51 protein-coding genes and 1 riboswitch (1 of these 52 running past the window's edge) are annotated in these 57,443 nt (G+C 64.6%); of the genes, 31 read left to right on the top strand and 20 right to left on the bottom strand.

All coding sequences use genetic code 11. The annotated features are described in order from the left end of the window. Positions 1 to 742: the 5' portion of a co-chaperone DjlA gene (gene djlA, locus AB4Y82_RS16830; RefSeq protein ID WP_441605406.1), read on the bottom strand. It extends 65 nt beyond the left edge of the window; only the first 742 of its 807 coding nucleotides appear in the window; the start codon lies at positions 740 to 742; its stop codon lies beyond the left edge, outside the window. After that, the gene (locus tag AB4Y82_RS16825; protein ID WP_441611501.1) at positions 739 to 1,089 is read right to left on the bottom strand and encodes a c-type cytochrome; all 351 of its coding nucleotides are present in this window, start codon (positions 1,087 to 1,089) and stop codon (positions 739 to 741) included. Before AB4Y82_RS16825 ends, djlA begins: the two co-directional genes overlap by 4 nt. Positions 1,090 to 1,282: 193 nt before the next feature. Between AB4Y82_RS16825 and AB4Y82_RS16820 the strand changes: the two genes are divergently transcribed. From AB4Y82_RS16820 to AB4Y82_RS16810, 3 genes are all read left to right on the top strand, one after another. Then, the gene (locus AB4Y82_RS16820) at positions 1,283 to 2,179 is read left to right on the top strand and encodes a phosphoribosylaminoimidazolesuccinocarboxamide synthase (protein ID WP_441605404.1); all 897 of its coding nucleotides are present in this window, start codon (positions 1,283 to 1,285) and stop codon (positions 2,177 to 2,179) included. 131 nt (positions 2,180 to 2,310) lie between these two features. Then, the gene (locus AB4Y82_RS16815) at positions 2,311 to 2,787 is read left to right on the top strand and encodes an Mpo1 family 2-hydroxy fatty acid dioxygenase (RefSeq protein WP_441611499.1); all 477 of its coding nucleotides are present in this window, start codon (positions 2,311 to 2,313) and stop codon (positions 2,785 to 2,787) included. 67 nt (positions 2,788 to 2,854) lie between these two features. Further along, complete coding sequence (locus AB4Y82_RS16810; RefSeq protein WP_441605402.1) at positions 2,855 to 3,262, top strand: hypothetical protein; 408 nt, start codon at positions 2,855 to 2,857, stop codon at positions 3,260 to 3,262. A gap of 120 nt (positions 3,263 to 3,382) precedes the next feature. Here the strand turns inward: AB4Y82_RS16810 and AB4Y82_RS16805 are convergent, their stop codons facing one another. Both AB4Y82_RS16805 and AB4Y82_RS16800 read right to left on the bottom strand, forming a co-directional pair. Next, positions 3,383 to 5,581 carry a beta-agarase gene (locus tag AB4Y82_RS16805; RefSeq protein ID WP_441605401.1) on the bottom strand — a complete coding sequence of 733 codons (2,199 nt, stop codon included), beginning with the start codon at positions 5,579 to 5,581 and terminating at the stop codon, positions 3,383 to 3,385. Between the two features lie 91 nt (positions 5,582 to 5,672). Beyond that, complete coding sequence (locus tag AB4Y82_RS16800) at positions 5,673 to 7,004, bottom strand: APC family permease (protein ID WP_441605400.1); 1,332 nt, start codon at positions 7,002 to 7,004, stop codon at positions 5,673 to 5,675. A 211-nt stretch (positions 7,005 to 7,215) separates the two neighbouring features. On the opposite strand from AB4Y82_RS16800, the gene AB4Y82_RS16795 reads away from it, so the two are divergent. The 6 genes from AB4Y82_RS16795 (at position 7,216) to AB4Y82_RS16770 (ending at position 17,491) form a co-directional block, all read left to right on the top strand. Then, positions 7,216 to 8,541, top strand: a complete 1,326-nt coding sequence (locus AB4Y82_RS16795) for a flavohemoglobin expression-modulating QEGLA motif protein (protein WP_441605399.1) — start codon at positions 7,216 to 7,218, stop codon at positions 8,539 to 8,541. Positions 8,542 to 8,923: 382 nt separating this feature from the next. Continuing rightward, complete coding sequence (gene dinB / locus AB4Y82_RS16790) at positions 8,924 to 10,027, top strand: DNA polymerase IV (protein ID WP_441605398.1); 1,104 nt, start codon at positions 8,924 to 8,926, stop codon at positions 10,025 to 10,027. A gap of 170 nt (positions 10,028 to 10,197) precedes the next feature. Beyond that, positions 10,198 to 13,095, top strand: coding sequence for a TonB-dependent receptor plug domain-containing protein (locus tag AB4Y82_RS16785; RefSeq protein WP_441611497.1), 2,898 nt, complete (start codon positions 10,198 to 10,200; stop codon positions 13,093 to 13,095). Positions 13,096 to 13,155: 60 nt separating this feature from the next. Beyond that, positions 13,156 to 15,036, top strand: a complete 1,881-nt coding sequence (locus AB4Y82_RS16780) for a sulfotransferase (protein WP_441605396.1) — start codon at positions 13,156 to 13,158, stop codon at positions 15,034 to 15,036. 52 nt (positions 15,037 to 15,088) lie between these two features. Next, positions 15,089 to 15,757 carry a hypothetical protein gene (locus tag AB4Y82_RS16775; protein ID WP_441605395.1) on the top strand — a complete coding sequence of 223 codons (669 nt, stop codon included), beginning with the start codon at positions 15,089 to 15,091 and terminating at the stop codon, positions 15,755 to 15,757. Positions 15,758 to 16,459: 702 nt separating this feature from the next. Beyond that, positions 16,460 to 17,491, top strand: a complete 1,032-nt coding sequence (locus AB4Y82_RS16770) for a hypothetical protein (protein WP_441605394.1) — start codon at positions 16,460 to 16,462, stop codon at positions 17,489 to 17,491. Between the two features lie 60 nt (positions 17,492 to 17,551). On the opposite strand, the gene lpdA is transcribed toward AB4Y82_RS16770, so the two are convergent. The 4 genes from lpdA to AB4Y82_RS16750 form a co-directional block, all read right to left on the bottom strand. Next, a complete protein-coding gene (gene lpdA, locus AB4Y82_RS16765; protein ID WP_441611496.1) occupies positions 17,552 to 19,339 on the bottom strand; it encodes a dihydrolipoyl dehydrogenase in 1,788 nt (595 codons plus the stop codon). Positions 19,340 to 19,442: 103 nt separating this feature from the next. Then, positions 19,443 to 21,149, bottom strand: a complete 1,707-nt coding sequence (aceF, locus tag AB4Y82_RS16760; protein ID WP_441611495.1) for a dihydrolipoyllysine-residue acetyltransferase — start codon at positions 21,147 to 21,149, stop codon at positions 19,443 to 19,445. A 194-nt stretch (positions 21,150 to 21,343) separates the two neighbouring features. Continuing rightward, positions 21,344 to 22,177, bottom strand: a complete 834-nt coding sequence (locus tag AB4Y82_RS16755) for a mechanosensitive ion channel family protein (RefSeq protein WP_441605391.1) — start codon at positions 22,175 to 22,177, stop codon at positions 21,344 to 21,346. A 137-nt stretch (positions 22,178 to 22,314) separates the two neighbouring features. Next, positions 22,315 to 23,154 (bottom strand): DUF2884 family protein, encoded by an 840-nt coding sequence (locus AB4Y82_RS16750; RefSeq protein ID WP_441605390.1) that lies wholly within the window; start codon positions 23,152 to 23,154, stop codon positions 22,315 to 22,317. A 214-nt stretch (positions 23,155 to 23,368) separates the two neighbouring features. Here AB4Y82_RS16750 and AB4Y82_RS16745 point away from each other — a divergent pair, with 214 nt between their 5' ends. Next, a complete protein-coding gene (locus AB4Y82_RS16745; RefSeq protein WP_441605389.1) occupies positions 23,369 to 25,027 on the top strand; it encodes an FAD-binding dehydrogenase in 1,659 nt (552 codons plus the stop codon). After that, positions 25,024 to 26,049 (top strand): 2-dehydropantoate 2-reductase, encoded by a 1,026-nt coding sequence (locus tag AB4Y82_RS16740; RefSeq protein WP_441605388.1) that lies wholly within the window; start codon positions 25,024 to 25,026, stop codon positions 26,047 to 26,049. The genes AB4Y82_RS16745 and AB4Y82_RS16740 overlap by 4 nt, the downstream gene beginning before the upstream one ends. Positions 26,050 to 26,054: 5 nt before the next feature. On the opposite strand, the gene AB4Y82_RS16735 is transcribed toward AB4Y82_RS16740, so the two are convergent. From AB4Y82_RS16735 to AB4Y82_RS16695, 9 genes are all read right to left on the bottom strand, one after another. After that, positions 26,055 to 27,278 carry a low temperature requirement protein A gene (locus AB4Y82_RS16735; RefSeq protein WP_441605387.1) on the bottom strand — a complete coding sequence of 408 codons (1,224 nt, stop codon included), beginning with the start codon at positions 27,276 to 27,278 and terminating at the stop codon, positions 26,055 to 26,057. Positions 27,279 to 27,340: 62 nt separating this feature from the next. After that, the gene (locus tag AB4Y82_RS16730; protein ID WP_441611493.1) at positions 27,341 to 27,661 is read right to left on the bottom strand and encodes a DUF2845 domain-containing protein; all 321 of its coding nucleotides are present in this window, start codon (positions 27,659 to 27,661) and stop codon (positions 27,341 to 27,343) included. A 139-nt stretch (positions 27,662 to 27,800) separates the two neighbouring features. Continuing rightward, positions 27,801 to 28,073, bottom strand: a complete 273-nt coding sequence (locus tag AB4Y82_RS16725; RefSeq protein WP_441605385.1) for a DUF2845 domain-containing protein — start codon at positions 28,071 to 28,073, stop codon at positions 27,801 to 27,803. A 26-nt stretch (positions 28,074 to 28,099) separates the two neighbouring features. Next, entirely contained in the window at positions 28,100 to 28,672 is a 573-nt protein-coding gene (locus tag AB4Y82_RS16720; protein ID WP_441605384.1) for a DUF924 family protein, read from the bottom strand. Positions 28,673 to 28,698: 26 nt separating this feature from the next. Beyond that, positions 28,699 to 29,133, bottom strand: coding sequence for a DUF2383 domain-containing protein (locus tag AB4Y82_RS16715; RefSeq protein ID WP_441605383.1), 435 nt, complete (start codon positions 29,131 to 29,133; stop codon positions 28,699 to 28,701). A gap of 110 nt (positions 29,134 to 29,243) precedes the next feature. Next, positions 29,244 to 29,996: a DUF2884 family protein gene (locus tag AB4Y82_RS16710; RefSeq protein ID WP_441605382.1), complete on the bottom strand. Its 753-nt coding sequence runs from the start codon at positions 29,994 to 29,996 to the stop codon at positions 29,244 to 29,246. Positions 29,997 to 30,067: 71 nt separating this feature from the next. Then, positions 30,068 to 30,619: a hypothetical protein gene (locus tag AB4Y82_RS16705; RefSeq protein ID WP_441611491.1), complete on the bottom strand. Its 552-nt coding sequence runs from the start codon at positions 30,617 to 30,619 to the stop codon at positions 30,068 to 30,070. Next, entirely contained in the window at positions 30,619 to 31,164 is a 546-nt protein-coding gene (locus AB4Y82_RS16700; RefSeq protein WP_441605380.1) for a peroxiredoxin, read from the bottom strand. Before AB4Y82_RS16700 ends, AB4Y82_RS16705 begins: the two co-directional genes overlap by 1 nt. Before the next feature lie 92 nt (positions 31,165 to 31,256). Next, the gene (locus AB4Y82_RS16695) at positions 31,257 to 31,715 is read right to left on the bottom strand and encodes a hypothetical protein (RefSeq protein WP_441605379.1); all 459 of its coding nucleotides are present in this window, start codon (positions 31,713 to 31,715) and stop codon (positions 31,257 to 31,259) included. A gap of 381 nt (positions 31,716 to 32,096) precedes the next feature. On the opposite strand from AB4Y82_RS16695, the gene AB4Y82_RS16690 reads away from it, so the two are divergent. The 7 genes from AB4Y82_RS16690 to AB4Y82_RS16660 all read left to right on the top strand — a co-directional run bounded on the left by AB4Y82_RS16690 (position 32,097) and on the right by AB4Y82_RS16660 (position 40,790). After that, positions 32,097 to 32,513, top strand: a complete 417-nt coding sequence (locus tag AB4Y82_RS16690) for a universal stress protein (protein ID WP_441605378.1) — start codon at positions 32,097 to 32,099, stop codon at positions 32,511 to 32,513. Between the two features lie 141 nt (positions 32,514 to 32,654). Next, positions 32,655 to 33,476, top strand: coding sequence for a ferritin-like domain-containing protein (locus tag AB4Y82_RS16685; RefSeq protein ID WP_441605377.1), 822 nt, complete (start codon positions 32,655 to 32,657; stop codon positions 33,474 to 33,476). A gap of 1,020 nt (positions 33,477 to 34,496) precedes the next feature. Next, complete coding sequence (locus AB4Y82_RS16680) at positions 34,497 to 35,936, top strand: sugar porter family MFS transporter (protein WP_441605376.1); 1,440 nt, start codon at positions 34,497 to 34,499, stop codon at positions 35,934 to 35,936. A gap of 105 nt (positions 35,937 to 36,041) precedes the next feature. After that, positions 36,042 to 37,433, top strand: coding sequence for an ATP-dependent RNA helicase DbpA (gene dbpA, locus AB4Y82_RS16675; RefSeq protein WP_441605375.1), 1,392 nt, complete (start codon positions 36,042 to 36,044; stop codon positions 37,431 to 37,433). A gap of 55 nt (positions 37,434 to 37,488) precedes the next feature. Next, entirely contained in the window at positions 37,489 to 38,256 is a 768-nt protein-coding gene (locus AB4Y82_RS16670; RefSeq protein WP_441605374.1) for a glutaminyl-peptide cyclotransferase, read from the top strand. A gap of 116 nt (positions 38,257 to 38,372) precedes the next feature. Beyond that, positions 38,373 to 39,755 (top strand): M28 family metallopeptidase, encoded by a 1,383-nt coding sequence (locus tag AB4Y82_RS16665; RefSeq protein ID WP_441605373.1) that lies wholly within the window; start codon positions 38,373 to 38,375, stop codon positions 39,753 to 39,755. Between the two features lie 123 nt (positions 39,756 to 39,878). Continuing rightward, positions 39,879 to 40,790: a DUF2167 domain-containing protein gene (locus AB4Y82_RS16660; protein WP_441605372.1), complete on the top strand. Its 912-nt coding sequence runs from the start codon at positions 39,879 to 39,881 to the stop codon at positions 40,788 to 40,790. Positions 40,791 to 40,936: 146 nt separating this feature from the next. Here AB4Y82_RS16660 and AB4Y82_RS16655 read toward each other — a convergent pair whose 3' ends face one another. Beyond that, entirely contained in the window at positions 40,937 to 41,641 is a 705-nt protein-coding gene (locus AB4Y82_RS16655; protein ID WP_441605371.1) for an ArsR/SmtB family transcription factor, read from the bottom strand. A gap of 89 nt (positions 41,642 to 41,730) precedes the next feature. Here AB4Y82_RS16655 and AB4Y82_RS16650 point away from each other — a divergent pair, with 89 nt between their 5' ends. Beyond that, the gene (locus AB4Y82_RS16650) at positions 41,731 to 42,363 is read left to right on the top strand and encodes a flavin reductase family protein (protein ID WP_441605370.1); all 633 of its coding nucleotides are present in this window, start codon (positions 41,731 to 41,733) and stop codon (positions 42,361 to 42,363) included. 81 nt (positions 42,364 to 42,444) lie between these two features. After that, positions 42,445 to 43,431, top strand: a complete 987-nt coding sequence (locus tag AB4Y82_RS16645) for an NAD-dependent epimerase/dehydratase family protein (RefSeq protein ID WP_441605369.1) — start codon at positions 42,445 to 42,447, stop codon at positions 43,429 to 43,431. Between the two features lie 21 nt (positions 43,432 to 43,452). Here AB4Y82_RS16645 and AB4Y82_RS16640 read toward each other — a convergent pair whose 3' ends face one another. Then, positions 43,453 to 43,749 carry a hypothetical protein gene (locus AB4Y82_RS16640; protein ID WP_441605368.1) on the bottom strand — a complete coding sequence of 99 codons (297 nt, stop codon included), beginning with the start codon at positions 43,747 to 43,749 and terminating at the stop codon, positions 43,453 to 43,455. 165 nt (positions 43,750 to 43,914) lie between these two features. Here AB4Y82_RS16640 and AB4Y82_RS16635 point away from each other — a divergent pair, with 165 nt between their 5' ends. From AB4Y82_RS16635 to AB4Y82_RS16605, 7 genes are all read left to right on the top strand, one after another. Continuing rightward, positions 43,915 to 44,550, top strand: a complete 636-nt coding sequence (locus AB4Y82_RS16635) for a YceI family protein (RefSeq protein WP_441611489.1) — start codon at positions 43,915 to 43,917, stop codon at positions 44,548 to 44,550. A gap of 14 nt (positions 44,551 to 44,564) precedes the next feature. Further along, positions 44,565 to 45,239, top strand: coding sequence for a glutathione S-transferase family protein (locus AB4Y82_RS16630; RefSeq protein WP_441605366.1), 675 nt, complete (start codon positions 44,565 to 44,567; stop codon positions 45,237 to 45,239). Between the two features lie 37 nt (positions 45,240 to 45,276). Continuing rightward, positions 45,277 to 45,807, top strand: coding sequence for an SRPBCC family protein (locus AB4Y82_RS16625; protein ID WP_441605365.1), 531 nt, complete (start codon positions 45,277 to 45,279; stop codon positions 45,805 to 45,807). 247 nt (positions 45,808 to 46,054) lie between these two features. Next, positions 46,055 to 46,414, top strand: coding sequence for a hypothetical protein (locus AB4Y82_RS16620; protein WP_441605364.1), 360 nt, complete (start codon positions 46,055 to 46,057; stop codon positions 46,412 to 46,414). A 308-nt stretch (positions 46,415 to 46,722) separates the two neighbouring features. Then, positions 46,723 to 47,073, top strand: a complete 351-nt coding sequence (locus tag AB4Y82_RS16615) for a hypothetical protein (RefSeq protein ID WP_441605363.1) — start codon at positions 46,723 to 46,725, stop codon at positions 47,071 to 47,073. A gap of 134 nt (positions 47,074 to 47,207) precedes the next feature. Then, positions 47,208 to 49,280: a M13 family metallopeptidase gene (locus tag AB4Y82_RS16610; RefSeq protein ID WP_441605362.1), complete on the top strand. Its 2,073-nt coding sequence runs from the start codon at positions 47,208 to 47,210 to the stop codon at positions 49,278 to 49,280. 152 nt (positions 49,281 to 49,432) lie between these two features. Further along, positions 49,433 to 50,278: an energy transducer TonB gene (locus AB4Y82_RS16605; RefSeq protein ID WP_441605361.1), complete on the top strand. Its 846-nt coding sequence runs from the start codon at positions 49,433 to 49,435 to the stop codon at positions 50,276 to 50,278. Between the two features lie 60 nt (positions 50,279 to 50,338). Here the strand turns inward: AB4Y82_RS16605 and AB4Y82_RS16600 are convergent, their stop codons facing one another. Continuing rightward, complete coding sequence (locus AB4Y82_RS16600; protein WP_441605360.1) at positions 50,339 to 51,592, bottom strand: cation:proton antiporter; 1,254 nt, start codon at positions 51,590 to 51,592, stop codon at positions 50,339 to 50,341. Positions 51,593 to 51,719: 127 nt separating this feature from the next. Here AB4Y82_RS16600 and AB4Y82_RS16595 point away from each other — a divergent pair, with 127 nt between their 5' ends. The 4 genes from AB4Y82_RS16595 (at position 51,720) to AB4Y82_RS16580 (ending at position 56,874) form a co-directional block, all read left to right on the top strand. After that, a complete protein-coding gene (locus AB4Y82_RS16595) occupies positions 51,720 to 52,592 on the top strand; it encodes a type 1 glutamine amidotransferase domain-containing protein (protein WP_441605359.1) in 873 nt (290 codons plus the stop codon). Between the two features lie 163 nt (positions 52,593 to 52,755). Beyond that, a riboswitch (cobalamin riboswitch) is annotated at positions 52,756 to 52,970 on the top strand. A 150-nt stretch (positions 52,971 to 53,120) separates the two neighbouring features. Then, a complete protein-coding gene (locus AB4Y82_RS16590; protein ID WP_441605358.1) occupies positions 53,121 to 55,607 on the top strand; it encodes a ribonucleoside-diphosphate reductase subunit alpha in 2,487 nt (828 codons plus the stop codon). A 12-nt stretch (positions 55,608 to 55,619) separates the two neighbouring features. Continuing rightward, positions 55,620 to 55,847, top strand: a complete 228-nt coding sequence (locus AB4Y82_RS16585; RefSeq protein ID WP_441605357.1) for a hypothetical protein — start codon at positions 55,620 to 55,622, stop codon at positions 55,845 to 55,847. A gap of 22 nt (positions 55,848 to 55,869) precedes the next feature. After that, a complete protein-coding gene (locus AB4Y82_RS16580; RefSeq protein ID WP_046972461.1) occupies positions 55,870 to 56,874 on the top strand; it encodes a ribonucleotide-diphosphate reductase subunit beta in 1,005 nt (334 codons plus the stop codon). Positions 56,875 to 57,443: the final 569 nt, after the last annotated feature.

Genomic DNA, 57,443 nt, shown 5'->3' with positions numbered 1-57,443 from the left:
CGGCTTGTTTGCGCATCGTCTCGGGCAGGTCGCCCAGGCGGTCGGGGTGGTGTTCGGAAATCAGCTTGCGATAGGCGCGCTTCACCGCCCGGTCGTCGACGTCGCGGGCGATGCCGAGCACGGTGTACGGATCGGGGCCATTGGTGTTGCGCTGAGGCGGCACGTAGCCGCCGTTGCCGCGCTGGCCATAACCGCGCGAGCCGCCGCTGGCGTTCCAGGCGTAGCCCTTCATCGCCATCAGCGCCATCAGCTCCATGTCGCTCACGCGCAGCGCGAAGGCGAGCTGGCGCAGGATGGCCATTTTTTCCGGCGGCGGATTGCCTTCGGCAATCACCGTCTCGATCACCACGTCCAGCACCGGGAAGGCGTGGTCGCGGCGCAGGCCCACCCAGCGGCGCAATTCCTCGATGGCCGGCGTCACGTTGAACTCCGGCTGCTTGCCGGCGTTGAACGCGGTGACGGCCTGCTTGCGTGCGTCCTGTTCAAGACCCATGCGCTGCATCAGGCGCTCGGCGACGGCGATTTCCGCCTCCGACACGCGGCCATCGGATTTGGCCACGGCACCCAGCAAGGCGAACAGCGGGCTGATGTAACCGCCGGCCTGGGGCGTGGCGCGACGGCGCTGGCCCTGGCGCAGGCTGTCGATGATGAAACCGGTGATGCCGCCCACCACGGCGCCGGGCAGCCCGTGGCCGAAGATCAGTCCGAATAGGGCGAGCCAGATGGTCCAGGTGAAATTCATGGGTTGCCTTGGGTGGGCGACGGCGTTTGCGCGCTGTACCAGCGCGCCAGTTCATCGAGGTCGGCATCGCTCATGGGGCCGATCGCCGCCCGCATCAACGGCACGTTGCGGCGACCGTCGCGGTATTGCTTGAGCGCTTCGCGCAGGTAATCGAGCTTCTGCCCGGCGAGATTGGGTGCACCCGGAATCTGCGCCATGCCGGTTTCGCCATGGCAGGCGGCGCACAGGCCCAGGCGCGCTGGCCTGGCCGGCGCGGCGGCCTGCGCCGAGGCCACGGCAACCCACGCCAACAGGGCGAATGGGAGGTGCCGGAGCAAACGCCGACGGTGGCTGGGCGGCTGGACCATGACAAAGACCCGGGCTCAAAAAGCGCCCAGTCTAGCAGCCGCTCCTAGGCCTGCCGGGAGGGACCTGAGGTCGCAACACCTCGCGCCCTGGCGTCACCCGGTAGAATGGCGGGCTTGATCGCGACCCGTCCGGGGTCGTACCGCCGATTTTCCGGCCTGCCATGCCAGGTCGGCCTTCTCAGGAGCGAACGACGTGCCCACCACCCTGCTGCAATCGAATCTTCCGGGCCTTGAGCTGATCCATCGCGGCAAGGTGCGCGACGTTTATGCGCTGCCTGGGAACCGGTTGTTGATCGTGGCGAGCGACCGCCTGTCGGCGTTCGACGTGGTGCTGCCCGATCCGATTCCGGGCAAGGGCGAAATGCTCACGCAGATTTCCAACTTCTGGTTCGCCAAGACCGCGCACCTGGTGCCCAACCACCTGCTCGACGTGCCGCTGGCCGACGTGCTGCCCGCCGGCACCGATCTGAAACTGTACGAGAAGCGCGCCGTGGTCACGCGCCGCCTGAAGCCGGTGCCGGTGGAAGCGATTGCGCGCGGCTACATCATCGGCTCGGGCTGGAAGGACTATCAGGCCACCGGCTCGCTGTGCGGCATCAAGCTGCCGGCCGGGCTCAAGCAGGCGCAGCAGCTGCCGGAGCCGATCTTCACCCCGTCGACCAAGGCCGCCGTGGGCGACCACGATGAGAACGTGAGCTTCGATGCGGTAGTCGCCGCCGTCGGCCCCGAGCTGGCCGAGCAGGTGCGCGAGGCGACGCTTTCCATCTACAAGTGGGCGGCGGCGTATGCGGCCGAGCGCGGCATCATTATCGCCGACACCAAGTTCGAATTCGGCAGCGACGAGACCGGCAAGCTCTACGTGATGGACGAGATGCTCACGCCCGACTCCTCGCGCTTCTGGCCCGCCGAGTCCTATCAGGTGGGCATCAGCCCGCCCAGCTACGACAAGCAGTTCGTGCGCGACTACCTGGAAACGCTGGACTGGAACAAGACCGCGCCCGGCCCGAACGTGCCCGCCGATGTCATCGCGGCCACCTCGGCCAAGTACGCCGAAGCGCTGCAGCGCCTGGCCAATATCACCGTCGATTGATCGGCGGCGATTGATCGCACCGGGTGGATTGCGCGCGAGGGCGTGCTAGCGTTCCGTCGACAGCTGGACTCGGCCACTCCTATGCGGCGTGGCCGATATCCCATCTTTTTCCATGAGCGGGGGGCTCAACGATGGCAGCAACCGATTCGACGCAAGGCATGCAAGGCTGGCTCGACAGTTACAGCAGCGATCATCAAAACCCGACCAACCGCTTGCTGCACTGGATCTGCGTGCCGCCGATCCTGTGGTGCGCGATCGCCATGATGTGGACCATCCCGGTGCCGCCGATGATCGGCCGCCCCGGCTTCTGGTCCGTGCTTGCCCTGGTGCTGGCGTTTACCTGGTACTGGAAGAAGTCCCGCCGCCTCGCAGCCGCCCTGTTCGTGGTGCTGGTGCTGCTATGCCTGCTCACCGAGTTCGCCTATCGCACGCTGGGTGCGCACAACTTGCTGCTTACCGGTATCGGCGTGTTCGTGGTGGCGTGGATCGGGCAGTTCATTGGACACGCGATTGAAGGCCGCAGGCCGAGCTTCTTTACCGACTTGGCGTATCTGCTGGTGGGGCCGGCTTGGTTGATGGATAAGTTGTTGCGGCGCGTGGGTATCTAAGGCGCCCGCCCCTACCCGTCATTCCGGCGCAGGCCGGAATGACGAACAAAAGAACCAGGAACACTGCATGACCACCCTGCTTACCCTAATCAGCACCCTGCTTTGGTGGGTGCTCTACAGCAGCATCGGCGCGTTGTTCTTCGCGATACTCGCGTGGTCGGTGCTGCGCTGGGTGGAGCGTTGTCCGGTGGTGTTCAACCGTACGTATCTGGCGTGCCTGGTCTGGAATCTGATCGGCCTGCTGATCGTGGCCGGCGTGGCCATCCATGAAGGTCACACCAAACCGCCGTACGCACTGCTGCTCGCCTCACCGCTACTGCGTGGGGCGCTGGTGGTGGACATGATCGTCGGCGTGTTTGTGCTGTGGCGACTGATTCCACGCATCGATGCGCATCGCATCCGGCCAGCGAGTGCGTGTATGGCGGTGGCTGTTGTGATGGCAGTGGCGTTTGGGGCGGCGACCAGCCTCGCCTGATCTCGTCTCGCGCCTGCCCTTCTTGTGTAGGAGCGCACTTGTGCGCGACACCAGTCCGCGAGGAACAACCCTGCGCCGCGGTCGCGCACGAGTGCGCTCCTACAAGGGTAACGCCGGTTGTCAGTAACCGGTCTTGCGATTCGCCGCGCGCACCGCTTCGACAAAATGCGTGAACGGCCGGTCGGTGATCGCCACCAGGCCGATGTGCGCGTTCTCGCCATCGAGCACGCGGCCGGTGACCGGCTGGTCGACATACTGGAACCAGTGCACGCCCACGATGGACGGATTGGCCACCGCGTCGGCGACGTAGTGCGCGTACGCCTCGCCGCGCTGCTGCTCGTTCCACACCGGTACCACGCCCTTGCCGAACGGACCGCGGTCGTCGGAGCCGAAATGGAACTCGGTGATCAAGGCAGGCTTGTCGAGCTTGGCGAACGCCGCTGCGTCAAACGCATGCTCGGGTAGATCGGCGTAGCCGTTGAAACTCACAACGTCGCAGAACTGCGCGCATGACGCCACCGCTTCGGGCGTGTGCACGGCAAAGCGTCCGCCCAGGAACAGGTGATGCGGATCGTGCTTGTGGATGGCCTGCGAGACGGTGCGGAAATACTGATCCGCGTACGTGCGCAGCCACGCGCTGTAATCGTCGGCGATGGCGGCATGCGCCTCGTCCGGATGGGGCGCCGCGAAGTTGGTGGCGTTGAGCGCATCCCATGAATCCAGCGAGATACCCCAGGCCGCCGCCAGTTTCGCCGGCGTGCCGTACTTCTTCTTCAACTCCGCGATGAAAGCCTGCTTGGCCGGGCTGCGCGCTTCGCCGCGCAGCGTGCCCTGCGCCAGACCCCAACGTCCCTGCGGACCCTGGCCCGCCCAGGCCAGTTCGTTGTCGGCGAAATAGCCGAGCATCCACGGGTCGTCACGCACTTCCTTGGCCGCCTGCGCCGCGGCGGCATCGGCCGCCTGCGCAAAGCGCGGGTCGAACGGATCAGGCATGCGGCCCCAGTAGTCGTAGCCGCTGGAGACATTGCCGAACACGCCGGCGATATTCACCGAACGCGTATACGCCATGCGGTGCATCTGGCTCAGCGCGTCGTCGCTCCAGTTGCCCAAGGTGTTGAAGCCCCAGTTGTCGAGGCGCTCGATGGTGCGCGTGCGCCACGCCTGCCGCCAATGCCGGCCATCGGCCAGGAACAGGTTGGCCGAGTAGTAATCGAACCACTTGCCCTGGTGATAGGCGATGCCCGCCGACGCCCCCTGGTCGCCGCCGGTCTTGCCGGTGGTGCCGTAGAACGGCGCCCAGCGGCCGCTGTCGCGCGGCAGATCCCTGAACATGAATTCGCGGCCTTCGATGATCGTGCGGCCGCCGTCGTCGTCAACCACGTTCACGCCCAGCGAGAAGAACGCATGCCCCTCCGGCGTCACCAGCTGCCAGCGACCATCATGCTGCTCGGTACGGAACCAGCCGGTGGCTTTGAACGCGGGCACATCCGTGCGACCGCCATAGCGGTCGAAACCCTTGCGCGGCGCCGGCGCCTCGACCGTCGCGCCCGGCTTGCTCTTGGGACGACCGCCGCGCAATACCTCATCGGTATCGACCTTGCCCGGCCACTGGCCGCGCGTGTACTGGCCCCAGGCGTCGACGATGCCGGTATAGGCATCGCGAAGATCATGATCGCCGCGCGACGTCTCGAGCTTGCCGAACATCAAGGTCTGCGCCGCGGTCGGTGCCGGTATGCCCAGGCGCACGGCCTTCACATGCGCCAGATCCAGCGTGCCTTCCACCGTGGTCGCCACGAAGACGCGCTTGCCGCCAGCCATATAAGGCATGGGCGGAGCGGCCTGCATGCCCATCGCGCGCGGCGAGGTGGCGTGCAGCGGTATCACCAGCGTCTGCGGCGCACCGGCGGGAATGCCAACGGTGGTGTGCAGATGCTCGCCCTGCTTGGCGCCATCGATGTCGACGGTGAGCGTCACCGCCCACTGCATCGCATTCTGCATGTCTACGCGCAGCGAGCCTTCCTTCGACCAGTCGCCCTTGTCCAGCATCACCGTGACCTGCGGCTGCGCCGCCGGCTGGAATACATAGCGCTGCAAGGACATGCCCTGCACCGTGACCGGCTTGCCGTCGAGCACGACGTGATCGAGCGTGGTCTGCGGCGACGGCGGCGCGGGCGTGGCTACCGGTGCAGCGGGAGCGCTCGCCGCAGGAGCAGGCTTGGCGGCGGCATGACTGAGATCGGCCCGGTCGGTGTCGCTTGCCTTATGGCAACCCGCAAGCACCGGCAGGCACGCGATGGCAAGGAAAACGATCCGGTTCATCGGCGGCTCGGTGCAGGGAAATGGCGGCAGTATGCCTGTGCCGTCTGAAGGACGCCTTGCTGGGTCGACGCAGGTTTTTGCACTGGCGTGTTCATGCCGATCTCCGCTGCCATGCACGCCATGCGTAGTAGACGGGCACGCCGACCAGGATCAGCACCAGGCTCATGCCTGCGTCGCCGGGGGAATGGATGGCGGTCGCCACGATCACGCCCAGCACGGTCAAGACAAACAGCAGCGGCAACACGGGATACAACGGCACCCGGTACGGCGACGGCTCGTCGCGGAACCGGCGGCGATACCAGAACAGCGTGGAGATGCCGAACGCATGCGACAACCACTCGCCCACGGTGGTGTAGTCGACCAGCTGGCCGAAGCTGCCGGAGACCACCAGCACGATGGCCCAGCCACCCAGCACCGCCAGCGCCACGCGCGGCGCATGCGAGCGTGCATGGATGCGACCCACCGGGCCGAACAGCATGCCGTCCGCGCCCATGGTCTGCAGCACGCGTGCACCGCCCGCGATGGCGATGCTGCAGTAGCCGAAGGTGGAACAGGCGATGCCTACCGCAATCAGCGTGGCGCCGCTTTCGCCAAACAGGTGGCGCATCAAATCCGCTGCCGGCGCCTGGCTTGCCGCGAGGCCCGCGTGCCCCAGCCCGGCGAGATACGCAAAGTTGACCAGCACGTAGCAAACGACCACGCCGCCCAGGCCCAGGCCCAGCGCGCGCGGCAGCGTGCGTTGCGGCTCGCGTACTTCGCCGGCCAGATCGTTGAGATAGTGGAAACCGCCATAGGTGAACAACACCGGCAGCAAGGCTCCGAGCAGGGCGCCCGGCGGCAGCGATTTGGTGGTGTCAGTCGCCAGCACATTGCCAAACTGGCCATGCGCCAGGATCACGCCAGTGACCACGACCAAGGCGATGGCCGATAGCTTCAAGAGCGTGAACACGTTCAACATGCGCGAACCCGCGCGTATGCCGAAGAAATTGACGCCCACGATGAATGCGATGGCGCCCGCCGCCACCGGCTTCACCCACATCTGCGGCGAAAGCCCGACCGCGGCGCACGTGTAGTCGGCGAACGTGGTGGCCACGGCGGCGACGCTGCCGGGGTAATTGATCAGCGCCATGGTCCAGCCGAACAGGAAGGCCGGCAGCTGGCCATAGGCTTCGCGCAGATAGATGTAGACGCCACCTGCCTGCGGCCGGCGTGCGCCCAGCTCCGCGTAGCAGAGCACGCCCGCCAGGGTCAGCAGGCCGCCGATCGCCCATAGCGTGAGCAATTGCGCGCCCGAGGAGGTGCGTTCGGCCACGGTGGAGGCACTGCGGAAAATGCCGGCGCCAATCACGCCGCCGATGACGATGGCCGCGGCATCCCAGGTACCCAGGCGGCGCAGATACGCGGAAGAAGTCTCAGCGGTCATGGGGCGGCACGGCTTCCTACGCGACAGATCGAGCCCCGGACGATAGCCGACTGGCGCCGACTCTTCGACATCTCGCTGCAACATGCTGGACCGCCGCGGAATTTTCGGCCGCAGGCGCGGCCCTTCGCCAACGCGTCACGGCCGAGGGGGCACAGTCCAGGTTTCCGTCGCTGCGCGCTGGCCACGCCCGACCAGCCCCTGAGGAGGACTCATGAGCACCGTCGCAAGCGCCGTTCGTCCCGAAGACGACAAGACTCTCGGCCCCTTGCTTGAGTGCGACCGCGCACTCTTGAAGGTCGGCAAGAAAATCCGCGTGCTGAAGGCCATCGACTGGCCCGCATCCATGGAAGCGCCGTTCCTCGCCTCCTGGGAGAAAGGTGATCCGGTGCTGCCGCAGCCTCCCGTGCGCCATCCGGACCTCAACAGCGAAGCGGCCGCGCTGAAGGCCATCATGGACAAGATCGATCGCGGGCATCCCATCGGCAATTGGTTGTTCAAGACGGCGTGGAGCTACCGCACGGCCGCGCAGATGCTGATGAACATCGGCACCGAACGCTTCACGCAATGCTCCACCGCGCTCTATGGCCGCCCCGACACGACGTATCGCAGCCAGACGTCCAATGCCGTCGACGCTGCCAAAGATCTGCTCGCCATCAGCGACGACCTGATCCATCGCGAAGAGATCCCACGTGTCGCCGCCGACATACCCGCCGAGGAATTCGCCCGGCGCCTGCGCGAGCGGCTGGGCCCGTTCTTCGACAAGGACAAGGTCGAGGTGGTGCTCGACCCGGATCTGCCTTCAAAAGCGACGGCCGGCAGCAAGAGCATCAATCTGCGTTCGACTGCCTTGTTTTCCGAGCTGGATCTGGAGCAGCTCACTGAGCACGAAGCGTTCGTGCATACCGCGACCTCGCTCAACGGCAAACACCAGCCCTATTTCAAGTCACTGGGACTGGGCGCGCCCCGCACCACGCGCACGCAGGAAGGGCTGGCCACGTTCTCGGAGATCATCACCGGTGCGATCGACCTGAACCGGCTGCGTCGCATCGCCTTGCGCGTGGTCGCCGTGAAGAACGCGCTCGATGGCGCCGACTTCATCGAAGTGTTCCGCGGCTTTCTCGAAGCCGGGCAGACGCCGACCGAGAGCTACCAGAGCGCGGCGCGCATCTTCCGCGGCGGCGATCCGAAGGGCCGCATCTGCTTCACCAAGGATGGCGCCTATCTCGAAGGCGTGATGCTCATCTATGTGTTCATCCGCAAAGTGCTGCAGGCGGGGCATGCGGAAATGCTGCCCATGCTGTTTGCCGGCCGCGTGACGACGTCCGACGTCATCACGCTCAGTCCCTATCTGCACGATGGCCTGATCGCGCGCGCGGTCTACGTGCCGCCGTGGGCGCGCAATCCGCAGCGCATTCTGTCGCTGATGGCGTTCTTTACGGCGGCGCAGCGTTTTCGTCTCGACACGTTTGATCTCAACCGTTTCGTGGAGTTTGAGGACGAGCGGATTGACGAGAGCCTGCATACCTTGTGGCAATGAGGGAACGCGAGTCGGGCACAGGGTGCCCTCCCACAGTGACCACGCTCATTGTGGAGGGGTGTCCTCCAATGTGACCGCGCTATTTGTGGAGGGGGGCCCTCCAATGTGACCGCGCTATTTGTGGAGGGGGCCCTCCAATGTGACCGCGCTATTTGTGGGGCGGTGTCCTCCAATGTGACCGCGCTATTTGTGGAGCGGTGTCCTCCAATGTGACCGCGCTATTTGTGGAGGGGTGTCCTCCAATGTGACCGCGCTATTTGTGGGAGGGGTGCGGTCCGATGTGATCGCGCCTTTGTGGGAGGGCACCCTGTGCCCGACACGCCACGCGCCGGAGAGACCGTTTCGTGTTTGACTATGCCCCTCTCCCACCAACCGCTGCACTGTGCCCGCCCGACCCCGCAAGATCATCCATGTGGACATGGACGCGTTCTACGCGTCGGTGGAGCAACGCGACGATCCCTCGTTGCGCGGCAAGCCTGTGGTGGTGGCATGGCGCGGCGCGCGCTCGGTGGTGTGTGCGGCAAGCTATGAGGCGCGAAAGTTCGGCGTACGCTCGGCCATGCCTGCCGTCCGCGCGGAGCGACTGTGTCCCCAGGCGGTGTTCGTGCCGCCCGACTTCAGCCGCTACAAGGCGGTGTCGCGGCAGGTGCGCGAGATCTTTGCGCGCCACACGCCGCTGATCGAACCGCTGTCGCTGGACGAGGCCTACCTCGACGTCACCACCACGTTGACCAGGCTGCCCTCGGCGACGGCCACGGCGGAGGCGATCCGCGACGCGATTCGCGAAGAAACCCAACTCACCGCCTCCGCTGGCGTCGCGCCCAACAAGTTTCTTGCCAAGATTGCGTCAGACTGGCGCAAGCCTGACGGTCTCTTCGTCGTGCGCCCACATCAGGTTGCCGCCTTTCTTGCACCGCTGCCGGTAGGCCGCCTACCCGGCGTGGGCAAGGTGATGGAAGCCAGGCTTGCCGAGCTGGGCATCGTCACTGTCGGCGATGTGCGCAGCTTCAACGCGCTCGAGCTCGAACAGCGCCTCGGGCGCTGGGGACGACGCCTGCACGAGCTCTCGCTCGGCATCGACGATCACCCCGTGCAACCGGATCGTCCCACCCTGCAGGTATCGGCTGAAGACACTTTCGAGCACGACCTGACGCTGGACGAGATCGAGCCGCATATACGGCGATTGGCTGAAAAAGCCTGGGCTGCGCACGAACGCGAGGCTTCGGGCGACCATGCGCGCGTGGCGCGCACCGTGGTCCTGAAACTGAAGACGTCGGACTTCCACACGCTGACACGTAGTCTCACGCCAGCTTCACGTCCGGACTCCGCGAGGGAGCTGGCCGACATCGCTTGTGCCCTGCGTGATCGCGTTGAAAGACCGGCGCAAACCCGCTATCGCCTGGTCGGCGTAGGACTGGCGGGCTTCGTGGAGGCCGACAGCTTTGTCGCGCAAAGCGACCTGTTTGGAGCTATTGGTTTCAACTGAAACCACGCAAGGAAGTAAACCTAGGCCGAAAGAATTGTTAAAGAGGTCTTGTCTCGATCTCTATTTCCTGAAACAGTGGACTCGGGGAACCCATCAAGCGGTGCAACACCTGTAGACGTCTAGGCGCCTATAGCGGGGACTCTTTTGCCTACGAATTCGGGGAGACAACCATGCAGTCCAATTACAATCGACTATCGATAGCGGTACGTTTAGCGCTTTCCGTAGGTATCGCTTCCACGGCCGTGATGGCCCAGGCCGAGGACGTCGCAAACAAGGACGCAACGGGCGACCAGGCCCAAACGAACGCACAGACTCAGGGGACCGCCGACCAGGCCGCAAGCAAGTCCACGGCCAAGACGCTTACTGCTGTTTCGGTCACCGGCTCGCTGATCCGCCGCGTCGACGCGGAAACCGCCAACCCGGTGGTGACCATCGATCGCACGGCGATCACCAATAACGGCTCGCCCACGCTGGGCAATGTGATCCAGCAGCTGCCCAGTGTCTCGGGCAACGCGACCAATACGCAGAACAACAGCAACGGCGGCGGCGTCGCCAGCCCGACGCTGGAAGGCGGCGACGGCGCAGCACGCGTATCGCTGCGCGGCCTGGGTACCGACCGTACCCTGGTGCTGATCGACGGCCAGCGCCTGGCCAACCCCGATCTCAACATGATCCCGCAGAACATGATCGAGCGCGTGGACGTGCTGGCCAACGGCGCCTCCACGGTCTATGGCTCGGACGCGGTCGGCGGCGTGGTGAACTTCATCCTGCGCAAGGATTACAAGGGCGCCGAGCTGAGCGTCAACGACGGCATCTCCTCGCATGGCGATGGCCAGCGTCATGGTGGCCAGTTCACCGTGGGCGCCACCGGCGACCAGGGCAACATCGTCGCGGGCATCGACTACAACAAGCAGGATCCGGTGATCGCCACGCGTCGCAGCTTCTCGGCGCATCAGCTGTCGCTGTACAGCTCCGGCCCGCAGATCTCCGGCTCGCACACGGTTCCCACCGGCAAGTTCCAGCTGCCTGCGGGCAATCCCAACCTGCCCGCGGGTTGCACCTCCGGCCTGCTCACCCTGGCCAGCGGCAACGGCAGCAGCCCCAGTGACTATCGCTGCTTCAACAACGCCAGCGACGTCTACAACTACAACGCCTTCAACTACATCCAGACCCAGTCCGAGCGCACCAACCTGTTCGTGCTCGGCAATTACAAGATCAACGACCACGTCACCTTCTTCGGCGATGCGTTCTACAACCACACGCATTCGTCCGGCCAGGACGCGCCCGCACCCACCAGCGGTACGGACGGCTGGTCGGTGGCCGCGAACAATCCGAACAACCCGTTCGGCGTGCCATTCGGTGATCCGGCGGTGGCAGGCAACAACCTGATCAGCACGCGCCTCACCGGCGTGGGCAATCGCGTGCACACCTTCAGCACCGATAACCAGCAGGTCAATGCGGGCCTCCGTGGCGACTTCGGTGGCAACAACAGCTGGATCTGGGATGCGAGCGTCGACTACGGCCGCACGCATCGCGTGCAGACCAACTTCAACGAAGTGAACATTCCCGCCCTGCAGGCATCGATCGATGCGGGCGCGAATATCTTCGACCAGGCCGATCCGGCGGTTACCGCACAGCTCAAGAATGGCGTGAGCAACCCGGTCTACGCCATGACGCAGACCATGAAGCAGGTGCAGGCCAACGCGTCGGGCGGCCTGTGGGATCTGCCCGCCGGCACCATGCAGCTGTCCACCGGCGTGCTGTATCGCAAGAACACGATGGATTACACCGTCACCAGCGATGCGTTGCTCGACATCTCCAAGGGCACCTGCGTGGTGTTGCAGGAAGCCTGCGGTTCGCCGGCCAGCGGCAGCATCAACGTCAAGGAAATCTACGCTGAAACGCTGATCCCGCTGCTTTCCGAACAGCCCTGGGCGTACTCGTTGAACGTCGACCTTGGCCTGCGCACGTCCAACTACAGCACCACCGGCACCACCACCAACGGCAAGTTCGCGGTGGAATATCGTCCGATCCAGGACCTGCTGGTCCGCGGCACCGTTTCGCAGGTGTTCCGCTCGCCGAACCTGGACGAGCTGTATGACGGCCAGACCATCACCAACCCGACCGTCAACGACCCGTGCTACAACCTGTCGGCAGCCCAGCTGCAGCAGCACGCAGCGGCCTGTCAGTTCATGCCGCCCAACACCAACTACACCAGCACCCTCAATACGCAGATTGCGGGTCACTACTCGGGTGCGGCGACGGTGGGCAGCACGCTCAAGCCGGAAAAGGGCAAGTCCTATGACCTGGGCTTCGTCTACTCGCCGAGCTGGCTGGAAGGCGCGTCGGGCACGGTGGATCTGTGGCGCATCACGCTGAAGGACATGCTGACCATCATTCAGGCGCAGACCGTGCTGAATGAGTGCTACGCCGACAACGGCAGCCCGTACTGCCCCTTCATCAACCGCTACGGCACCGGCACCTCGATCCCGGGTGGCATCAACTACGTCAACACGCCGTACGTCAACCTGGGCAACCTCAGCACCAGCGGCGTCGACTTCACGTTGAACTACGCCATCCCGCACTTCGATGTGGCCGGCGTGAACCCGGGTAACTTCAAGACGTCGCTCAGCGGTACGTACATCGATACGTTCAAGAACGACGCCACGCCGGGCGCACCGGGTGCCGAGACGATCAACTATGCCGGCACCTACACCCAGCAGTTCGGCAACATCAGCCGCTGGCGCGGTGCGTTGACGATCAACTGGGCACTGGGCAACTGGAGCGCCCAGTGGCAGAGCCGTTACATCAACCACCTCAACAACCTCACGTCCTACGCCGATACCGGCCAGGCCGTGTCCATGCCGATGGGTGGCATCACGTACCACAACATCCAGGCAGGCTACGAGTGGGCGGCGATCCACACGAAGATTGACCTGGGCATCGACAACCTCAGCGGTCGCATTCCGCCGCTGGTGTACCAGAACGGCCTGAACTACAACGTCGATACGGCAACGTATGACGTGATGGGCCGCTACTACTGGGCACGCGCTACGGTGAAGTTCTAAACGAAGAAAGGCGTGTGGCCGCAGCTCTCGCTGCGGCCACACCGCTGTTAAGATCGGGCGATGAGCACGTCTGCACATCCATCGCCCACTGCCTTGGCGGCCAGCATGCTTGCCGCCTATAACGCTGGCGACATGTCCCGCGTGCTGGAACTGGGTCGCGCGATCGGCAAGCTGTCCCAGGCCGATGAAACCAGCCTGCTTTTGCTCAGCGCCGCGCAGCAGGCGACAGGTCACCTCAACGATGCGCTTGTCCTTTGCCGCGAACTCACCCAGCGGCGTCCGGACGTCTCCGCGTACTGGAACAACCTGGGCATCGTCGCCCGACAGACGTCGGAGCTGAACCTCGCCGAAGAGGCGCTGCGCAGGGCCCTGGAGCTCGCGCCGCACGAAGCGGAGGTCTGCTACAACCTCGGCCTGCTCTACGCACAACAACAGCGCTGGCTATTGGCCCGAGAAATCCTGCTCGAAGCCGTCACACTCGCGCCCACCTTCATCGAGGCACGCCTGCAGGCCGCCTACGCCTGCCACTTTTGTGGCGACACCCGCGGTGCCGAGGTGATGCTTGAAGGCGCGCACGCGTGGCCTGCGCAGACGGCCGAACAGGCCTTGATCCTGGCCACCATCCTGTCGAGCCTGGGCTATCAGGACAGCGCCTTCCACAGCCTGGCACAAGCCATCCTGCCCGAGGGGCCAGAGCGCATTTCCCTGATGCGACGGATCACGGCGCTGCGCGCCTCGATGCACGAGCGCAGCAATCGTCTTGAGGAGGCCCGCGCCGAGTTGAGCGAATTGCCGCTGGACATGTTGAGCTCGCTGCCGCCAGCCGAGTGGGAGCTGCGCCACGCCGGCATCCAGGTGCACGCCAACTTGGCGGCCCGTGACGGCGAGCGCGAGCAGGCCGCGCAGTTGTTCGCACAACTGCAGGGCGAGCGCAGCGACGCCCATCTGCAGGCCAATGCCGCCTTCAGCCTCGCCGGCATACGCGACAAGCAGGGTCGGCACGATGAGGCCTGGCAAGCACTGCAGGAAGCACATGCCGCGCAGCTGCGCTTTGCCAGCGACTTCGTGCCGGAGATGCTGGAGGAAGATAGTCAGCCGCTGGAGATGGTGGAGCACACCGTCAGCCGGCTGGCGCATGATCGCTGGTCTGCCCTGCGTGCACCGCGCAGCGAGGCCAGCCCGGTCTTCGTCGTCGGCTTCCCGCGCTCGGGTACCACCCTGCTTGAGCAGATGCTCGACGCCCATCCACACTTTCGTTCGATGGATGAGCGCGCTTTCATCTATGAGCTGATCAAGCGCATGCAGCTGGCGGGGCAGTCCTATCCCGCCGATCTTGCCGGACTCACCCAGGGCAATGCGGAGCAGCTACGCAGCATCTACGCCGATGTCGTGCGGCGGGTCGCGCCCGACCTGGGCGATCGGCAGCTGGTCGACAAGAATCCGCTGAACATGTTGTGCCTGCCGATGATCATGCGGTTGTTCCCGGAAGCGCGCATCATCCTGTGCCTGCGCCATCCCTGCGACGTCCTGCTGAGTTGCTATATGCAGGCCTTTCGCTCGCCGGCGTTCATGGTGCTGTGTTCGTCGCTGGAGCGGCTGGCGCGTGGCTATGTGGATGCCTTCGAACATTGGTTTGGCCATGTCGAAGTATTCGCGCCGCGCGTGCTTGAGTGGCGCTACGAATCGGTGGTGTCCCGCTTCGACGAACACGTCGCCAAGCTCGGCCAATTCCTCCAGCTGGAGGACAGCACGCCGATGGCGCGCTTTGCCGAGCACGCGCAGGCGAAGGGTTACATCAGCACGCCCAGCTACGCGCAGGTCACCGAGGGTATCCATCGCAAGGCGGTCAATCGCTGGCACGCCTATCGCGAGATGTTCGAGCCGGTCCTGCCTATCCTGCAGCCCATGCTGAATCGGCTGGGCTACGAAACCAACCTTTGAATGCGGTGCCCGCGGCACCGCGCGTTTGATGACCGCGATGGAAGAATTCAACATGCATTTCGAAGTCCCCAAGGTGAAGATGCATTCGCTGCGCGAATTCCTGCAGCACTACCTGATGATCGTGCTCAGTATCCTGACCGCGCTGGGCCTGGAACAGTGGATCGAGGGCGCGCACCACCGGCACGCCGCCGAGTATGCGAGCACGCAGATCGATTCGGAGCTCGACACCATGCTGCGCGACATCCAGTCGACCATCCAGACCGACGAGAAAAGGCTTGCGCCACTGATCGCCATCGACAAGGCGATCCACGATGACGTGCAAAAGGGCTTGCCGGATGCCGAGATCAACAAGCACATCCGCGAGCTGAACGGAGGTTTCCGGCTAAGCATCAACTGGCCCACCTTCAACACGCAGGCCTGGGACGTCGCCGTCGCCAACCAGTCGGCCACGTGGATCGAAGTTGCGCGCCTGCATCGGTACACCGCCGCTTACGCCGCCGTACGCGATACCGCCAGCTGGACCACGCACAACGCGACGGTGGCGCTCGACGCGCCGCGGATGATCAACCTGCAGACGCGCATCAACCTGGGCAGGGATGTCGACCCGGTGGAATTCCTCAGTGTGTCGCAGCAGATGATCAACAGCTCGAAAGAGACCATCGCGTACCTGCAAGACGCGTCGAAGCCGATCAAGGCTGCACTGGCGAAGACTGAGCATTGATCGACTTCAGCAGCTGATGGCGCCGTCGCATGGCGGTGGCGCCACATCGCTTCACTTGATCGCAGTCACCCTGCAATACAACGCGATGAAACTGCGCACTGCATGCGGCGTGACTCGCATCCCATGCATCGCGTCGAAAGACTTCACGAACCAGTCACAACTCGACGCGCTGCTGTGCGCAAAGTGCGCAGCACGTCACAGACATTGCCGGCATCACGAAAACCGCTTGTTTTAAGCACTCTGCGACATGCGCGAAGCAGGTCGAGGCAGGTTTTCTCAAGGCGTCGCAATGGCGCCATTCGCGTCCGTGCAATTTTGCGACAGCATGGAAATCGATACGCGCAAGTTCACCTAATGCGCGAAACAAGAACTTGTTTGTACTCAATAGCTCGCGTCGCTTTGATCGATGCAGGGCTTGCTGTCGAATTGCTTACAGCGGCGGACGCACTTTATTTCGATTTGCAACAATGATTTTTATGCGTTACCAAACCCGGCAGAGCACTCGCCGTCACTGGGTTTTCTGAGTGTTCGTGATCGAAACGTGATCGCTCCAACTCCTTCCGTCCGGAAGGATCAACGCAACCGCAAGTGACGCGCCGCAACGTTCCGTTGCTGGCGTGAGGGTTAGTTGTTGCCTGTGATCGGCCACCGGAATTCCCCGGGGTCGAAACCAATAGCTATTCGCGTATCAGGGAGAAATCAATGCGTGCACAAACCAAGATCGCTGTTCTTGCCGGCCTGATTGCCGCCGCCTGCCTGCCTGCCGTCGTTTCCGCCCAGACGGCGAACCGCATCGGTTCGCTGGAAGAACAGGCACAGGCCAGCTGGCGCGAGAGCATGGCGCACATCGCCACGCCGTCGGAAGGCTGTTTCCAAGCCACTTATCCCAGCGTCATCTGGCACCAGGCTGCCTGCCACGCGCTGCAGCCGCGCGTCGCGCCGGTGCCGCGCTTCAAGCTGTTCAATAGTGGCGCTGCGCAAACCGCGGGCAACGGCAATGACTACACCATCCAGACCAGCAGCTTGATCACCCAGGCAGTGGGCAGCTTCCCGTCGGTGACGGGTGTTACCTCGGAGAAGGGTGTGGGCGTGGCGGCTTATGGCGGCGGCGGCATCCTGGGCGCAAACGAATACTCGCTGCAGATCAATTCGAGCTTCGACGACACCACGTCGGTGTGCAAGAGCCATTCGGGTTGCACGGTGTGGCAGCAGTTCGTCTACGCGCCTGACTACGAGGTGCAGGGTTCGGCGGCCGTGTTCATGCAGTACTGGCTGATCGGCTGGGGCAGTTCGCGTTGCCCGAGCGGTTTCGGCAGCGACGGTGAAGGCGATTGCTATAAGAACAGCGCCGCGGCGTCGGCACCCGATGTAGCGGCCACGCAGCTGGGCAACGTGAAGCTCACCGGCACCGTCACCGCTGGTGGCAATGACACCGTGGTCTTCACCAATGGCACCACGGCCTATAGCTCCAGCGGCAAGGACAGCGTGCTCTTGTTGGCCAGCGTGTGGAAGGTCGGCGAGTTCAACGTGGTCGGCAATGCCGGCGGTTCGGAAGCCCAGTTCAACAGCGGCTCCTCCATCACCGTGAAGCTCGCAGTGACCGACGGCTCGACCGCCGTGCCGTCCTGCGTGGCCAACTCCGGCTCCACCGGTGAAAGCAACAACCTCAACCTCGGCAGCTGCACCGCCAGCGGCGGGTCCACGCCGTCGATCCAGTTCACCGAATCGAACTGATCGCAGAAAAGAAGAGCCCGGGATTTCCCCGGGCTCTTCGTGTGCATCACCAGCGATCGCTTACTTCTTCTTTTTCGGAATATAGAGATCGGTGATGGTGCCTTCGTAGACTTCGGCCGCCATGCCCACCGATTCACCCAGCGTGGGATGCGGATGGATGGTGAGGCTGATATCGGCCGCTTCCGCGCCCATCTCGATGGCCAGGCACAGCTCGCTGATCAGGTCGCCCGCGTGCGGGCCGACGATGCCGGCGCCCACGATGCGATGGGTTTCCTCATCGAAGATCAGCTTGGTGAAGCCCTCCGTGCGATCGATGCCGATCGCGCGACCGCTGGCCGCCCACGGGAACTTGCCCACACCGATCTTCAGGCCCTTTTCCTTCGCCTCGCGCTCGGAGACGCCGACCCAGGCAATTTCCGGATCGGTGAATGCCACCGACGGGATCACTCGTGCATCGAAGTAGCTCTTCATGCCGGCGACGACTTCCGCCGCCACGCGTGCTTCGTGCGTGGCCTTGTGCGCCAGCATCGGCTGACCGACCAGGTCGCCGATGGCATAGATGTGCGGCACATTGGTGCGCATCTGCGTATCGACGTTGATGAAGCCACGATCGGTCACGGCCACGCAAGCCTTCTCGGCGCCGATCTTGTTGCCGTTGGGCGAGCGGCCCACGGCGACCAGCACGCGGTCGAACACGGTGGTTTCGGGAATGCTTTCGCCTTCATAGCTGACCTCGATGCCCTTCCTGCCGGCCTTGGCCTCGACCACCTTGGTCTTGAGGTGCACGCCCTTGAGCTTCTTGGCCAGGCGCTGCGCCAGCGGCTTGATCAGGTCGGCATCGGCGCCGGGGATCAGCTGGTCCATGAACTCGACCACGGTCACTTCGCTGCCGAGCGCGGAATACACCGTGGCCATTTCCAGGCCGATGATGCCGCCGCCGACAACGAGCAGTTTCTTCGGTACGTCCTTGAGTTCTAGCGCGCCGGTCGAATCGATGATGCGCTCGTCGTCCCACGGGAAGGCCGGCAGGCGCACGGCCTGCGAACCGGCGGCGATGATGGCGTGCTCGAAGCGCAGCAGCTTGGTGCCTTCGGCCGTCTGGACTTCCATTTCGTTGGGCGACACAAAGGTGCCGACGCCCTGCACGGTACGCACCTTGCGCTGCTTGGCCATGCTGGCCAGGCCGCCGGTGAGTTTGCCGACCACCTTGGTCTTGAAGTCGCGCAGCTTGTCCAGATCGAGCTTGGGCGCGCCGAAGGTGACGCCGTGCGCGGCCATGGCCTCGGCTTCGTCGATCACGGCTGCCGCATGCAGCAGCGCCTTGGACGGGATGCAGCCCACGTTGAGGCAGACGCCGCCGAGCGCGGCATAGCGCTCGACCAGCACGGTATCGACGTCGAGATCGGCGGCGCGGAACGCGGCGGTGTAGCCGCCCGGGCCTGAGCCGAGCACGACCAGCTTGCATTCGATGTCGGGCGTGCGGCCCGAGGCGCCAGCGGCCTTCGGTGCCGGTGCTGCAGCAGGTGCCGGCGCGGGCGCGGCAGCGGCCGGAGCGGGCGACGGTGCGGCAGCTGCGGCCTTGGGCGCTTCTGCCTTGGCGGCGCCATCGGCCACTTCCAGCACCGCGATCAGCGCGCCTTCGGACACTTCGTCGCCTACCTTGACCTTCAGTTCCTTGATCACGCCAGCGGCGCTCGACGGAATTTCCATCGTGGCCTTGTCCGACTCGAGCGTGATCAGGCTCTGCTCTTTGGCGACGGTGTCGCCGACCTTCACCAGCACCTCGATCACCGGCACGTTGTCGTGACCGCCGATGTCGGGGACTTTGATTTCGATGGTGCTTGCCATGGGGAATCCTTGAATTTCTTTTCGCTACGCAGTGAGGGACCGACGCAAGATTGGCCCCTCACCCCAGCCCTCTCCCCGGAGGGGAGAGGGAGCTAAGAGCGCGTCAGAGCAGCAGGCGGCGGATGTCGCCCAGCTGCTGTGCGAGGTAGGTGGCGAAGCGCGCGGCGAGCGCGCCGTCGATCACGCGGTGGTCATAGCTCAGCGACAGCGGCAGGATCAGGCGCGGGGCGAATTCCTTGCCGTTCCACACCGGCTTCATGGACGCCTTGGACACGCCAAGAATGGCCACTTCCGGTGCGTTGACGATCGGCGTGAACGAGGTGCCGCCGATGCCGCCCAGCGAGGAGATCGAGAAGCAGCCGCCGGACATGTCGTTCGGACCGAGCTTCTTGTCGCGCGCCTTCTTGGAGATCTCGCCCAGTTCGGTGGCCAGATCCAGCAGGCCCTTCTTGTCGCAGTCGCGGATCACCGGCACCACCAGGCCATCGGACGTGTCCACCGCGATGCCGATGTGGAAGTACTTCTTCAGGGTCAGCTTCTCGCCCGACACATCCAGCGAGGAGTTGAACTGCGGGAATTTCTTCAGCGCGGCAACCACGGCCTTGATCTGGAACACCAGCGGGGTGATCTTCAGATCCTTGTTCTCTTCGCCGAGCTTCTTGCGGAAGGCTTCCAGCTCGGTGATGTCGGCATCTTCGTGCTGGGTGACGTGCGGGATCATCGCCCAGTTGCGCGCCAGGTTGGCGCCGGAGATCTTCTGGATGCGCGACAGCGGCTTCTCTTCGATCTCGCCGAACTTGCTGAAGTCGACCTTCGGCCACGGCAACAGGTTGAGACCGCCGCCTGCGGCGACCGGTGCACCGGTGGGACGTGCGCCCGACGCCAGTGCGTGCTTCACGTAACCGGTGATGTCTTCGCGCTGGATGCGGCCGCTGCGGCCGGTGCCCTTCACCTGGCGCACGTCCACGCCCAGCTCGCGCGCAAAAGCGCGGATGGCGGGGCTGGCGTACGGGGCGTCACCCGGCATCACGATGCCGGCATCGAACGGCGGACGCGCGGTGGGGGCCACGTCGCCTTCCGGCGCATTGCCCGGCAGCACGCTTCGGCCACCGACGGGCTCCGGCTTTTCTTCGACCGTCGGCGCGGCGACCTTGGCGGCAGCCGGTGCGGGAGCGGGAGCCGGTGCGGGCGCAGCGGCACCGCCGGCAGCTTCCACGAGGGCGATCACGTTGCCTTCGGACAGCTCGTCGCCGATCTTGACCTTGATCTCTTTCACCACACCCGCGAACGGGGCCGGCACTTCCATGGTGGCCTTGTCCGATTCCAGCGTGATCAGGCCCTGGTCCTTGGTGATGGTGTCGCCCACCTTCACCAGGATCTCGATCACCGGCACGTCGTCGCTGCCGATATCGGGCACCTTCACTTCCTGCACGCCACCACCGCCGGCGGGAGCCGCAGCAGGTGCCGGTGCGGGGGCAGCCGGCGCAGGGGCCGGCGCAGCAGCGACCTTGGCGGGCGCTTCGGCCTTGGCCGGCGCGGCAGCCTGCTGGGGAGCAGGCGCGGCAGCCTCACCGTCGGCTTCGATGATGGCGATCAGGGCGCCCTCGGACACCTCGTCGCCCACCTTCAGCTTGATTTCCTTCACCGTGCCCGCGAACGGGGCCGGCACTTCCATGGTGGCCTTGTCCGATTCCAGCGTGACCAGGCCTTGTTCCTTGGCGACCTTGTCACCGGGTTTCACCAGCACTTCGATCACCGGCACGTTCTCGCTGCCGATATCGGGAACGCGTGCTTCTTTAAGGTCGGCCATGGTTGCTCCTACGGATGGCGATGGCGAGCCGGCGGGGATGACGGCCGCGTAAGGTTTTCAATGATAGCGAACGAGACCGCGTTCTGGACGCTTTTGGATCGTTTGAAGGCACCATTCGCATACGTATGCAAGACTTTGGTCTAGCTATTCCGGGCCTGCCGCAACGACGATCCCGGCCGCAGCATTCCACTTCGTCAGGTGGTCTGCTCCGACGGGCGTCCTTGCAGCAATACCAGCTGCTGCTGAGGCGCGGCGAGGCTGATGCCTTCCGCCTCGAAACGCTCCTTGAGCGCGCGCAGCAGATCGGTCTGCGCGCCCCAGCCATCGGCGCTCTTGGTATAGGCGCGCAGCACCAGCATCACGCCGCTGTCGCTGAGGCTCTCGGTCCATACGCCCGGCGCAGGATCTTTCAGGATGCGCGCATCGGCGTCGAACAGGCCGCGGATCAACTCCATCGCCTTGCCGAGGTCATCCTTGTAGCCGACGCGTACTTTCAGCTCGAAGCGGCGGGTGCCGCGGCGGTTGAAATTGATGATGGCGTCGGAACCGATCTTGGCATTGGGCACGACCGCCTCGCGGTTGTCGGGCATGGTCAGCATGGTGTGCATCAGGCTCACCGCTTCCACCGTGCCTTCCACACCGCCGGCCTGAATGTAATCGCCCACCCGGAACGGGCGAAACACGATCAGCAGCACGCCCCAGGCCAGATTGCTCAACGACCCCTGCAAGGCCAGGCCAATGGCCAGGCCGCCCGCGCCCAGCGCAGCCACCAGCGGCGCCGAGGGCACGCCGGCCTGCTGCAGCGCCATCACGATCAACATCGCAATCAGCACGCCATAGATCAGGTTGCGCAAAAAACCGCTGAGCGTCACGTCCACATTCGCGCGATGCATGGCGCGCTGGGCGATATTGGCCACGCGCGCGGCCAGCCATACGCCGATCAGCAGCAGCAAGATAGCCAGGCCGATATTGATAAGCACCGAAATGGTGGCTTCGGAAAGGGGCAGACGGGCCAGAAGATCGTGCATGAGTGGCGGTGCTCTCAACGAAAAAACCCCGAGAGACTACCAGCGCAACAATCAAGGTTCTGTTTCGCCCACGAAAAATGACCGCGTCGACAGCACCGACGCGGTCCAGTGTCTGGCAGGGGAGCCCTGACGAAGGATCAGTGCGCGGATTCGCCTCCGCCGGCGCGGGCACTGTCCGTGGCTGTCATCAGCTTCTTGTTATGTTCTTTCTTGTCGTAGGCCAGCAGCTGCAGGCGCGAGCCATCCTGCAGCCGGAACTGGAACTGGTGTTGCAGGGCGTCCAGCGAACTGAGCTTCGGACACAGCGCATCGGCGTGCTTGTCCAGTTCGTCGGCGCGCTTGTTCACTTCGCGGTCGATGCTCTTGTCCAGCGACTCGGCCCGCGCCTGCAGCGCTGCCACCTTGCTCTGGTCACCGGATAGCGCCGCCGAGACGGCCTCACCAGCCACCTTGGAAACCAGGTCGGAGACGGAATTCTCGACGCTTTTTTCGACGACCTCTTCCATGTCGTCGGATTTCCACACGCCCTTGCCCAGCCCGTCGTCGACGCGTGCCAAGGCCAGGCGATGATTCTCATCCAGACGTCCCACCATGCGGTGGCGCTCGTCGTCGTTTTCGGCGAACGTCATCAGCACGGTGCGCATCGCGGCAAAACCGATGTTGACGCCCTCGCGCGCGACGTCGGCCACTTCCGGCAACAGCAGCCGTACTTGCTGCTCGTAGTCACGCAGGCGTGCGGCATCTTCGCCGCTCAACGCCACGTCGCGGCCATCCACGCGCAAGTGGCCGTCGTGCATGAACACGTCGGCGGGCTTGCCGTCATTACGGTGGAAACCGATGCCGCCGGGCATGACCTGCACATCGTAGGCGGTCGAATAGCCGCAATGGCCGTCATGTACTTCGAGATCGTGCGCGTGCGCCGCGCCGCCCAACGCCAGTCCCGCCGCCAGCGCGCAAGCCATCATGGTGGTACGCATGTCGTTCCCCTTCCGTGTGCCACATGCCGTGGGCCTCGATCGCCACGATGCAGCACGGCATGAGTGCGGGCATGGGCTTGAGGTCATGCCGTGCCACCAGTCACCCGAGACTTCTGGGCTATCGGGACTTCCTGGCTATGACGCAGCGCGCATAGGAATGCGCCGACAGGCACGCTAAGTTCCCGAGACGCAAATCGCCACGGGGAGGCGGGGGATGCGGGAAGGGTGCGATGTGGTCGTGGTGGGAGCCGGCCTCGCCGGGCTGGTGGCCGCCACGGAGTTGGCCGATGCCGGCAAGCGCGTGCTGGTGCTCGAGCAGGAACCGGAACAAAGCCTGGGGGGACAGGCGTTCTGGTCGTTCGGCGGGCTGTTTTTCGTCGACTCGCCGGAACAGCGGCGCATGGGCGTGCGTGACTCGCATGCCCTGGCGCTGGCCGACTGGATGGGCACGGCGGCGTTCGATCGCCCCGAAGACCACTGGCCGCGCCGTTGGGCACAGGCCTATGTGGACTTTGCCGCCGGCGAAAAGCGCGCCTGGCTGCACGCCATGGGCATGCGCTGGTTTCCGGTGGTGGGTTGGGCCGAACGCGGCGGGCACGGTTCCATCGGCCACGGCAATTCGGTGCCCCGCTTCCACGTGACCTGGGGCACCGGGCCCGGCGTGATCGAACCCTTCGTACGGCGTGCCCGCGAAGCCCAGGCCAAAGGCCTGCTGCAATTCGGCTTCCGCCATCGCGTGGATGAATTGATGGTGGAAGGCGGCGCCGTGGTCGGCGTGCGCGGCAAGGTGCTGGCGGCTGACGGCATGGCGCGCGGCAAGCCGAGTTCGCGCGACGTGCTGCATGATTTCGAACAGCGCGCGCAGGCAGTGATCGTGGCGGCGGGCGGCATCGGCGGCAACCACGCGCTGGTGCGGCGCAACTGGCCGGAACGTCTCGGACCGCCGCCCGCGCACATGCTGTGCGGCGTGCCCGCGCACGTGGACGGCCGCATGCTGGGCATCAGCGAAAGCGCCGGTGCGCGTCTGATCAATCGCGATCGCATGTGGCACTACGTCGAGGGCATCGAAAACTGGAACCCGATCTGGCCCAAGCATGCCATCCGCATCCTGCCGGGCCCTTCGTCGTTCTGGTTCGACGCCGCCGGCAACCGCCTGCCCGGGCCGCTGTGGCCAGGCTTCGACACGCTGGGTACGCTGGAACATCTGCGCCGCACCGGCCACGACTACAGCTGGTTCATCCTCGACCAGCAGATCATCCGACGCGAATTTGCCTTGTCGGGCTCGGAGCAGAATCCCGATCTCACCGGCAAGAGCTGGCGACAAGTCGCCAAGCGCGCGGTCGGCAAGGGCGCGCCTGCACCGGTGGAAGCGTTCAAGCAGCATGGCCGCGACTTCATCGTGCGCGACACGCTGGAAGAACTCGTCGCCGGCATGAATGCACTCGCCGGCAACACGCTGCTCGACCTGGAGCATATCCGCCGGGAGATCGAGGCACGCGATCGCCAGTTCGATAATCCGTACACGAAGGACGGCCAGGTGATGGCCATCCACAACGCGCGTCGCTATCGCGGCGACAAGCTGGTACGCGTGGCCAAGCCGCATCGCCTGCTGGATCCGGCGAACGGCCCGCTGATCGCGGTGCGTTTGAACATCCTCACGCGCAAGACGCTGGGTGGTCTGGAAACCGATCTGGATGCGCGCGTGCTCGGCCAGGATGGTCAGCCGATGCCAGGGCTATATGCCGTGGGCGAGGCGGCGGGCTTCGGCGGTGGCGGTCTGCATGGCTATCGCGCACTGGAAGGCAGCTTCCTCGGCGGCTGCCTGTTTTCCGGACGCATCGCCGGTCGCGCCGCGGCCAAGGCCGTCGCATGAGCGTGCATGCCCTGCCCCGCATCGCCATCTACGGCGCGGGCAGCGTGGGCGGCTACCTCGGCGCCCGGCTGCACGACAATGCACGCATCACCTGCATCGGCCGCCGCCGCGTCATCGACGCCTGGCGCATCCACGGCCTGGACTGGAGCGACCTGCTGGGCGGCCATGAACACGTCGCCGCACGCGATGTGGAATTGCAGGTCAATCCCTTCGCTGCGGCGAAAGCGCACCTGGTGCTGGTGACCGTGAAGTCGTCGGCCACTGAAACGGTGGCGCGTGAGCTGGCGGAAGTGATTGCTCCCGGCGTACCGGTGGTGAGTTTCCAGAATGGCCTGCACAACGCCGCCATCCTGCGCGATGCCCTGCCCGGTCATCCAGTGTTGGCCGGGATGGTGCCGTTCAACGTGCTTCAGCGCATTCCCGGCGATTTCCATCAGGGTTCCGGCGGCGAGCTGATGGTGGAGGCGCACGAAGCGCTGGCGGCGTTTCTGCCCGTGTTCGAAGCATCGGGTCTGCCGCTGTTGGCGCGCAGCGATATGCCCGCGGTGTTGTCCGCCAAGCTGCTGCTCAACCTAAACAACGCACTGAACGCGCTGTCCAACCTGCCCTTGAAGGAACAACTCTCCCAGCGCGACTGGCGTCGTTGCCTGGCGCTGGCCCAACGCGAAGCGCTGACGGTGTTCGATGCCGCAGACATGCATCCAGCCAAACTCACGCCCTTGCCGCCAGCCTGGTTGCCGCGCGTGCTGGAGATGCCGGACAGCTGGTTCCGCCGGCTCGCCTCGCGCCTGCTGGCGATCGACCCGGTGGCGCGTTCGTCGATGTGGGAAGACCTTGAACGTGGCCGCTCCACCGAGGTCGACGCCATCAACGGCGAAGTGGTGCGGCTGGCCGCGGCGCACGGTGTCGCCGCACCGGTGAATGCGCGACTGGTCGAGCTGGTGCATCAGGTCGAACAGGCGCGGCGTGCATGGACGGCGCAGGAGTTGCTCGACGATTTGCGCAGCCGCGCGGCGACGTAAGCGCGTTACTCCTGCGCTTCAGCGGCGTAAAGCTCACGCCGCAGATTGCGCAGCGAGATGGTTTCCCACAGCGCGACGCCGACCAGCAGCAGCGTGGTCGCCGTCGCCAGCGCCACTACTGGCAGCGCATGCGCTGGCCACGCCAGGGCCGCCAGCAAGCCCAACCCCACCAGATGGGACAGTGGAAAATTAGTGTTGTTGACGGTCTTCTTGAACAGCGCATTGCCCAGCAGATAAAGCGCCGGGCCGCCCAGCAACACGGCGATCTGCGCCGTTTGCGCCGTGGCGAGGGGATGCGCCAGGCTCAGCTCGTCGCCAACCGCGCAAGCCACGATGCCGGCCACGATCAACAGGTGCAGATAGGTATAGCCCAGCCGCGCCGTGCGTCCCGGATCGGTCGATTGGATGATCGAGCGGCTGCCGCGCTCCACGCCGAGGTCGAAGTAAATCCACCACATCGCCACGCAGCCGACGAACGCCATGATGAAGGCAAACCACAGATCGGCCGTGCGCGTGCCTTCCGCGAACGTGCTGCCCATCACCACCACGGATTCGCCCAGCGCGATCATCACGAACAGACTGCAACGCTCGGCGATATGGCCGCCTTCCACGTCCCATTCGCGCGTGTAGGATCGCCCTAGCCCCGGTACGTAGAAATACGCCGCCGGTCCCACGTACTCGATACCCAACGCGACGGCCCACCAGGCCAGGCGCGCCTGGTCCGAGGCCAGGCCGCCCATCACCCACAGCACGCCCGCCACCGCGAACCATAGCGTGATGCGATAGAAGTTCAGGCGCGCCGCCGGTGTCGACACCCGCAACGCCCAGACCATGAACAGCGAACGCCCCACCTGCATCGAGGCGTAGGCGCAGGCGAACATCAGGCCGTGGCCGTCGAATGCCTCGGGCAGCGCCACCGACAGCAATAGACCCGCGAACATCAGCGCCAGCACCAGCAGGCGTACGGCAAAGCGATCGGGGTCGAGCCAGTTGGTGACCCAGCCAGTGAAGATCCATACCCACCAGACCGACAGAAACAGCAGCAACACGTGCACGGCGCCCAGCACGCTCAAGTCGCGCAGCAGCGTGTGCGACAACTGCGTGACGGCATAGACAAACACCAGATCGAAGAACAGCTCGATATTGGTGACCTTGCCGTGCGTGCCCGGCTGGTGCGGGCGCAGCAGGCTTGGCGAGCGGCGTTGCGCCGATGCAGACGTTTCGGACATGACGCGATCTCCCTTCCCTCGCGACAGTTATCGCATGAGCGGCGGCCGCGCCGCCATCTCACTCAGTGGCCATCGTCGCGGATCGCGCTGACCTTGCCGTCGGCTACCACGATGGTGACGACGCGACTGCCCTGCCGGTACTGCCATTGCTCGCCGCCCGACGATGTCGATCGACCGCCGTGTCTGCGGCTGCGTCGGCTGCCCCGGTGACTGCTCGAAGACGAAGCGGCATGCGAGCGGTACGACGGCTTGCCCAGCAGCTCCAGGACCCGCGTGGCGGAGTCGCCCACCACCAGCACTTGGCTGCCGACGCGCAAGGTTCCGCTGCCTGCGTGAGCCGCGCACGCGAACAACAGGACACTCAGACACATGGTTCGACGCATCGCTCGTCCCTCTCCGTGTGCACGTGGCACGGAGAGTCACCTTAGCGATGCGATATCCGATCACGGCATGGGTTTACGGCCGCGGCTTGCTGTCGGCAGGCATCGCCTGCTGTCGTCGTTCACGTCGATGACGCATCGCTCAGCGCGAGCGGTCGGCGATGTCCGACACCTTGCCATTGAGGATGGTGATGATGACGACGCGTCCGTCATCGCGCATGTACTGCCAGCGCTCGCCCTGGTAGCCGCCAAAGTCGCTTTGCACCGGCTCCTTGAAATCCGGCTTGCCCATCAGCTGCATGGCGCGCACCGCACTGTCGCCGACGGTCAGCACCTCGCTGCCCACGCGATAGGTATTGGCTGCCGTGGCGCTTGCGCTCAACAGCAACAGGGCAATGAACAGATAGCGGCGCATGATCAACTCCGTGTCGTCGGTGACGCTCAGAAACCCGATTCCGGAGTCGCAAGATACGCCTGTTCCGCAGGTGTATCGAGACGGCCGAGGACGGCGTTGCGGTGGGGAAACCGGCCGAACCGCGCTATCACATCGTGATGGCGACGGGCGTAATCAACGAAGTTCTGGAAACACGGGCGCTCCGACGCTGGTTGACCGGCCACCAGCCGTTCGAACAAGTGCACACAGTGCACCTGCAATACCAGGCTCTCGGCATGTTCGAGCGGCATATAGGCAAAGACGCGCTGCATCGGCGTCAGCCGCTGGTCGTCGCCGCGCGCGATGCCATCGAGCGCAAGCACTTGCGTCATGGGATCGGCCGACCACGCGCGGGCGTCGTCGCGATAGAGATTGCGACTGAACTGATCGCGCACGATCAGCAGGGCCAGCCAGCCCCCGGGCGTTTGCGCCCAGTGATCGAGATCGCCGCGCCGGGCCGCGTCCAGCGTGTCGCCAAAGCGCTGGCGAATGGCCGCGTCGAAAGCGTCGTCGCGCTCATACCAGTGCGCCTGCGAATCTTCGGCGAACCAGAAATCCAACACGTCCGTGGGGGTCGGCACGCGCGCTCCTTACGATGGGCGACCGGTCAACCGTGGGTGGTACCGGCCAGGCAGTGCATATCCTTATGGATGCCGTGCAGGCGCGACAACTGGACTCTCAGCACGCGCGCCGATTCGTCCGAGGCCAGCGCCATCTGCTGCTCGAAACTCCTCAGCAGAGCGCACTCGTGGCGGGCCAGATAGTGGACCCAGGCCGAATCGCGGTTGGAGGCCATGCCGGTGACCATGTCGGCCAGCGCCCCGCGCACGGCGCCAGGCAGCGTGCCGTGCCTGGCCGGTGTGCGGCCCGCGGCATGCATCTGTGCCTGCAGGTCGCCGATCAGGGCGTCCAGGGTGTGCAGGTTCTCGGCCAGCAAGGCCTGCAGTCCCGGTTCGCGAACCTGGACCAGGGCCCTGCGGTACAGGTCCCGGTCATCGATGCCACGCCGGATAAGGGCGTTGTATTGCGGTGCACGCGACACGAAGTCGCCTCCTGCTGAGCTAAAAGCGAATGCAGGCGCCATCCTCGTCCTTCGCCACTTAGCGTAGGGTTAATCTGAGGCTTCGTGAGAACCCTCGCTCAGCCGGGGTTTTACTGACCCACGTCCAGCAAGTTCAGGGGTTGGCCGCCGGTACCGCGGATGCCCTGCTGCAGCTCGGCCAGCCGCTGGACTGCCGGGCACAAGGCCTGGACCTGCGGCCCCAGGGCCTGCATGCGCTGCTCCAGACGGGGGCGCAGCTGGGTGGTGAGGTCGCCGGCCGTATCGCGCAGGTTGGCCGCCGCCTGCAGATCGCCGGTCATGGCGGCATTCATGGCCTGCTGGCCGAGATCATTGGCCAGCAAGGGCATCAGGTCAGAGGCCAGCTGGTTGGCGTATTGGTCGGCCAGGTTGCCCTGCCAGTCGTGGGTACTGTTGCTGGCCGCCAGGCGCTGTTTGAGCTCTGCCGCGCGGGACGCCACGCGGCGGTCGAGTTCTGCCCGTGTCGCGGGGTCCAGCGATAGGCGGGTGCCCTCGTCGTGCATGGCGGCCGCGAGCATGTCCACGCCATTGGCTGCCACCGCCTTGGCGCGAGGCGCCAGGGCTCGTAACTCACGCTCGAATAAGGCCAGGCGGTCCTGCTCGTCCGCACGCAGGGCGACCTTGCTGCCATCGGTGCGCAGACTGCCATCGCGCAGTTCCACCTGGCGTGGCAAGGGTTGCGAGCGATCGAACAAGAGACGATCAGGCGCAATCGTCAGGTCGTAACTGCTGGTGGCGTGGCAGGTGGTCGCCAGGTCCTGCGCGTGCAAGGCCACGCTGGCCAGCGAGAGGGTGGCGAGGAGGGACAGGCGGCGCAGGAACATGGGAGGGCCCGGAGCAATCGATGCCGCAGCGATAACCCGCGCCGCGGCAACCGGACCTGAACCGAACGTGCTCAGCGTCGCGAGCGGAACTGGGCACGCACCGACGGGCGCCCCAGCCACCAGGCCAGCCACAGCAATACCGGCACACCTACGAACTTGATCCCCACTGCCATCAGAAATGACCGGCGCATATGCGCCATCGCCATCTGCGAGGCGGTATCGAGCGAGTCCTGGGCATTGGTCAACGCCACCGCCTGGCTGAAGTCGCGCCACTGCAGGAACAGCATCAGCCCACCCACCAGGCCCCAGCCCACCGCCAGCAGCACACTGGCCAGCTGCAGCGAAGGCCGCGCCCAGCCCTGGCGAAGAATCGCCCCCGCGCAGATCACCACCAGCGCCAGCGCTGCGACGAAATACAGCACATCCCAGGCCAGCATCTTGTGCAGCTGCAAGATGTCGCCCGTATTGGACGCGGGCAGCGGCTGCAGCACACGCCACAACTGGGTGGCATGCAACGCGTACTGCATGCAGCCATAGGCCGCCAGCAGCAGGATCAGCCAGGTCACGATGCGCCACAGCGCGAAGCCGTCGCGGCGGGTTTCGCTACGCAGCATCAACGGCATCAGGAAGACGCCTTCAGCGATGCGAGATCGGCCAGCACCTGGGCCGAATTCTTCTCCGGATCCACATCCTCATAGACCTTGGCAACCCTGCCCTGCGGGTCGATCAGGAAGGTGGTGCGGCGCGCGTACTTGAAGCCCATTTTGGAAGCGAGCACGCCATAGGCCTGCGCGGTCTTGCTGTCGGCATCGGACAGCAAGGGGAACGGTACGTGGTACTTGGCGGCGAAGTCCGCGTGCGATTTCACATCGTCCAGGCTCACGCCCAGCACGTCGGCACCCTGCTGGCGCAGCTTGGCGACATCGTCGCGGAACGCGCAGACCTCGGTGGTGCAACCGGGCGTGAAGTCCTTCGGATAGAAGTACAGCACCACCCAACGCCCCTGATGATCGGCCGGCGTATGCCACTTGCCGTTCTGGTCCTGCAGGTGGAAATCAGGCGCTTTCTGGCCGACCTGCGGCAGCGTGGCGGCGGGCGCGTCGGCATAGGCCGGAGCCAGCAGGCCCAGCAGCAGACTCAACATCAACAGGAACGAGAGGCGAGGCATCGGGACACTCCGAAAGAATTCCGGGCCAGTTTACGCGCAGCAAAACAAAGGGCGCCATGCGGCACCCTCTGCATCGAGCCTGCAACGGTGACTTATTCGCGCTCGATCTCGAACGCGCCCACCGAAACGCCGAGGTTCACGCCCTCGCCACTGCCATGCAGGGCCAGCGACGTGGTGCCCTTGGTCAACACCTGGGCCTCGCCACTCTTGACCACGCCTGCTTCGGCACCGGCCTGCGCATAGGTGCCGAACACATCGTCGATACTGCGCACATGGGTGATGTCACCCTTGCCGTTGTCGATGCGGTACTTGCCGGCGGTGATGCCGCCGCCATTGACCGAGATCTTCACCTTGGACTTCTGGCCGTTATTGCAAACCACCGTGCCACTGCCCGAGGCATGCTTGTAGATGAGCGACCATCCGGAAATGCTGAAGGAGAGATCGCACTTCACTTCGGCTTCGGCCGCACGGGCTGCGGATACCGGTGCCATCGACATGGCGCCTGCGCAAGCCAGTACGAGAGCCGCCATACCCATTGAACGCTTGATCATTTTCATCTCCTTGCAGTGAATGAGGACTTCGGACGACGTCAGCCACTGTGGTCAGCGTGCACCTGTCCGCCGTAGCACCTCCATGGTCGGCAGTTCCCGTGAACGCAGTGTGCAAATAGCTGGATGCTTCGTTAACGGCTTCGCAAGCAATGCTGGCTCAAGGCTTAAAAAAGCCTGTCGTGCCCGTACGTTGCGCCTGGGGAAGCCCTGTGTTTCGGCCGCCTGATGAGCGCGCATGGATTGGGCGCATCACCCGTAGCGCAGGCGCGCGGCGAGGATTACGCTGACCCTCAAGATCCGAGAAAACCGCAGGCCGATCTGCCTTGGGCCGCCTCGCACCCGTGCCCGACACAGCAAGCCTGCCTGTGCCCGAGGTAGCGCATGTCTAACTATTCGCTGGTCGGCTATGACGGCTCCGCCACATCGCAACGCGCGCTGCGCTTTGCCGTGCAACTGGCGCAGGCCACCGGTGGCCGCGTCCGCGTGGTGTCGGTGTTGCAGTTGACCGAAGGGAGCGCCGACACCTGTACGCTGATGATCGCCGACCAGGGCGGCAAGCGTTGCTCCCAGTTGCTCGACGAAGTGAAGGATCTGGTGCCGGGCACGGCGTCCCTGATCGACGCCGAGGTGGTGCGCGGCAGCCCCGGCGATGTCCTGCTGGAGCAGGTACGCAACCACGCCATCGATCACATCGTGATCGGCCATACCGAGCGCGGCGCGCTCGCGCGCTGGCTGCTCGGATCGGTCTCCAGCGACGTGCTCGAGCGCGCCCACGTGCCGGTGACCGTGGTGCGCTGAGCCACCCGCCAGCCCCGCGGGTCGGCGCTCGTTAATCCCGCGTTGCCGTCTCGTCGTATGCTGTCACACGATCGTCATGCCAGGCTGGCGCCGTGCCCCGCGTCAAGCCAGCCCTTCGGCCCCCCGCACAGGAAAGCCCGCGTGAGCTATGCCCAATCGTTGCCCTGGACCCTCGAAAGCCTGGACTTCAGTCGGATCGACATCCAACGTGTACGCCAGAACGAAGACCTGTTTTTCTTGCTGTGCAGCGCCTCCTTCGTCGAGAGCGGTTCGGACCTGTATACGCACAATCTGGTCGACCACTTCGCGGGTGACGAGACCCTGCAGACCTGGCTCAGCCAGCATTGGGAACACGAGGAACTGCAGCACGGCCGCGCCCTTGCCGCCTATGTGAAAGCGGTGTGGCCGGAATTCGACTGGGACAAGGGCTTCGCCGCGTTCTGGGCCGAGTACGGCGCGGTGTGCACCGCCGAACAACTGGAACCCATCCGCGGCCTGGAACTTGCCGCGCGCTGCGTGGTGGAAACCGGTACCGCCAGCCTCTACCGCGCACTCAACGACATCACCGATGAACCCGTGCTCAAGCAGCTCACCGGTCACATCAAGAGCGACGAAGTCCGCCACTACAAGAATTTCTACCAGCACTACCGCCTGTATCGCGAACGCGAGGGCTTCGGTCGCTACAAGATATTCCGGGTCATCCTGCGTCGCCTCAACGAAATCCGCGGCGAAGACAGCGACATCGCGCTGCGCCACGTGTTCGACCAGTGCTATCCGCAGCACAAGGACAACCACGCCGAGTTCAAGCGCGTCACCGGCCGCGCACAAGACCTGCTGCGGCGGAATATCCCCGCGGAAATGACGGTGAAGATGCTGCTCAAGCCGCTGGAGTTGCCGCCGCGTTTGCAGAATGCGATGGAGAAGCCGCTGGCGAAGTTGGCGGAGAGGTTGTTTCTCAATTGAAGGAATGGCTCGGCGGCGATTGCTTCGATCGGCTGCCATTGCCACACCCGGGTGCCTCGCTCCGCAGGTTTGTCGCGCACAGGGTGCGCTCCCACAAATAGCCCGTCGGCAGCGTTGATCCGCCGTCCACGACGTGCGCGCTCCCCTTGTAGGAGCGCACTTGTGCGCGACCGCGGCGCCGGGGTGTACCGCTCCCTAGGTTGGTCGCGCACAGGGTGCGCTCCAACAAATAGCGGCCCGCGGTGTGTGGTCCGCCCCCAAAACATGCGAACCCTCCTGTAGGAGCGCACTTGTGCGCGACCGCAGCGCGTGGATGCACCGCTCCGGCCGGTCGCGCACAAGTGCGCTCCTACAACAGACAAACTGCCGACCGGCACGGTGGGCGTTCGGCTCTTGATGTGGCTCTTGATGTGGCTCTTGATGTGGCTCCTGCCCCCGGGGTCCCCGTATGACGCGGCGGGCGGGTGGAGGAAAGCCCGCAGGGTGGCCGCATGGATGCGGCCAGTTTTTCGACAGGACAGGGATGTCCTGTCGAAAAACCCCGTAACCCGACCGCGCACCTGGAGGGCCAACGGCCCGGAAGGCGCGTCATCCGGGGGGCCCTTTCTTTTGGTTACTTTTCTTTGGGCAAGCAAAGAAAAGTAACCCGGCCTCCGGCAGGAGGACGGAAGCCCGCAGCAGGCGGGCCAGGTCGCCGTATCGCGACAAGTAAACACCGAGGCTCTGGATCCCGGCCTGCGCCGGGATGACGAGTTAGCCAACACAGCGGCTCAAACTCCCGCCGAGCGTCATGCGCACGCGCGCCGCAAAAATCATGCTGCAAAGCAACACAAAACTCACCACCCTCGCCACCAGCCATCACCACCCCACAAACAACCCCACCCTTCTCCCAACGCACCCGCAACATCCCCTCCACATCCCCAAAGCTCGACATCCCGCCCACTCTGATGCATACGTATTCACTTCAATAAACCGGCACTGCCAGCGCAGAATCGCCGGACTCTGGATTGGGGAGAGGCAATGAATCTGAATTCCACACCGACGTCGACGAACTCCGTCGGTGACCTTGGTCAACACGCCACCGCGCGCGTTGTCTTGATCGCTGCGGCCGCTGCACTTGGCGGCTTCCTGTTCGGCTTCGATACCGCCGTGATCAACGGCGCGGTCGACGCCGTGCGCGGCAATTTCGGGCTGGATGCAGCCCACATCGGTTTCGCCGTGTCATGCGCGCTGCTAGGTTCTGCTGCTGGTGCGTGGTACGCCGGCCCGCTCGCAGACCGCGTCGGCCGAGTACGCGCGATGCAGGTGGCGGCCGTGTTGCTGGCTCTGAGCGCCTTGGGCGCAGGTTTGGTGAACGGCGTTGGCCTGTTGGTGTTCTGGCGCCTGGTGGGCGGCATCGGCGTCGGTGTGGCCTCGGTGATCGCGCCGACCTATATCGCGGAAATCTCGCCTGCCGCCGTGCGCGGCCGGCTCGGTTCGTTGCAGCAGCTGGCCATCGTGCTTGGCATCTTTGCCGCGCTGCTGAGCGATGCATGGCTGGCCGGTACGGCGGGCGGTGCCTCGCACAAGCTCTGGTTCAACCTGGACGCGTGGCGCTGGATGTTCCTGGTCGCCGTGGTGCCTGCATTGATCTACGGCTCGCTGGTGCTCGGCGTGCCCGAATCGCCGCGCCACCTGGTGGCCAAGGGTCGCCTGGCGGAAGCCAAGGACGTGCTGCGCCAGGTGCTGGGCATGCACAACGAGGCTGCCCTCGATGCCAAGGTGAAGGACATCCAGCAGAGCCTGCACTCGGAATACCGCCCCACCCTGAAGGACTTGCGCGGACCGCGCCTGGGCCTGCTGCCGGTGGTGTGGATTGGCATCCTGCTGTCGGTGTTCCAGCAGTTCGTGGGCATCAATGTCATCTTCTATTACTCGTCCACCCTGTGGCATTCGGTGGGCTTCAGCGAAGCCGATTCGTTCTCCATCACGGTGGCCACCTCGGTGGTGAACGTGCTGGTGACCCTCGTCGCCATCGCGCTGGTCGATCGCATCGGTCGCAAGCCCTTGCTGGTGATCGGTTCGGCCGGCATGGCCGTCACCCTCGGTGCGATGGCGTGGTGCTTCTCGCAGGCCACCGGCAGCGGCGCCACGCTCAGCCTGCCGGCGCCGTGGAACATGGTGGCCCTGGTTGCCGCCAACGCTTACGTGGTGTTCTTCGGCCTCAGCTGGGGCCCGATGGTGTGGGTGCTGCTGGGCGAGATGTTCCCCAACCGGATCCGCGCCATTGCACTGGCCGTGGCCGCCGCCGCCCAGTGGCTGGCCAACTTCGCCATCACCAGTACCTTCCCGTCGCTGGCCGAAATGGGCCTCGCCTTTGCCTACGGCCTGTACGCCGCATTCGCCCTGATTTCTCTGGTCTTCGTGCTGAAGGCCGTGCGCGAGACCAAGGGCATCGAGCTGGAAGATATGCAGAGCTGAGTATTTAGGGACGAGGGGCGAGCGTGGGCAGGCGGTCTTGGCGCCCTCACTACTCGCCCCTGACCCCTTTTAAGGCCCAGCCAACCGGCATGCGACAATACCCGCATGACTGATTTCCGCACGCTCCCCTTAAAGCCCGCGCTGCTCGCCAGCGTGGAAACCCTCGGTTTCACCGAGATGACGCCAGTGCAGGCACAGAGTCTGCCGCCGATCCTGGAAGGTCGCGACGTGATCGCGCAGGCGCGTACCGGCAGCGGCAAGACCGCTGCGTTCGGGCTGGGCCTGCTGCAGCAGATCGACGTGGAGACGATCCGGCTGCAGGCGCTGGTGCTTTGCCCCACGCGCGAGCTGGCTGACCAGGTGAGCAAGGCCATCCGCAAACTGGCGGCCAATATTCCCAACGTGAAGTTGCTGACGCTGTGCGGCGGCATGCCGCTGGGCCCGCAGCTCGCCTCGCTGACGCATGACCCGCATATCGTGGTGGGCACGCCAGGGCGTATCCAGGAACATCTCAAGCGCTCGAGCCTGCACGGCGGCGGCATCAAGGTGCTGGTGCTGGACGAGGCCGATCGCATGCTCGACATGGGCTTTTCCGAAGCGATCGACGACATCGTGGGGCGCATCTCCAAGCATCACCAGACGCTGCTGTTCTCGGCTACCTATGCCGAGGAAATCCGCCAGGTGAGCAAGCGCCTGCAGCGCGATCCGGTGGAAGTGACGGTGGAGACGCCGCACGAGGAGACCACCATCGAGCAGCGTTTCCACGAAGTGGAGCCGGCGCAGAAACTCGATGCGCTCGCGCAATTGCTGGCCAAGGGCACGCTGCGGGACGAACAGGCGCAGCACGCGCTGGTGTTCTGCAATATGCGCAAGGACGTGGACGGGGTCGCCGAGGAACTGGACAAGCGCGGTTTCTCGGCGCTCGCACTGCACGGCGACATGGAGCAGCGCGATCGTGATGAAGTGCTGGTGCAGTTCGCCAACCGCAGCTGCGCCGTGCTGGTGGCCACTGACGTGGCGGCGCGCGGTCTCGATATCGTGGCCCTACCCCTGGTGGTGAGCTTCGACATTGCACACGACCCGGACACGCACACGCATCGCGTGGGCCGCACGGGTCGCGCCGGTGAGAATGGCCTCGCCATCACCCTGGTGACGCCGCGCGAACGCCCCAAGGCAACCAATATCGAACAACAGCTGGGCCAGCCGCTGCCGTGGCATCCGCTGCGGGTGGCGCCCTCGCGCGGCAAGCAGCTCAACCTCGCGCCGATGAAGACGGTGGTGATCGATGCCGGCCGCCAGGACAAACTGCGACCCGGCGATATCCTCGGCGCACTGACCGGCGATGCCGGGCTCGACGCCAAGGACATTGGCAAGATCGACGTGTTCGCCACGCGTGCCTATGTGGCGATCCGTCGGGATCTTGCGAACAAGGCGCTGGAGCGGCTGCGCGCGGGCAAGATCAAGGGGCGGAACTTCCGGGTACGCTCGCTGCACTGAGGTTACCCGCTGCCCGCCACGCGCGAGGCTGCCCTTCGCAAAGGATGTCGTTTTCATGATACGCCGGCTCAGCTACGCGCTCGCCCTGATCGCCCTTGTCAGCTCTGCGTCCACTCATGCCGCCACGCCGGTGTACGGTTATCGCGTGGTGCATGTCTATCCGCATGACACCTCGGCGTATACGGAAGGCTTGTTCTACAAGGACGGCTATCTGTACGAGAGCACCGGCGAAGCGGGCGAGTCGACCGTGCGCAAAGTGGAACTGGAAACCGGCAAGGTGCTGCAGCGCCATGATGTGCCGGATGCGTATTTCGGCGAGGGCATCGTCGACTGGAATCACGAGCTGATCCAGCTCACCTGGAAGAGCGAGCTTGGTTTTGTCTACGACCTGGCCAGCTTCAGGCAGCAGCGCACCTTCCGCTATCCCGGCGAAGGCTGGGCGCTCACGCGCGACAGCAGGCATCTGTATATGAGCGATGGCTCGCCGGTGCTGCGCGTGCTCGATCCGGATACGCTCACCGCCACCGGCAGCATCATGGTCACCGACAACGGCGAGCCGGTGACCAATCTCAATGAGCTGGAATGGGTGAGGGGGGAGATCTACGCCAACGTGTGGATGACCAACCGCATCGCACGCATCGACCCGGCCACCGGCCATGTCACCGGCTGGATCGACCTCAGCGGCTTGCTTGATGTGAGCCGCCTGCCTGACCCGGGCAACGATGTGCTCAATGGCATCGCTTACGACGAGCAGCACGATCGCTTGTTCGTCACCGGCAAGCGCTGGCCCAAGCTGTTCGAGATCACGCTGGTCAAACCGTAAGTCCCTGCGAAGGCCCGGCAATACGATGCGGCGAGCTCCGGGGAGGGCCAAATGGCATGGTTCTGCGCGGCCACATCTGCGATGTAAAGTCGGGGGCTGATCACCGGGAGACCCTGATGCGCCTTGCCCCGACCCTACTTCCCTTCGCGCTGTGCCTTGCCATCTCTACCGCCTATGCCGACGACGCGCCGGCGCAGCCGAGCCAGCATGCATCGCTGCAAGCCTTGTCCACCGCACCGAGCGAAGCGGAACTGCATGCCACGATTGCCAAGCTGGTGAGCTTCGGCACGCGCCACACGTTGTCGGACACCAAGTCGGACAAGCGCGGCATCGGCGCTGCGCGGCGCTGGGTGAAGTCGCAGTTCGAGGACATCTCCAAGGCCTGCGGCGGTTGCATCGAGGTGGTGACGCCGTCGCAGATGTTCACCGGCAAGCGCATTCCGCAATCCACCGAAGTGATGGATGTGGTCGCGATCAAGCGCGGCAAAAGCGATCCCAAGCGCGTGATCGTGATGACGGGCCATCTCGATTCGCGCGTCACCGACGTGATGAACGCCAAGTCCGATGCCCCCGGCGCGAACGACGATGCCTCAGGCGTCGCCGCCTTGATGGAAGCGGCGCGGTTGCTGTCCAAGGAAGACAACGACGCCACCCTGGTATTCGCGGCGCTCTCCGGCGAGGAGCAGGGCCTCTACGGTGGCAAGGTGCTGGCCGACTACGCCGTTGCGCAGGGCTGGAACGTGCAGGCCGACCTCAACAACGACATCGTCGGCAACAGCCACGGTTTGAACGGCGTGCTCGACAACACCACGGTGCGCATCTTCTCCGAAGGCACCAAGACCAACGAAACCCCGGAACAGGCGAAGTACCGCGCCTATCACGGCGGCGAAGTGGATTCGCCCTCGCGCAACGTGGCGCGCTACATGGAGCAGATGGCAACCACCTATCTGCCAGATCTGCGCGTGCACATGGTGTATCGCACCGACCGCTACAGCCGCGGCGGCGACCAGGTGCCATTCCTGGAGGCCGGTTATCCCGGTGTGCGCGTGACCGAAGGTCATGAGGATTACACGCGCCAGCACCAGGATCTGCGCAGCGAGAAGGGCATCAAGTACGGCGACACCATCGATGGCGTCGACTTCCGCTATCTCGCCCGTGTCACCGCGCTAAACACGGTGACCATGGCCGCGCTGAGCCGCGCCCCTGCCCCGCCCTCCGGCGTGAGCATCGAGGGCGCGCTGGCCAGCGACACCACCGTGCACTGGAAGAAAGTGCCGGGCGCTGCGGGCTACATCGTGCATTGGCGCGACACCACGGCGCCGCAGTGGCAGTACAGCCGCGTGGTCGGCGACAGCGACCAGGCGGTGATCAAGGACGTGGTGATCGACGACTGGTTCTTCGGCGTCTCGTCGGTCTCGGCCGATGGCTATGAAAGCCCGGTGGTATTCCCTGGCGATGCCGGCAGCTTCGAGCGCTCGCCTGCTCCGAAGTCGCCCTAAAGCGGATTGTTCCGAAGGCGCAAAGCCTTGCGAAACGATAAGATCGGCCGGTTGCTGCTCCGGGGGGAGCGGCAACCGCATCCCGAGGGATGCGTATCAACGGACGATACCAGGGGAAAATCCATGCTTCGCAAGACGTTTATGCCGGCAGTGGCTTTGCTGGCCGCTTTTGTTCTCGCCGCGCCGGTCGCGGCCATGCCCGAAGATGGCGGGCATCAGACGTCCGCCGAGGCGTTTGTCAGTTCGCTGCATCCGACCACCGGTGAGGTGTCCATACCGGGCGCACAGGCCACGCTCAAGCTGGCCAATGGCTACAGTTTTCTTTCTGCCGCCGATGCGCAGCGCGTGCTGACGCAGGCCTGGGGCAACCCGCCGGACAACAGCGTGCTGGGCATGATCATCCCCAGCAGCGATGCGCATGCCGTACTCGATGAGAAAACCTGGGCGGTGGTAGTCACCTTTATCGACGAAGGCTATGTGTCCGACAAGGACGCCGAGAAGATCGACTATGACGACATGCTCAAGGATCTGAAGAAGGCCGCCCAGGACAGCAATCCAGAGCGCCTCAAGGAAGGCTATCCGGCGGTGGAACTGGTCGGCTGGGCCGAACCGCCGCATTACGACGAAGCCAGCCACAAGCTGTACTGGGCGCGCGACCTGAAGTTCAAGAAGGCCGACGGCAGCGCCGACGGACAGTCGCTGAACTACGCGATCCGCGTGCTCGGCCGCAAGGGCTATCTCTCGCTCAATGCGATTGCACCGATCGACCAGCTCGCCCAGGTGCGTGCCGACATGCCCGACGTAGTGGCGATGGCCGAGTTCAATCCCGGCGAACGTTATGCCGATTACAACTCGAGCACGGACAAGGTTGCGGCGTATGGCATTGCGGCGTTGGTGGCGGGCGGTATTGCCGCCAAGGCTGGCTTGTTCGCGAAGCTCGGCCTCATGTTGCTGGCGTTGAAGAAGTTCGTGGTGATCGGCATTGCGGCGATCGGTGGTTTGTTCGCCAAGATCTTCAAGAAAAAGCAGGCCTGATGCTGGTGTGGCGCTGCGTTGCCTGAGGGGGCGCAGCGATCACCTACCCATGTAGGAGCGCACTTGTGCGCGACCCGCCAACGGAGCGGTGCACCTCAGCGCTGCGGTCGCGCACAAGTGCGCTCCTACAACGAAACGAAGCGCCTTCATCGGCGACTCTCCCATGGCACGCCGAGCCCGATCAAGCGGCGTAATCCGTCATCGCTGGGTTGCAACGCGCGGCTACCGGCACGGCGACGCAACCAGCCTGCGTCCAGCAAGGCGTCGGTGAGCGAAACACCGAGTGGGCCGCCCAGGTGCAGGCGGCGTTCGGTCCAGTCCAGACAGCTGCGTCCGGACAGTGGCAACAAGGCTTGCACGCGTGCGGCGTCGAGGCCGGCTTGCACCAGCGCTTGCGCACCGTCGTCCTGCAAGCGCATGCCTTCGCTCGCGGCTAGCAGGTAACCCTGCTGCAGCAGGGCATCGCACAAGCCCACGCCCAATCGTCCCGCAAGATGCCGATAGCAGGTGCGTGCCATGCGCAAGGGGCGATCGCCGCCGGTCGGATCAGGCAACACGGGTCGCGCGCGCGGCGCGGCCAGCGTTTCGATCAGCGCGGCTACGTCATCGTCGGCGAGCCGGTAATAGCGATGACGCCCCTGCTCCTGCACCGCCAGCAGGCCGCCCTCGAGCAGGCGCTTGAGATGCGCGCTTCCCGTCGCCGCACCCACACCGGCCGCGCGCGCCAGCTCGCCTGCCGGACGTGCCGTCCCGTCGATCAAGGCCAGCAACATGGCGGCGCGTGCCGGTTCGGCGAGCAGGGCGCCGATCTCGGCCAGCTGGTAGCGGCTTGGAGCGATCGCATCGTTCATGCGCGCAGTCTAGCGCGCCCGTTTCGCTGAACACTTCGACGCGCGGCGAAACGTTCAGCGGCATAGGCAACGACACTGAACTCATGGACATGCATCGCTACCCACATACCCGAGTCATCCACCCGTCCATTCTCTATTTCGGCACGCCGGTCGTGCTGATCACCACCTGCAACGAGGACGGCTCGACCAATATCACGCCGATGTCGTCCGCCTGGGCGCTGGCCGACCGCATCGTGATCGGTCTCGCCGGCGGCGGACAGGGCTTGGCCAACTTGCGGCGCGAGCGCGAATGCGTGCTGAACTTTGCCAGCGAAGACATGCACCGCGGCGTGGAGCGCATCGCCCCCACCACCGGCCGCGATCCTGTGCCCGGGTGGAAACAGGCCAACGGTTATCGTCACGAGGCAGACAAGATGGCGCTGGGCGGGTGGCACGCCGAGGCTTCCCTTTCGGTGAAACCGCCACGCATCGTGGACTGCCCGCTGCAAATGGAAGCGCGCGTGATGCTTGCGGTCGAGCGCCCCCTGGATGCCTGGCGCGATGGCGCCGGCGGCTACGCGATCATCGAGCTGGAAGCGCTGCATGTGCACGCGCATGAGGATGTGACGGTGGCCGGGACCCAGCACGTGGATCCACGGCGCTACCGTCCGCTGTTCTATCTGTTCCGCCATTACGTGGGACCGGGCAAACCGCTGGGCCGTACGTTTAAAGCGGAAGTTTGAGCGTTGGACGTGATGTTCATGCCGTGAAAACCGATGCTAGGATCAACTCCCATCTCAGCTCGATCGCGGTAGCGGCCCACTATGCGCATGCTTGTCACAGGCAGTTCGGGGCACCTGGGTGAGGCGTTGGCGCGCACCCTGCTTGAGCTCGGCCACGAAGTGATCGGGCTGGATGTGGTCGAGGGGCCCTACACCCAGCGGCTGGGTTCGATCTGCGACCGTGCCTTTGTGCGTCGCTGCATCGCGGGCTGCGCCACGGTGTTCCATCCCGCCACGCTGCACAAGCCGCATGTCGCCACGCACACTCGGCAGGATTTCATCGACGTGAACCTCACCGGCACGCTCAACCTGCTGGAGGAGGCAGTGGCCACCGGCGTGGAATCGTTCGTCTACACCAGCACCACCAGTGTGTTCGGCGACGCGCTGGCGCCGCCGGCCAGCGAGCCGGCGGTATGGGTGACCGAAGACACGCCCGCCGTGCCCAAGAACATCTACGGCGTCACCAAGGCGGCGGCCGAAGACCTGTGCCAGCTGTTTTCGCGCAACCAGGGGCTGTCGACCATGGTGCTGCGCACGTCGCGCTTCTTTCCCGAAGAAGACGACGACCGCTCGGTGCGCGCCCGCTATACCGACGGCAACCTCAAGGCCAACGAATTCCTCTACCGCCGCGTCGACATCGAAGACGTGGTGAGCGCGCATCTGCTGGCCGCGCGCCGCGCGCCAGCGCTCGGCTTTCGCCGCTACATCATCAGCGCCACCACGCCGTTCCTGCCGGAGGATCTGGCCACCTTGCGCGCGCATGCGCCGCTGATCGTGCGTCGACGCGTGCCCGGTTACGACGCCGTGTATGCACGACACGGCTGGAACATGGCCCAGGGCATCGACCGGGTCTACGTGAACCAGCGGGCGCGCGAGGAACTTGGCTGGGCGCCGCGCCATGATTTCGCTGCTGTGGTGGCTCGTCTCGAAGCGGGTGAGGACATCCGCAGCCCGCTGGCGAGGCTGATCGGTTCCAAGGGCTATCACGCGGACAGCTTCAGCGACGGTCCGTATCCCGTCGACGCCTGAGGCTTATCCGCCGATGCTGGCTCAACCCACGATGGCCAGCACCGCCGCCAGCCAGATGGCGACCACCCCACAGGCGAAGGCGCGGCGCGCGGGACGGATGCGTTCGGCGCTGTCGTCGACCACCGGCGTGGTGATGATCCACGGCACCGAAGCCAGCAAGGCGAAGCCCACAAAGGCCAACACGATCACGAAGATGTCGACGACGCGCCATGGCACCGGCTCGTGCACGCCCCAGTAACCCAGAAACGCCATCCCCATCGCGCACAGCGTGGCCGACGCGGAACACAACCCGACAACTGAACCTGTTGGCGCGCGCATGGCGTGGCCCCTTGGCGGAAGACGGTGCGGCGTACAGCCTACCGCAGCCGGCCGGCGAGAGCCCCTGCCGTCCGCGAGGCGCCGTGTCGAAATCCGCCCTGCCCGTTCGTCATAAGGGTGAGCGCGCCATAGCGGCGCCCGCCAGCCCCCTCGAAGGAGTCGACGATGTCCCTGCCCCATCGCACCACCACCGCCCTTGCCTGCGCCCTGCTATGCCTGACCGCCGCTGGCGCGGCCCATGCCGCCGCAGCGACCTATGTGATCGATCCGGCGCACACCTACCCCAGCTTCGAGGCCGATCACATGGGCGGACTCTCCACCTGGCGCGGCAAGTTCGACCGTAGCTCGGGCAAGGTCACGCTGGACAAGGCCGCCGGCAACGGCAGCGTGGATATCACGGTAGACGTCGCCAGCGTGGATTTCGGCCTGGACAAGTTGAACGATGCCGCGCGCGGCAACGAGCTGTTCGACGTGAGCAAGTACCCCACCGCTACTTACCGCGGCAAGCTCGCCGGTTTCGTCAACGGCGCGCCGACCAAGGTCGACGGCTCACTGACCCTGCACGGCGTGACGCGTCCACTGGAGCTCAGTATCAAGAGCTTCAAGTGCATGCCGCATCCGATGTACAAGCGCGAACTTTGCGGGGCCGACGCCTATGCCACCTTCAAGCGCGACGAGTTCGGCCTGGACAGCGGCAAGTCCTACGGCTTCAGCATGGAGGTAGTGCTGCGCATCCAGGTGGAAGCGCTGATCGACGACGGCAGCGCCGGCAAGGTTGCCCTCGCCGCGCCTGCCCACTGACCCGGGACGCCACCATGTCACTCACGCTCTATATGCATCCGCTGGCCTCGTACTGCCACAAGGTGTTGGTCGCGCTGTACGAAAACGACACGCCCTTTGATCCGCACGTGGTGGACCTGATGGACGAGTCCGCGCGCGACGCGTTCTACAAGCTGTGGCCGATCGGCAAGTTCCCGGTGCTCAACGACCATGCACGCGGCTGCCTGGTGCCCGAATCGAGCATCATCATCGAGTACCTCGCGCTGCACTATCCCGGCACCACCGCGCTGATTCCCCATGACGCCGATCAGGCCCGCGAAGTGCGCTTCCGCGATCGCTTCTTCGACCAGTACGTGAGCGAGCCGATGCAGAAGGTGATCACCGACCGCCTGCGCCCCAAGGCCGAGCGCGACCATCTGGGCGTGACGCAGGCGCGCGACAAGCTGCGCACGGCACTGGACCTGATCGAACTGGAATTTGCGCGTGACAACGGCAGCCGTCCGTGGGCTGCTGGCCAGCACTTCAGCATGGCCGACTGCGCCGCGTCGCCCGCGCTGTTCTACGCCAATCTGGTGATACCGCTGGAGGACGCGCACCCGCTGACGGCGGCATACCTGTTGCGGCTGATGCAGCGTCCGTCATTCGCACGCGTGCTGCATGAAGCACAGCCCTATATGCACATGGTTCCCATGGAAACGGCGGAAGCCTGACTTCCGCCCCTCGCTATCGACATCAAGGAAGCTCCCCATGCTCATCGCACTCATCGTTGTGTTGCTGCTTGTCGCCGTCGTGCTGATCATCGCGGCGATGCGGCCCGATCAATTCCGCATCGAACGCTCCGCATCGATCAAGGCCCCGCCGGAACGCATCTTTCCCTTCATCAATGAGCTGCACCGCTGGCAGTCGTGGTCGCCGTACGAGAAGAAGGACCCCACCATGCAGCGCACGTTTGAAGGCCCCTCGTCGGGTCCGGGCGCCACTTACGGCTGGAACGGCAACAAGAACATTGGCAGCGGCAGGATGGAGATCAGCGAATCGACGCCGTCCTCGCTCGTGCGCATCAAGCTGGAATTCTTTACGCCCTTCCAGGCCAGCAACACGGCCGAATTCGTGCTTGAGCCGCAGGGTGATGCCACGCGCGTGATCTGGGCCATGCAGGGGCGTTCGCCTTTCATGAGCAAGTTGATGGGCGTGGTCTTCAACTTCGACAAGATGGTCGGCAAGGATTTTGAAGAGGGCCTGCTCAACTTGCGCGCGCTGGCCGAGCGTCCTTCCTGATTGCGCGCTGCAACAGGCGCGCAACTCGACTGCGAAACTTACGCCGCGCCTAAGCAAGCCGGCTTGCTGCTGAACGATTTGCGGTGCGCGAGTGTTGAGCGTCAACCGCCTTGGAGAACCCTCGTTCTCCGGCCTAAGTCATCCCTCCTGGGGATGACTGCAGGGGTCACACGATCCACCATGCAGAGAGCTCGCGCTCTGGACGGTGACGCCTGTCCCAACCGTCGGACCTACGAGGACATCGCCCATGAAGAACGTTTTGTCGTCACGCTGCAGCCTGCTCGCCCTCGGTCTCGTCGCCGCCTTCGCCAGTGCCGGCGCCATGGCACAGACCAGCACCACCGATGTGCCGGGTCATCCGCGCGTCAACGAGGTGAACCAGCGCCTGGACAACCAGCAGAACCGCATCCAGAACGGCGTCGCCGACGGCCAGATGAATGCCAGGCAGGCCGCCCGCGATGAAAAGCAGGATGCCAATATCGCGCAGCGCGAAAGCCGCGACGAAGCCGAGCACGGCGGTCATCTCACCAAGCAGGAACAGAAGAACCTCAACAAGTCGCTGAACAAGGACAGCACCCGCATCCACAAACAGCGCACCGGCGGCTGATCGCCTCCGTCAGATCAGTGCAACGGCCCGGCCCCTGCCGGGCCGTTTGCATTTGGAAACCGGGCCGGCAGCGCCACGCGAAGCCCGATCGTGCTTTTTGGCAAACCCGACGTTCTTTTGGCAAACCCCGCAGGCGTGCTGGCGCGAATCTATACCTGCCAGCTCAACGACGTATGGCTTGAAAGATCCGCCGCTCCCGTCAACCGCTCCACGGTTCCCTCTACCGGCAAATATCAGCCATCCCGAACAAGGCCGCGATGTCGCCCAAGCGATACGCGCCCAACTTTCGAACCTGCGAGGAATCCACCATGAAGCACATCCGCTACGGCCTGATCGCCTTCGGCCTGGTCGCCGCCTTTGCCAGCGCCGCCGCCTCGGCACAAGACAGCCCGATCTATATCCCGGGCCATGGGCGCATCAACCAGGTGAACCAGCGTCTTGCCAACCAGCAGAATCGCATTGACGCCGGCATTGCCGATGGCCAGATCAACGCCCAGCAAGCCTTCCGCGACGAGCGCCAGGATTCCAACATCGCCGCCCGCGAAATGCGCGACATGGCCGAGCACGGCGGCCACCTGACCGCGGCGGAACAGCAGCACCTCAACCGGTCGCTCAATAACGACAGCGGCCGCATCCACTCCCAGCGCAACGGGTACTGATCCCCAGCCGCCAGTGAGGCCAGCGGCCCGGCCTGCCCGGGCTCCTGGCCGTGGCTGGACCACAACTTCCAGCACTGGCCGCACCCCGCCGTCGTGCCAGTATCCCGGGACCTTCATTGGGGCGGGAGTGGCGTATGGTCAGCAGGATTCTGGCGGCAGCGTGCGCATGTGCACTGAGCCTGGGCGTGGCTCACGCGGCCGATACGGCCACGGGCAAGCCGCAATACGGCGCATGGGGTTTCGACCAGGCGGGCGCCGATACCTCGGTCAAGCCCGGCAACGACTTCTTCCGTTACGCCAATGGCACCTGGCTGGATCACACGCCGATTCCTGCCGACAAGCCGGCCGTCAGCCTGCGACTGGCCATGACCGACCTCACTGAGCAGCGTCTGCACGAGCTGATGGAGGCCGCGGCGCGGGACAAGACCAACGGCGCCTCAATCGAAGGCAAGGTCGGCGCGTTCTATCAATCGTTCATGGATCAGGCCCGCGTCGATGCGCTGGGCGCCAAGCCAATCGCGCCGCAACTGGACGCCGTCAAGCAGGCCACCACGCGCGACGCGCAGGCGGCGCTGATGGGTCGCAGCGGCCTGGATTTCGAAGGATCACTGTTCAACATCTATTTCGATGTCGACCTGAAAGACACCAATCGCTACGCCGTCTACGTATCGCAGGCAGGTCTCGGCCTGCCCGACCGCGACTACTACCTCAAGCCAGAATTTGCCAAGCAGAAAGCGGCCTACCAGGCGTACGTGACGCAGCTGCTTACCCTGGCCGGATGGCCACAACCGGAAGCTGCCGCCAAGGATGTGCTGGCCTTCGAAACCGCCATCGCGCAGGCCAGCATCAGCAAGGTCGAGCAACGCGATCCGGTGGCGATGTACAACCCGATGAGCATAAGCGACCTGCAGAAGCTCGCGCCCGGCTTTGCGTGGAATGATTTCCTCAAGTCCGCCCAACTCGACCAGCGCAAGCAGCTCGTGGTGATGGAAAAGACCGCGTTTCCCCAGCTCGCGGCGCTGTATGCGAAGACGCCCGTCGCCACCATCCAGGCGTGGCAGGCCGCACGCATTGCCGACAACGCGGCGTACTACCTCTCGACGCCCTTCCAGCAGGCGTACTTCGAGATGCACGACAAGACCCTCGCCGGCCAGCAGCAGATGGAAGTGCTGTGGAAGCGCGGCGTGCATGCGGTATCCGGCGGCGACTGCGGCGCCGGCGATCGCCTCGCCTGCTTCGGCAATCTGGGCTGGGCCGTGGGCCAGCTGTATACCGACAAGTATTTCCCCGCCTCCTCGAAAGCCAAGATCGAAGCGCTGGTGGCCAACCTCAAGGCCGCCTATCGCGTGCGCATCGAACACCTCGACTGGATGGGCCCGGCAACACGCAAGGAAGCCCTGAAGAAGCTCGACACTTACACCATCAAGGTGGGCTACCCCGATCATCCGCGCGACTATTCGAAAGTCACCATGCGCAGCGATGATCTTGCCGGCAACGTATTGCGCGCGGCGCAAGCCGACTGGTCGTTCAATGTCGATCGCCTGGACAAGCCGGTCGACCGCAGTGACTGGAGCATGACGCCGCAGACCAATGACGCGTACAACGGCTCGCTGCGCGACATCGTATTTCCCGCGGCGATCCTGCAACCGCCGATCTTCGATCCCAACGCCGACCCGGCCATCAACTACGGCGCCATTGGCGGCGTGATCGGCCACGAACTCACCCATGGTTTCGACGACCAGGGCCGCAAGATCGACGCCAGCGGCGCGCTGCGCGACTGGTGGACACCCGCCGACGCCAAGGCCTTCGACGAACGCGCCAAGAAACTCGGCGCGCAGTACGACGCGTTCGAACCGCTGCCCGGCGTGCATATCAACGGCAACCTCACCATGGGCGAGAACATCGCCGACCTCGGCGGCCTCACCCTCGCACTCGACGCCTACCACGCGTCACTGCACGGCAAACCCGCACCCGTGCTCGATGGTCTTACTGGCGACCAGCGCGTCTTCATCGGCTGGGCCCAGGCTTGGCGCGGCAAGCTCACCGACGACGCCATCCGCCGCCAGGTCACCAGCGATCCACACTCACCGCGCAAGTTCCGCGTGAATGGGCCGGTGCACAACATCGATGGGTGGTATCAGGCGTTTGGCGTGCAGCCGGGGGATGCGTTGTATCTGGATCCGAAGGAGCGGGTGCGGATCTGGTGAACGTCTCCGACGACAAGCATGTGAGCTCTGCCGGCTGACTGCAGTGGCTTGAGAAAGCCACGGGAATGCCGGCAAGCCGCCCGGCGCGGCACATTGCTGCGCCTGATCGCCATGACTAGACTGCGGCCATATTCCGGGAGGGGGAATGCGTCATGGCTCGTTGGGGTTCGGCTGCCTTCGTGGCGGCCATGTTGCTGCTGGCGTCGTCGGTCCACGCGACCAGTCCGAAGGATCCCATCGAAGCCAGCATGCTGTTGAGTGGAACCGTCGAAGTTCTTCCTGACGGAAAGGTTGGCAGCTACGCGCTGTACAAGGCAGAAAAGCTGCCGCCTGCTGTCCTGGATCTCATAAAGCGCGTCGCGCCGACCTGGAAATTCGAGCTCGGCGAGGCCCATACGGCACCGTTTCAGGAAAGAATGTCGCTGCGCATCGTCGCTACCAACGCCGACGATCGCCACATGACGTTACGCGTTGCCAGCGCCGATTTCAGCGACAAGGACGAGGCGGAAGGTGCGACGATCACGTGGGCACGTCGTGTGCCGCCCGTCTATCCATCGCTTTCTCGCAACAACAACGTCTCCGGCACGGTTTATCTCCTCGTCCGTGTCGGTCAAGACGGCAAAGTCACCGATGTGAGCGCCGAACAAGTCAATCTCGGCGTCTCCGTACCAAGCGCTGCGCGGATGGCCGAATTTCGCGAAGACCTTGCCCACGCTGCCATCAAAGCGTCGAGATACTGGAAGTTTCAACTGCCCACATCGGGCAACCTGGTACAAGCGCCCTATTGGGACGCGCGGATACCCGTGGGCTTCATAATGAGCAGCGGCTCGGAGACGCCGTATGGCGAGTGGGACGTGTACGTGCCGGGTCCCCGTGAGCACATCGCCTGGGCTGAGGATTCTGCGCTAGTCGCAGAAGCGCCCGATGCCATTCCTGACGGCTCGATCCATCTGCTGGGAAGTGGCACACATTTGATTTCACAGACAGCGCCCAACTGAGTTATCGACACACGGAACGCCACTCGCCGGAGTTCCTTTGGGCATCGCCGCTAAGCGCGGTCAGCTCGAACTGGGCTCGTCCACCGAACGCGCGCCTGCATCGACATGAAACGCCGACACCATCGGCGTCGTCATCATCGTCGTCACAATCGCCATCACCAGCAGGATGGTGAACATCGCACTGTTGATCACGCCCGCATCGAGGCCAACCTTGATGACGATGAGCTCCATCATGCCGCGCGCATTCATCAGCGAGCCGATGGTAAGGCTGTCGCGCCAGTTCTGACCGGAGAGGCGTGCGCCAGCTGTGCCGCCGATCAATTTGCCGGCCACCGAAACAGCGAGCACGAGCAACAAGGCGATGCCTGCTCCGCCGGTCAGCAGCTTCGAACTGGTGCTCAGTCCGGCCAGCACGAAGAACACCGGCAACAACGCGGCAATGGTGACGCGTTCAACGCGATCGATCAGGTTTTCCAGCAGGCGATCGTCGCGCGGCAGGCAGGCGCCGAACAGGAACGCACCGAATACCGCATGCAGGTTCAGCCATTCGGTGATGGCTGCGCAACCGAAGGCGCCGGCCAGCAGGAAGGCCAGCACCGCGCCGTCGGCATTGCCGTCCGGCGCGTGACGCGCCAACAGCTTTGCGCATAACGGGCGCAGCACGAACCAGGTCAGCACGAGCAAGGCGGCCAGGCCGATCATGGTGCGCCAGAACGGCGCCCAGTCGCCATGTGCGCTGATCAGCGCCACCACGAAGGCCAACATGATCCAGGCCAGCACGTCGGCCACCGCTGCTGCCGCGATGCCGAGGCGGCCGGGCAGCGACTCGGTGATACCGCGCTCCTTCACGATGCGCGCCATCACGGGCAATGCGGTGATCGCACACGCGGTGGCAAAGAACAAGGTAAAGCCCAGTCGACTGATGCCTGGCGGCGCATAGTCCACATACAGCCATGGCGCGGCGAGCAAGGCGAGCGCGACAGGAATCACGATGGCCAGCCCGCCGATCCACGCCGCCGGTCGCAGCAGACCACCCTGCGCACTGGCCGGCACGCGCAACTCCGCACCCACCACCGTCATGAACAACACCAGGCCCAGCGTGCTGAGGCTCTGCAGGTTGCCGAGGCTGTCGATGGGAAACAGCTGCTGCTGCCACTCCGGTGCGATGGCGCCGAACACGATCGGGCCCAACGCGAGACCTGCCAGCATTTCGCCAACAACTGCCGGCTGGCCGATGCGCCTCGCGAGCGCAGCGATAAGCCGCGACACCACGATGATCACCAGCAGTTGGACGAGCAGCAGCGGATGGCCCATGGATTTCCCGGTGAAATAGAGGGCCGAACGGCCAAGCCCGGAGCTTGCCTTGTATGTGCGGTGACCCGCAACATGCGTCGATCACGTCATCCGCCAGGATGCGCCCACATCGAAGGACGCCCGTCGCATGGCCCACGTACTCATCCCCGTTCCGCATCAGGACTTCGATCCCAGCGAAGTCGCGGTGCCCTGGCGCGTCCTCATCGAAGCGGGACATCGCGCGACGTTCGCCACGCCCGATGGCCGGGTGGCCAGCGCCGATCCCATCATGTTGAGTGGGGAAGGGCTGGATCCCTGGGGTTTTGTGCCCGGTTTGCGCAAGCTGCGCTTGTTCGGCTTGCTGTTGCGCGCCAATGCCGATGCGCGGCGCGATTACGCGGCGCTTGAGAAGGATGTGGCGTTCAACGCCCCGATCGCCTGGGATGCCATCGATGCCGAACGCTTCGACGGCTTGCTGCTGCCGGGCGGACATTGCGCGCGCGGCGTTCGCGAGTATCTGGAAAGCGAGCAGCTGCAGCGCGTGACGGCTGCCTTCTTCACCGCAGACAAACCGGTGGCTGCGATTTGCCATGGCGTCGCACTGGCGGCGCGCAGCCGCGGTGCGGACGGTCGCTCCGTGCTGCATGGGCGGCGCACCACCGCCCTCACCTGGGCGCTGGAAAAGTCCGCGTGGTCGCTCACCCGCATCACGCGCTTCTGGGATCCGGACTACTACCGCACCTATCCCGACGGCGCGGGCCAGCCAGCGGGTTATATGTCCGTCCAGCAGGAAGTGACGCGTGCGTTGGCCAGTCCCGACGATTTCCTCGACGTACCCCAGGACGCCACCGACCATCAGCGCAAGACCTCCGGCCTGGTACGCGACAGCGACACGGACGACACGCCCGCCTTCGTCGTACGCGATCGCAATTACGTGTCGGCCCGCTGGCCGGGCGACGTGCACCGGTTCGCCCGTGAATTCGCAGCCCTCCTTGAGACGCAGGCCGAAACGCGCCTTTGAGACGCTTTTGGGAGAGGCGGCACTTGCACTGGCCGAGAGTCGCCGCAGCGACCTCCCCTATGAAAATTTCCTAGCAATTCCTAACTCCGCCCCCATCTTGGAGTTTTCGGGCTTATCCACGGTCAATCCACAATCTGTTGGGTTGACCGACCCGGTGTAGCCCGATATGTTGTGCCTCGTCGGTGCCACTCTCAGACCTACGGTCGGAATGGCTTAATAGGGAACTCCGGTGCAAATCCGGGACTGCCCCGCAGCGGTAAGTGGAAACGAAAGCCCCCATCGCACTGGCCCTCGGCGGCTGGGAAGCGGGGGCAACTAGGCCGGGCCTCACCGCCCACGTCCACGAGTCCGAAGACCTGCCGGCACATCAGGGCCCAACGCCCTGGTGCGTAGTGACGGCTTCCGCGGGGAAGCGCGTCGATGCGCGGGGCGGCTGCCCTGCTGCTCGACCGTCCGCGAAACGTCACCTTTTTTCAGCCCTGCGCGCGGGAGCAGGCGGTTGATGACCAAGCTTGGAGCGAAGTCGCGATGCAACCTATCGATACCACCGGGCGCGAACGTGCAGACGATCGTGCCGACCCTGCTTTTTCCACCGACACCGCCGTGGCCGACGCGCCGCGCACGGACGCGCCGTTCGCGCTGACCCCGCCGCACAACCCCGGCCAGATGCGCGTGACCAAGCGCAGCGGCCGCCAGGAAGTGGTGGACGTGAACAAGATCGTCCGCGCCGTCACCCGCAGCAGCGAAGGCCTGCATGGGGTCGATCCCATGCGCGTGGCGCTCAAGACCATCGGCGGCCTGTATGACGGCGCCACCACGCAGGAGCTGGATCAGCTATCGATCCGCACGGCCGCTGCGCTCACCGCCGAAGAACCCGAATACGGCCAGCTCGCCGCGCGCCTGCTGGGCGCCTTCATCGACAAGGAAGTGAGCGGCCAGGAAATCCAGAGCTTCTCGCAGTCCATCGCGCGCGGCGCGGAACTGGGCATCCTCAACGAACGCCTGCGCGACTTCGTGCAGATCAATGCGCGCAAGCTCAACGACGCGATCGACCCGCTCGCCACGCGCCGCTTCGAATACTTCGGCCTGCGCACAGTGTACGACCGCTACCTGCTGCGCCATCCGCAGCTGCGCAAGGTGATCGAAACGCCGCAGCATTTCTTCATGCGCATCGCCTGCGCGCTCGGCGGCAACGAGATCGGCGAGACGCTGGAGTTGTATCGCCTGCTCTCCTCGCTGGAATACATCGCCAGCTCGCCGACGCTGTTCAATGCAGGTACGGCGCATGAGCAGCTCAGCTCGTGCTTCCTGCTCGACTCGCCGCTGGATTCGCTTGAATCCATCTACGAGAAGTACGGCGACGTGGCCAAGCTCAGCAAGTTCGCCGGCGGCATTGGCCTGGCCTACTCGCGCGTGCGTTCGCGCGGCTCGCTGATCAAGGGCACCAACGGCCATTCCAACGGCCTGGTGCCGTGGCTGAAGACGCTGGACGCCTCCGTCGCCGCGGTGAATCAGGGCGGCAAGCGCAAGGGCGCGGCCTGCGTGTACCTGGAGCCGTGGCACGGCGACATCGAGGAATTCCTCGAGTTGCGCGACAACACGGGCGACGACGCGCGCCGTACGCACAACCTCAACCTGGCCAACTGGATTCCCGACGAATTCATGCGCCGCGTGGAGAACGACGGCGACTGGTCGCTGTTCGATCCCAAGGTGGTGCCGCACTTCGTCGACAGCTGGGGCGAGACCTTCGAGAAGGCTTATCGCGAAGCCGAAGCCGCCGGCCTGGCCGTGAAGACGGTGAAGGCGCGCGAGCTGTACGCCCGCATGCTGCGCACGCTGGCGCAGACCGGCAATGGCTGGATGACCTTCAAGGATCGCAGCAACGCCACCAGCAACCAGACGGCGAAGGCGGAAAACGTCATCCACCTGTCGAACCTGTGCACCGAAATCCTGGAAGTCACCAATGCCGACGAAACGGCGGTGTGCAACCTGGGCTCGGTGAACCTGTCGCGCCACGTGGTGGACGGTCAGTTCGATTTCGACAAGCTCGCCGGCACGGTGCGTACGGCTGTGCGTCAGCTCGATCGCGTGATCGACCTGAACTTCTACCCGATCGACACCGCCAAGGTCGCCAACAACAAGTGGCGTCCGGTGGGCCTGGGCGTGATGGGCTTGCAGGACGTGTTCTTCAAGCTGCGCCTGGCGTTCGATTCAGCCGAAGCGCTGGCGCTTTCGACGCGCATCGCGGAAGAGATCTACTTCAACGCGCTGTCGCAGTCGAACGAGCTGGCGATGGAGCACGGCGCGCATCCTGGCTTTGCGGAAACCCGCGCGGCCAATGGCGAGCTGCAGTTCGACTACTGGACCAATGCGCAGCCGAACGATGTGGCACGCTGGGATGCGTTGCGCGAGTCGATCAAGGCCAAGGGCTTGCGCAATTCGTTGCTGATCGCCATTGCGCCGACCGCGACCATCGCTTCGATTGCCGGCTGCTACGAGTGCATCGAGCCGCAGGTGAGCAACCTGTTCAAGCGCGAGACGCTTTCGGGCGACTTCCTGGTGGTGAACCGCTACCTGGTGGAAGAGCTGAAGACGCTGGGCCTGTGGACCAGCGAAATCCGCGACGCCATCAAGCTGGCGGAAGGCTCGATCCAGGGCATCGCCGCCATTCCGGAACGCCTGCGCCTGATTTATCGCACGGTGTGGGAGCTGCCGCAGAAGGCACTGATCGATCTGGGCGCCGCCCGCGGTGCGTACATCGACCAGAGCCAGTCGCTGAACCTGTTCATGGAAAACCCGAACATCGGCCAGCTCAGCTCCATGTACATGTACGCATGGAAATCCGGCATCAAGACCACCTACTACCTGCGCTCGCGTCCGGCCACCAAGATCACCAAGACCACGGTGTCGGCCGCGCCGGTGGCGAAGCCCGCACCGGTCGAGGAGCAGGAAGAGGCGACGGCGGCAGTGTTCTGCTCGCTGGAGAATCCGGAGTACTGCGAGGCCTGTCAGTAAGAAGGCGCCACGATGAAGCCCTACCGGAACCTCAGCGGCAAATCCGGGGTCGCCAGCTACGAAGCTGGCAAGGGCTACATCCGGGTTCGTTTCGTCAAGGACGGACTCTACGAATACACCGACGCAACACCCGGGCGCCTGCATGTGAAGAACATGCAGGCGCTCGCCGAGGCAGGCCTTGGCCTGTCCACCTATATCAGCCGCTTCGTGCGCGACCGCTACGCGCGCAAGCTGGATTGAGCAGCACGCACCGAGGAACACCATGTCGAACATTCTTGATCCAGGCTTTGAACTCACCTTGCGCCCGATGCGCTACCCCGAGTTCTACGAGATGTATCGCAACGCGATCAAGAACACGTGGACGGTGGAGGAAGTGGATTTCTCGCTGGACGTGACCGATCTCAAATCCAAGATGTCCGATGCGGATCGTCACCTGATCCATCGCCTGGTCGCGTTCTTCGCCACCGGCGACACCATCGTGTCGAACAACCTGGTGCTCAACCTTTACCAGCACATCAATGCGCCCGAAGCGCGCATGTATCTGTCGCGCCAGCTGTATGAGGAAGCACTGCATGTGCAGTTCTACCTCACCCTGCTCGACACCTATATTCCGGACCCGACCGAGCGCAACAAGGCGTTTGACGCGATCGAGAACATCCCGTCGATCCGCCAGAAGGGCGAGTTCTGCTTCAAGTGGATCGACTCCATCCAGGGCCTGCAGCGTCTGGAGACCCGTGAGCATCGCCGCCAGTTCCTGCTCAACCTGATCTGTTTTGCGGCGTGCATTGAGGGCCTGTTCTTCTACGCCGCGTTTGCCTACGTCTACTTCCTGCGTTCGCGCGGCCTGCTGCATGGCCTTGCCTCGGGCACCAACTGGGTGTTCCGCGACGAGTCTGGCCATATGGCGTTTGCGTTTGACGTGGTACGCACGGTGCGCTCCGAAGAGCCCGAGCTGTTCGACGAAGAGATGCGTGCGCAGGTCGAGGCCATGCTCGAAGAAGCCATCGCCTGCGAAACGCAGTTCGCTGAAGACGTACTGTCCGGCGGCGTGGCCGGTCTTTCGCCGAAGGAAATGCGCCAGTACCTGGAGTACTGCGCCGACCAGCGCCTCGTGCAGCTGGATATGCCCAAGAAGTACGGCTCGAAGAATCCGTTCGACTTCATGGATCTGCAGGATGTGCAGGAAGTGACCAACTTCTTTGAGCGTCGTGTGTCGGCGTATCAGGTGGGTGTGCAGGGGGATGTGGCGTTTGACATGGCGTTTTGATGGGCGGCGGGTTTGCGGTTTACGTTTCAGCTCGCGTAGGTTGAAATTTGGATCTCGCTTGTTGTCTCGGCGAGACCTGCTTTTTGTTCGTCATCCCGGCGCAGGCCGGAGGCGCTTTTCAACAGCCTCATGGATGGTCATTCAGGGCCTCGGTCTTCGGTTGCCGCCTTGAGGCCAGGGTGCCGCCTACGCGGCGGGCGTTTCGAACGGCTGCCGCCGCTCGAGTCACTTTTCTCTTGCTGGCCCAAGAGATCCCTCGGGACTAGCTTCGCGTCGAAAGTAACCCAAAGAGAATGGCCTGATAACGCCCGCAGCATGGTGTTGGGATAAGCCCGAGCGCTCGAGGCGCGTGGTTGTGGGACAACCTCCGAGGGTACACAGGGGGTACCTCAAAGCGCTGCGCAACGCGCCCGAATCGCTGAGGACTTAAAGCGGGGCCTCGCTGCGCATCGGCTTTGGGCATCGCTCCGTCCTTTGCCGCGCCTGCCGCTTGTCTGTGGGAGCGCACCCTGTGCGCGACAGCCACGCCTGGGTGTACCGCTCCGTAGGTTTGTCGCGCACAGGGTGCG

The organism is Dyella sp. 2YAF14 (genome assembly GCF_052114725.1).
Classification (GTDB): domain Bacteria; phylum Pseudomonadota; class Gammaproteobacteria; order Xanthomonadales; family Rhodanobacteraceae; genus Dyella.
Note: the sequence above shows the minus strand (reverse complement) of the source record. Positions and strands in the feature narration are given on the sequence as shown.

Coding starts and splice junctions, on each gene's coding strand:
- AB4Y82_RS16695 (WP_441605379.1), bottom strand. CDS start 31,715: ATGATCAAGCGTTCAATGGGTATGGCGGCTCTCGTACTGGCTTGCGCA.
- AB4Y82_RS16700 (WP_441605380.1), bottom strand. CDS start 31,164: ATGCCTCGCCTCTCGTTCCTGTTGATGTTGAGTCTGCTGCTGGGCCTG.
- AB4Y82_RS16735 (WP_441605387.1), bottom strand. CDS start 27,278: ATGTCCGAAACGTCTGCATCGGCGCAACGCCGCTCGCCAAGCCTGCTG.
- AB4Y82_RS16795 (WP_441605399.1), top strand. CDS start 7,216: ATGAGCACCGTCGCAAGCGCCGTTCGTCCCGAAGACGACAAGACTCTC.
- AB4Y82_RS16670 (WP_441605374.1), top strand. CDS start 37,489: ATGATACGCCGGCTCAGCTACGCGCTCGCCCTGATCGCCCTTGTCAGC.
- AB4Y82_RS16620 (WP_441605364.1), top strand. CDS start 46,055: ATGAAGAACGTTTTGTCGTCACGCTGCAGCCTGCTCGCCCTCGGTCTC.
- AB4Y82_RS16630 (WP_441605366.1), top strand. CDS start 44,565: ATGTCACTCACGCTCTATATGCATCCGCTGGCCTCGTACTGCCACAAG.
- AB4Y82_RS16775 (WP_441605395.1), top strand. CDS start 15,089: ATGCATTTCGAAGTCCCCAAGGTGAAGATGCATTCGCTGCGCGAATTC.
- AB4Y82_RS16810 (WP_441605402.1), top strand. CDS start 2,855: ATGACCACCCTGCTTACCCTAATCAGCACCCTGCTTTGGTGGGTGCTC.
- AB4Y82_RS16710 (WP_441605382.1), bottom strand. CDS start 29,996: ATGTTCCTGCGCCGCCTGTCCCTCCTCGCCACCCTCTCGCTGGCCAGC.
- AB4Y82_RS16755 (WP_441605391.1), bottom strand. CDS start 22,177: ATGCACGATCTTCTGGCCCGTCTGCCCCTTTCCGAAGCCACCATTTCG.
- AB4Y82_RS16750 (WP_441605390.1), bottom strand. CDS start 23,154: ATGCGTACCACCATGATGGCTTGCGCGCTGGCGGCGGGACTGGCGTTG.
- AB4Y82_RS16680 (WP_441605376.1), top strand. CDS start 34,497: ATGAATCTGAATTCCACACCGACGTCGACGAACTCCGTCGGTGACCTT.
- AB4Y82_RS16585 (WP_441605357.1), top strand. CDS start 55,620: ATGAAGCCCTACCGGAACCTCAGCGGCAAATCCGGGGTCGCCAGCTAC.
- AB4Y82_RS16635 (WP_441611489.1), top strand. CDS start 43,915: ATGTCCCTGCCCCATCGCACCACCACCGCCCTTGCCTGCGCCCTGCTA.
- AB4Y82_RS16770 (WP_441605394.1), top strand. CDS start 16,460: ATGCGTGCACAAACCAAGATCGCTGTTCTTGCCGGCCTGATTGCCGCC.
- AB4Y82_RS16615 (WP_441605363.1), top strand. CDS start 46,723: ATGAAGCACATCCGCTACGGCCTGATCGCCTTCGGCCTGGTCGCCGCC.
- AB4Y82_RS16725 (WP_441605385.1), bottom strand. CDS start 28,073: ATGCGCCGCTATCTGTTCATTGCCCTGTTGCTGTTGAGCGCAAGCGCC.
- dbpA (WP_441605375.1), top strand. CDS start 36,042: ATGACTGATTTCCGCACGCTCCCCTTAAAGCCCGCGCTGCTCGCCAGC.
- AB4Y82_RS16730 (WP_441611493.1), bottom strand. CDS start 27,661: ATGCGTCGAACCATGTGTCTGAGTGTCCTGTTGTTCGCGTGCGCGGCT.
- AB4Y82_RS16745 (WP_441605389.1), top strand. CDS start 23,369: ATGCGGGAAGGGTGCGATGTGGTCGTGGTGGGAGCCGGCCTCGCCGGG.
- AB4Y82_RS16665 (WP_441605373.1), top strand. CDS start 38,373: ATGCGCCTTGCCCCGACCCTACTTCCCTTCGCGCTGTGCCTTGCCATC.
- AB4Y82_RS16805 (WP_441605401.1), bottom strand. CDS start 5,581: ATGAACCGGATCGTTTTCCTTGCCATCGCGTGCCTGCCGGTGCTTGCG.
- AB4Y82_RS16640 (WP_441605368.1), bottom strand. CDS start 43,749: ATGCGCGCGCCAACAGGTTCAGTTGTCGGGTTGTGTTCCGCGTCGGCC.
- AB4Y82_RS16625 (WP_441605365.1), top strand. CDS start 45,277: ATGCTCATCGCACTCATCGTTGTGTTGCTGCTTGTCGCCGTCGTGCTG.
- AB4Y82_RS16785 (WP_441611497.1), top strand. CDS start 10,198: ATGCAGTCCAATTACAATCGACTATCGATAGCGGTACGTTTAGCGCTT.
- AB4Y82_RS16815 (WP_441611499.1), top strand. CDS start 2,311: ATGGCAGCAACCGATTCGACGCAAGGCATGCAAGGCTGGCTCGACAGT.
- AB4Y82_RS16825 (WP_441611501.1), bottom strand. CDS start 1,089: ATGGTCCAGCCGCCCAGCCACCGTCGGCGTTTGCTCCGGCACCTCCCA.
- AB4Y82_RS16740 (WP_441605388.1), top strand. CDS start 25,024: ATGAGCGTGCATGCCCTGCCCCGCATCGCCATCTACGGCGCGGGCAGC.
- AB4Y82_RS16610 (WP_441605362.1), top strand. CDS start 47,208: ATGGTCAGCAGGATTCTGGCGGCAGCGTGCGCATGTGCACTGAGCCTG.
- AB4Y82_RS16655 (WP_441605371.1), bottom strand. CDS start 41,641: ATGAACGATGCGATCGCTCCAAGCCGCTACCAGCTGGCCGAGATCGGC.
- AB4Y82_RS16690 (WP_441605378.1), top strand. CDS start 32,097: ATGTCTAACTATTCGCTGGTCGGCTATGACGGCTCCGCCACATCGCAA.
- AB4Y82_RS16595 (WP_441605359.1), top strand. CDS start 51,720: ATGGCCCACGTACTCATCCCCGTTCCGCATCAGGACTTCGATCCCAGC.
- lpdA (WP_441611496.1), bottom strand. CDS start 19,339: ATGGCAAGCACCATCGAAATCAAAGTCCCCGACATCGGCGGTCACGAC.
- AB4Y82_RS16705 (WP_441611491.1), bottom strand. CDS start 30,619: ATGCCGTTGATGCTGCGTAGCGAAACCCGCCGCGACGGCTTCGCGCTG.
- AB4Y82_RS16600 (WP_441605360.1), bottom strand. CDS start 51,592: ATGGGCCATCCGCTGCTGCTCGTCCAACTGCTGGTGATCATCGTGGTG.
- AB4Y82_RS16800 (WP_441605400.1), bottom strand. CDS start 7,004: ATGACCGCTGAGACTTCTTCCGCGTATCTGCGCCGCCTGGGTACCTGG.
- AB4Y82_RS16580 (WP_046972461.1), top strand. CDS start 55,870: ATGTCGAACATTCTTGATCCAGGCTTTGAACTCACCTTGCGCCCGATG.
- AB4Y82_RS16605 (WP_441605361.1), top strand. CDS start 49,433: ATGGCTCGTTGGGGTTCGGCTGCCTTCGTGGCGGCCATGTTGCTGCTG.
- AB4Y82_RS16590 (WP_441605358.1), top strand. CDS start 53,121: ATGCAACCTATCGATACCACCGGGCGCGAACGTGCAGACGATCGTGCC.
- AB4Y82_RS16650 (WP_441605370.1), top strand. CDS start 41,731: ATGCATCGCTACCCACATACCCGAGTCATCCACCCGTCCATTCTCTAT.
- AB4Y82_RS16660 (WP_441605372.1), top strand. CDS start 39,879: ATGCTTCGCAAGACGTTTATGCCGGCAGTGGCTTTGCTGGCCGCTTTT.
- AB4Y82_RS16645 (WP_441605369.1), top strand. CDS start 42,445: ATGCGCATGCTTGTCACAGGCAGTTCGGGGCACCTGGGTGAGGCGTTG.
- AB4Y82_RS16780 (WP_441605396.1), top strand. CDS start 13,156: ATGAGCACGTCTGCACATCCATCGCCCACTGCCTTGGCGGCCAGCATG.
- aceF (WP_441611495.1), bottom strand. CDS start 21,149: ATGGCCGACCTTAAAGAAGCACGCGTTCCCGATATCGGCAGCGAGAAC.